Origin of the sequence: Leptolyngbya sp. UWPOB_LEPTO1 (assembly GCF_017302695.1) — a bacterium.
Taxonomy (GTDB): domain Bacteria; phylum Cyanobacteriota; class Cyanobacteriia; order Leptolyngbyales; family Leptolyngbyaceae; genus Leptolyngbya; species Leptolyngbya boryana.
In genome coordinates, this window is record NZ_JAFLCJ010000031.1 from 1 (window position 1) to 50854 (window position 50854).

General features: G+C 46.5%; 40 protein-coding genes, 1 rRNA gene and 1 riboswitch. Of the genes, 22 read left to right on the forward strand and 19 right to left on the reverse strand.

Annotation, left to right across the window (positions count from 1 at the left end):
* Positions 1–358 precede the first annotated feature (358 nt).
* The 8 genes from J0L70_RS28205 (at position 359) to J0L70_RS28240 (ending at position 13432) form a co-directional block, all read left to right on the forward strand.
* Positions 359–3814, forward strand: coding sequence for an AAA-like domain-containing protein (locus J0L70_RS28205; protein WP_287456743.1), 3456 nt, complete (start codon positions 359–361; stop codon positions 3812–3814).
* A gap of 119 nt (positions 3815–3933) precedes the next feature.
* On the forward strand, positions 3934–6402 hold the full coding sequence (locus tag J0L70_RS28210; protein ID WP_287456744.1) for a beta strand repeat-containing protein: 2469 nt from the start codon (positions 3934–3936) through the stop codon (positions 6400–6402).
* A gap of 78 nt (positions 6403–6480) precedes the next feature.
* The gene (locus tag J0L70_RS28215) at positions 6481–6657 is read left to right on the forward strand and encodes a Sec-independent protein translocase subunit TatA/TatB (protein WP_017291139.1); all 177 of its coding nucleotides are present in this window, start codon (positions 6481–6483) and stop codon (positions 6655–6657) included.
* Between the two features lie 176 nt (positions 6658–6833).
* Complete coding sequence (locus tag J0L70_RS28220; RefSeq protein ID WP_287456745.1) at positions 6834–9284, forward strand: ATP-dependent Clp protease ATP-binding subunit; 2451 nt, start codon at positions 6834–6836, stop codon at positions 9282–9284.
* Positions 9285–9505: 221 nt separating this feature from the next.
* Positions 9506–9922 carry an alternative ribosome rescue aminoacyl-tRNA hydrolase ArfB gene (gene arfB / locus J0L70_RS28225; RefSeq protein WP_190649715.1) on the forward strand — a complete coding sequence of 139 codons (417 nt, stop codon included), beginning with the start codon at positions 9506–9508 and terminating at the stop codon, positions 9920–9922.
* Positions 9923–10023: 101 nt separating this feature from the next.
* Positions 10024–12165, forward strand: coding sequence for a type I DNA topoisomerase (gene topA / locus J0L70_RS28230; RefSeq protein WP_287456746.1), 2142 nt, complete (start codon positions 10024–10026; stop codon positions 12163–12165).
* 168 nt (positions 12166–12333) lie between these two features.
* Positions 12334–12813 carry a GNAT family N-acetyltransferase gene (locus J0L70_RS28235; RefSeq protein ID WP_287456747.1) on the forward strand — a complete coding sequence of 160 codons (480 nt, stop codon included), beginning with the start codon at positions 12334–12336 and terminating at the stop codon, positions 12811–12813.
* Between the two features lie 367 nt (positions 12814–13180).
* Positions 13181–13432, forward strand: a complete 252-nt coding sequence (locus tag J0L70_RS28240) for a DUF2281 domain-containing protein (protein ID WP_287456748.1) — start codon at positions 13181–13183, stop codon at positions 13430–13432.
* Between the two features lie 258 nt (positions 13433–13690).
* Here the strand turns inward: J0L70_RS28240 and J0L70_RS28245 are convergent, their stop codons facing one another.
* A complete protein-coding gene (locus tag J0L70_RS28245) occupies positions 13691–14680 on the reverse strand; it encodes a GntR family transcriptional regulator (protein WP_017291146.1) in 990 nt (329 codons plus the stop codon).
* Positions 14681–15072: 392 nt separating this feature from the next.
* Between J0L70_RS28245 and J0L70_RS28250 the strand changes: the two genes are divergently transcribed.
* The 3 genes from J0L70_RS28250 to J0L70_RS28260 all read left to right on the forward strand — a co-directional run bounded on the left by J0L70_RS28250 (position 15073) and on the right by J0L70_RS28260 (position 18775).
* The gene (locus tag J0L70_RS28250) at positions 15073–15786 is read left to right on the forward strand and encodes a dienelactone hydrolase family protein (protein ID WP_287456749.1); all 714 of its coding nucleotides are present in this window, start codon (positions 15073–15075) and stop codon (positions 15784–15786) included.
* A gap of 40 nt (positions 15787–15826) precedes the next feature.
* Positions 15827–16714, forward strand: a complete 888-nt coding sequence (locus J0L70_RS28255; protein ID WP_190649723.1) for a S1 RNA-binding domain-containing protein — start codon at positions 15827–15829, stop codon at positions 16712–16714.
* An 87-nt stretch (positions 16715–16801) separates the two neighbouring features.
* A complete protein-coding gene (locus tag J0L70_RS28260) occupies positions 16802–18775 on the forward strand; it encodes a tetratricopeptide repeat protein (RefSeq protein WP_287456750.1) in 1974 nt (657 codons plus the stop codon).
* Here J0L70_RS28260 and J0L70_RS28265 read toward each other — a convergent pair.
* The gene (locus J0L70_RS28265) at positions 18765–19544 is read right to left on the reverse strand and encodes an aminotransferase class IV (RefSeq protein ID WP_287456751.1); all 780 of its coding nucleotides are present in this window, start codon (positions 19542–19544) and stop codon (positions 18765–18767) included. The genes J0L70_RS28260 and J0L70_RS28265 overlap by 11 nt on opposite strands.
* On the reverse strand, positions 19541–20725 hold the full coding sequence (locus J0L70_RS28270; protein ID WP_287456753.1) for a tetratricopeptide repeat protein: 1185 nt from the start codon (positions 20723–20725) through the stop codon (positions 19541–19543). The genes J0L70_RS28265 and J0L70_RS28270 overlap by 4 nt, the downstream gene beginning before the upstream one ends.
* Before the next feature lie 95 nt (positions 20726–20820).
* Between J0L70_RS28270 and J0L70_RS28275 the strand changes: the two genes are divergently transcribed.
* From J0L70_RS28275 to metH, 3 genes are all read left to right on the forward strand, one after another.
* Positions 20821–21135: an ATP-dependent metallopeptidase FtsH/Yme1/Tma family protein gene (locus J0L70_RS28275; RefSeq protein ID WP_017291152.1), complete on the forward strand. Its 315-nt coding sequence runs from the start codon at positions 20821–20823 to the stop codon at positions 21133–21135.
* A gap of 213 nt (positions 21136–21348) precedes the next feature.
* Complete coding sequence (ftsH3, locus tag J0L70_RS28280) at positions 21349–23190, forward strand: ATP-dependent zinc metalloprotease FtsH3 (protein WP_017291153.1); 1842 nt, start codon at positions 21349–21351, stop codon at positions 23188–23190.
* A gap of 264 nt (positions 23191–23454) precedes the next feature.
* Positions 23455–27087, forward strand: coding sequence for a methionine synthase (metH, locus tag J0L70_RS28285; RefSeq protein ID WP_287456754.1), 3633 nt, complete (start codon positions 23455–23457; stop codon positions 27085–27087).
* A 230-nt stretch (positions 27088–27317) separates the two neighbouring features.
* Here metH and J0L70_RS28290 read toward each other — a convergent pair whose 3' ends face one another.
* From J0L70_RS28290 to J0L70_RS28315, 6 genes are all read right to left on the reverse strand, one after another.
* On the reverse strand, positions 27318–28217 hold the full coding sequence (locus J0L70_RS28290; protein ID WP_190649734.1) for an amino acid ABC transporter substrate-binding protein: 900 nt from the start codon (positions 28215–28217) through the stop codon (positions 27318–27320).
* Between the two features lie 57 nt (positions 28218–28274).
* Positions 28275–30503: a DNA repair protein RecN gene (locus J0L70_RS28295; protein ID WP_287456755.1), complete on the reverse strand. Its 2229-nt coding sequence runs from the start codon at positions 30501–30503 to the stop codon at positions 28275–28277.
* Positions 30504–30573: 70 nt separating this feature from the next.
* Entirely contained in the window at positions 30574–31929 is a 1356-nt protein-coding gene (locus tag J0L70_RS28300; RefSeq protein WP_287456757.1) for a serine/threonine protein kinase, read from the reverse strand.
* Positions 31930–32018: 89 nt separating this feature from the next.
* On the reverse strand, positions 32019–32912 hold the full coding sequence (locus J0L70_RS28305; protein WP_287456758.1) for a DUF4351 domain-containing protein: 894 nt from the start codon (positions 32910–32912) through the stop codon (positions 32019–32021).
* Between the two features lie 55 nt (positions 32913–32967).
* Positions 32968–35355: a tetratricopeptide repeat protein gene (locus J0L70_RS28310; RefSeq protein WP_287456759.1), complete on the reverse strand. Its 2388-nt coding sequence runs from the start codon at positions 35353–35355 to the stop codon at positions 32968–32970.
* Between the two features lie 166 nt (positions 35356–35521).
* Positions 35522–36031: a peptidoglycan-binding domain-containing protein gene (locus J0L70_RS28315; protein WP_017291163.1), complete on the reverse strand. Its 510-nt coding sequence runs from the start codon at positions 36029–36031 to the stop codon at positions 35522–35524.
* Positions 36032–36210: 179 nt separating this feature from the next.
* Between J0L70_RS28315 and J0L70_RS28320 the strand changes: the two genes are divergently transcribed.
* On the forward strand, positions 36211–36909 hold the full coding sequence (locus J0L70_RS28320; RefSeq protein WP_017291164.1) for a TraB/TrbI/VirB10 family type IV secretion system protein: 699 nt from the start codon (positions 36211–36213) through the stop codon (positions 36907–36909).
* 56 nt (positions 36910–36965) lie between these two features.
* Here the strand turns inward: J0L70_RS28320 and J0L70_RS28325 are convergent, their stop codons facing one another.
* A complete protein-coding gene (locus J0L70_RS28325; protein WP_017291165.1) occupies positions 36966–37253 on the reverse strand; it encodes a DUF3288 family protein in 288 nt (95 codons plus the stop codon).
* A gap of 56 nt (positions 37254–37309) precedes the next feature.
* Between J0L70_RS28325 and J0L70_RS28330 the strand changes: the two genes are divergently transcribed.
* Positions 37310–37519, forward strand: coding sequence for a hypothetical protein (locus J0L70_RS28330; protein WP_287456761.1), 210 nt, complete (start codon positions 37310–37312; stop codon positions 37517–37519).
* A 20-nt stretch (positions 37520–37539) separates the two neighbouring features.
* On the opposite strand, the gene J0L70_RS28335 is transcribed toward J0L70_RS28330, so the two are convergent.
* The 3 genes from J0L70_RS28335 to malQ all read right to left on the reverse strand — a co-directional run bounded on the left by J0L70_RS28335 (position 37540) and on the right by malQ (position 40270).
* The gene (locus tag J0L70_RS28335; protein ID WP_017291167.1) at positions 37540–38067 is read right to left on the reverse strand and encodes a nucleoside monophosphate kinase; all 528 of its coding nucleotides are present in this window, start codon (positions 38065–38067) and stop codon (positions 37540–37542) included.
* A gap of 205 nt (positions 38068–38272) precedes the next feature.
* Positions 38273–38638 (reverse strand): response regulator, encoded by a 366-nt coding sequence (locus J0L70_RS28340; protein ID WP_287456762.1) that lies wholly within the window; start codon positions 38636–38638, stop codon positions 38273–38275.
* Between the two features lie 123 nt (positions 38639–38761).
* The gene (malQ, locus tag J0L70_RS28345) at positions 38762–40270 is read right to left on the reverse strand and encodes a 4-alpha-glucanotransferase (RefSeq protein WP_017291169.1); all 1509 of its coding nucleotides are present in this window, start codon (positions 40268–40270) and stop codon (positions 38762–38764) included.
* A 102-nt stretch (positions 40271–40372) separates the two neighbouring features.
* Between malQ and J0L70_RS28350 the strand changes: the two genes are divergently transcribed.
* Both J0L70_RS28350 and J0L70_RS28355 read left to right on the forward strand, forming a co-directional pair.
* Positions 40373–40801: an NUDIX domain-containing protein gene (locus tag J0L70_RS28350; protein ID WP_017291170.1), complete on the forward strand. Its 429-nt coding sequence runs from the start codon at positions 40373–40375 to the stop codon at positions 40799–40801.
* Positions 40798–41187 carry a RidA family protein gene (locus tag J0L70_RS28355; protein ID WP_287456763.1) on the forward strand — a complete coding sequence of 130 codons (390 nt, stop codon included), beginning with the start codon at positions 40798–40800 and terminating at the stop codon, positions 41185–41187. Before J0L70_RS28350 ends, J0L70_RS28355 begins: the two co-directional genes overlap by 4 nt.
* A 153-nt stretch (positions 41188–41340) precedes the next feature.
* Here the strand turns inward: J0L70_RS28355 and J0L70_RS28360 are convergent, their stop codons facing one another.
* The 3 genes from J0L70_RS28360 to J0L70_RS28370 all read right to left on the reverse strand — a co-directional run bounded on the left by J0L70_RS28360 (position 41341) and on the right by J0L70_RS28370 (position 43660).
* Positions 41341–42162 carry an acyl-CoA desaturase gene (locus J0L70_RS28360; RefSeq protein WP_017291172.1) on the reverse strand — a complete coding sequence of 274 codons (822 nt, stop codon included), beginning with the start codon at positions 42160–42162 and terminating at the stop codon, positions 41341–41343.
* A 37-nt stretch (positions 42163–42199) separates the two neighbouring features.
* Complete coding sequence (locus J0L70_RS28365) at positions 42200–42655, reverse strand: hypothetical protein (protein WP_287456765.1); 456 nt, start codon at positions 42653–42655, stop codon at positions 42200–42202.
* A 104-nt stretch (positions 42656–42759) separates the two neighbouring features.
* A riboswitch (cobalamin riboswitch) is annotated at positions 42760–42903 on the reverse strand.
* Positions 42904–43222: 319 nt separating this feature from the next.
* Complete coding sequence (locus J0L70_RS28370; protein WP_287456766.1) at positions 43223–43660, reverse strand: DUF3574 domain-containing protein; 438 nt, start codon at positions 43658–43660, stop codon at positions 43223–43225.
* A gap of 151 nt (positions 43661–43811) precedes the next feature.
* Here J0L70_RS28370 and J0L70_RS28375 point away from each other — a divergent pair, with 151 nt between their 5' ends.
* The 3 genes from J0L70_RS28375 (at position 43812) to J0L70_RS28385 (ending at position 47041) form a co-directional block, all read left to right on the forward strand.
* Positions 43812–44234, forward strand: a complete 423-nt coding sequence (locus J0L70_RS28375; protein WP_268179526.1) for a hypothetical protein — start codon at positions 43812–43814, stop codon at positions 44232–44234.
* Positions 44234–45142 carry an allantoinase PuuE gene (puuE, locus tag J0L70_RS28380; RefSeq protein ID WP_268179524.1) on the forward strand — a complete coding sequence of 303 codons (909 nt, stop codon included), beginning with the start codon at positions 44234–44236 and terminating at the stop codon, positions 45140–45142. The genes J0L70_RS28375 and puuE overlap by 1 nt, the downstream gene beginning before the upstream one ends.
* A gap of 96 nt (positions 45143–45238) precedes the next feature.
* A complete protein-coding gene (locus J0L70_RS28385; protein ID WP_287456769.1) occupies positions 45239–47041 on the forward strand; it encodes a M3 family oligoendopeptidase in 1803 nt (600 codons plus the stop codon).
* 75 nt (positions 47042–47116) lie between these two features.
* Here J0L70_RS28385 and glgA read toward each other — a convergent pair whose 3' ends face one another.
* The gene (gene glgA, locus J0L70_RS28390; protein ID WP_268179520.1) at positions 47117–48592 is read right to left on the reverse strand and encodes a glycogen synthase GlgA; all 1476 of its coding nucleotides are present in this window, start codon (positions 48590–48592) and stop codon (positions 47117–47119) included.
* Positions 48593–48738: 146 nt separating this feature from the next.
* Here glgA and J0L70_RS28395 point away from each other — a divergent pair, with 146 nt between their 5' ends.
* Entirely contained in the window at positions 48739–50151 is a 1413-nt protein-coding gene (locus tag J0L70_RS28395; RefSeq protein WP_287456770.1) for a polysaccharide deacetylase family protein, read from the forward strand.
* A gap of 50 nt (positions 50152–50201) precedes the next feature.
* On the opposite strand, the gene J0L70_RS28400 is transcribed toward J0L70_RS28395, so the two are convergent.
* Together J0L70_RS28400 and rrf are read right to left on the reverse strand one after the other, a co-directional pair.
* Entirely contained in the window at positions 50202–50585 is a 384-nt protein-coding gene (locus J0L70_RS28400; protein ID WP_017291181.1) for a single-stranded DNA-binding protein, read from the reverse strand.
* 149 nt (positions 50586–50734) lie between these two features.
* Positions 50735–50851, reverse strand: a 5S ribosomal RNA gene (gene rrf / locus J0L70_RS28405).
* Positions 50852–50854: the final 3 nt, after the last annotated feature.

The following is a 50854-nucleotide window of genomic DNA, read 5'->3' on the forward strand; positions in this document are numbered from 1 at the left end:
TGCAACAGATACAGCACCTGGAGCCGTTCTTTACCTGTCGCCGTGGTTTGTGCCCTGAGTAGTTGTTTCAGTTCTTCAGCGCTTTCTTGAATCTCTAGCTTGTAAACGCCTGCCATCGTCGCTGACGGAATGCTACATCTGAGTTATATCATCTGTAGTCATATTTTGGAGATTTGGTATTAAGCGCTCAGCCCAGTTAAAATGCGACAAATTGAGAGAAATCTCTCATTCGCAAACCTGCTCGATTCAGTATTAAATCTTCTTGTTCCCACAGAAGATTTAGAATGCGAGCAAATTTGAAATCGAGTGTGTCAAGGTTTGATAGAGTGCTAAATCTACCCAAGCTTATCGAACGCTCGTGATTACTTCTGAACATCCTAAACCTGTCTATCAGGTTGGGGGCAGTCTACCGCCTCGATCTACCAGCTATGTCTATCGGCAAGCCGATCAAGATTTATTTCAAGCCTTGCGCAATCAGGAGTTCTGCTATGTGCTCAATGCGCGGCAGATGGGCAAATCTAGCTTGCGGGTGCAAACTGCGTTACGACTACAAGCAGAAGGAGTCAGTTGCGTCACGATCGATCTGACCGAAATCGGTACCCAACAAATCACGATCGAGCAATGGTACGCTACGATCGCTGCTTTTCTTGTCAGACGATTTCAACTCGATATTCATCTATCCCAGTGGTGGGAGTCACATGCTCATCTCTCACGAGTCAATCGTTTGGGTGAATTCATCGAAATCGTTTTACTGACTCAAGTTCAAGATCCAATTGTAATTTTTATTGATGAAGTCGATAGTGTTCTCAGTCTGAATTTTCCGTCAGATGACTTCTTTGCTCTCATTCGGACTTGCTTCAATAAACGCACAGATAATCCTGCCTATCAGCGGTTAACCTTTTGCTTGATCGGCGTGACGACTCCCAGTGATCTGATCGCTGATCGCGCTCGTACTCCCTTCAATATCGGACAAGCGATCACGCTACAGGGCTTTCAATTAACAGAATCGACTCCACTGCTCTGTGGATTGCTCAACTTTCCCGATCCAGAAATGATTTTGCGTCACATTCTCGATTGGACAGACGGACAGCCATTTCTGACCCAAAAGCTCTGCAACCTCGTTCAAAACACCCTGCTTGAACATCCTGAAGAAGCTTCGCCAGCCTGGATTGATCAACTGGTTCAGACCCATTTACTTCAACACTGGGAAAGTCAGGATGAACCTGAACATCTCAGAACGATTCGCGATCGCTTATTGCTTCGAGAAGAATGGGCAGGACGGTTGCTCGGACTCTATCAACAAGTGCTACAAAACCGTGGGATTGCCTGTGATGATAGTTTGGAACAGACCGAATTATTGCTCTCTGGTTTAGTCAAGAAGCAACAAGGGACGCTACAAGTCAAAAATCGAATTTATCGAGAAGTTTTCACCTTAGAGTGGGTCAATCAACACTTGAGCCGATTGCGCCCTTATGCGGAAGCCTTCAATGCGTGGATGGTTTCTCAGCAAACCGATGATTCTCGCTTGTTACGAGGGCAAGCGCTAGCAGATGCTCAGCAGTGGAGTCAAGGCAAACATTTAAGCGACTTAGATTATTGGTTTTTGTCAAGTAGTGAACAATGCGATCGTCGAGAAATGCAACAGGCTTTGGAAGCAACCCAAGCCAGGGAAATCCAATCCCGATTGCTGCAAGAACGCAAAGTTGTCAAGTTGCAGCAGACATTACTTGGAAGTTTAGCAGTGCTGTCTACGATCGCGATTGGGATTAGCGGATTTGCGTTGCATCAATATCAAGAGTCAAAGTTAAGTCAAATTCGAGCTTTAGCTTCTTCTTCAGAAGGCTTATTCGCCTCAAATCGACAGTTGGATGCCATGATTGACGCGATCGAAGCTGAACGTCATTTACGCAAACTCCAGCAAGTCGATCCTCAAACTCTTACGAAAGTAGAAGCTGCCTTACGGCAAGCAGTCTATGCAACTAATGAAACTAACCGTTTAATTGGGCATCAAGGCTCAGTTCTGACAGTTGCGATCAGTCCAGACAGCCAAGTTATTGCTACTGGTAGTAATGATAAAACAGTCAAGCTCTGGTCGCAAGATGGAACCTTACTCAAAACGTTAAAGCACACTGCGACAGTGCATCGCGTTGCGTTCAGCCCTGACAGTTCTCGCGTTGTAACCGGAGGCTTAGATGGCACAGTCAATCTCTGGAACATCAATGGTACTCCGTTAAAGACAATTCAGGCACACCAGTCTCCAGCTTGGGGAGTTGCTTTTAGTGCAGATGGACAAACGATCGCGTCAGCTAGTGCAGATAAAACAGTAAAAGTTTGGACAGTAGATGGCAAGCTACGATCGACCTTAACTGGTCATGCAAAAGCCGTTTGGGGCGTTGCTTTTAGTCCGGATGGACAAACAATTGCTTCAGCAGGGGTCGATCGTGTCATCAAATTGTGGAATCTGAAGGGGCAGGAGCTCAAAACACTCAAAGGGCATCGAGCAGCCGTTTGGGAAGTCACATTTTGCCCGCAGACGAATTTGATTGTTTCGGTGAGTGGCGATCGCACAGCAAAACTTTGGAGCCGAGATGGCAAGCTTGTCAGAACTCTCCAAGGCGAACGTCCCATGATTGGCGTTGCTTGTAGTGCAAATGGTCAATTTATTGCCACAAGTGGGACGGATAACTTTGTCAGTCTTTGGAAGCCAGATGGAACTTTAGTTCGACATCTAAAGCAGCATAATGCCGTGATTCGCAGTGTGGCATTAAGTGCTGATGGACTGATGGCAGCTTCTGCGAGTGACGATGGGACTGTCAAACTTTGGCAGCGAAATCAATCTCTCTTGAGACCCCTGAATGGTCATCAGGACGTCATTTGGGAAGTTGCAACGAGTCCGAATGGAAAACTGATTGCAACCGTGAGTGGAGATGGCACACTCAAACTATGGAACATGAACGGAACTTTGATCCAAACGATTCAAGGCAGAGAAGCGGGCTTCCGCAGTGTTGCTTTTAGCCAGGACAGTCGAATTCTGGTCACAGGGGATATGAATCGCACGGTTCAACTCTGGAAGGTGAACGACTCTAAACAATTTTCGCTTCAACGATTGCGAACGCTAACTGGACACGAAGCAAGTGTCTATGCAGTCGCAATGAGTCCCGATGGTCAAACAATTGCATCTGCCGGAGATGACAAAACGATCAGACTTTGGACGATCGAGGGTAAACCGCTGCATCGCTTCATTGCTCACCAAGAAAGAATTTGGAAGCTTACTTTTAATCCGCAGGGGAACATGCTTGTTTCAGCCAGCGAAGATGGAACCGCTAAACTCTGGACAACAAAAGGTCAGCAGATCGCAACTCTACCCGGACAAGGAGCTATCTGGGGAGCTGCCATTCGTGCTCAAGGGGATATGATTGCTTCGGTCAGCCGTGACGATATGCTGAGGCTATGGCGACCAGATGGCAGCTTAATTAAAAGCATTCCTGGGCAGAGCCGAGGATTAACACGAGTTGCTTTTAGTCCTGATCATCAAATGATCGCAACGGCTGGAGTAGACAATACCGTAAAACTCTGGAGTATCACTGGAGAGTTGCTCAGAACATTACCCGGTCATCGTGGCATCGTCATCAGCCTTGCTTTTAGTGCAGATAGCCGTCATTTGATCTCGGGTGATGATGATGGACAGGTCATTCTCTGGGATTTGCACGCAATTCGTGTCCTCAACCCTTTCGCCTACGCTTGTGATTGGGTGAAAGACTATCTGCGGACAAATCCAGAAGTTCACGATCGCCGGAATCTCTGCCAACAATAATGCTCATAGATTCCTGCTCAGACTGCTCCTGAATATAGATGACGTAGAGCATCGTCGCGATCGCAGAATCAGCAGGGCACTCTACAGCTAATGATCGATGCTTTAGAGAGTTGAGAAAGATGATGCGTGGATTGCTCTGTATCGGGCTAGTCAGCTTAGGCACAATTTCAATCTTAGAACAGGCTCACGCTCAAAATGTCGTTGCTGATAGTTCACTCGGCACAATTGTTACAGGCAGTGCCAATTCTATAATTACAGGTGGCACTCGTCCAAACAATGGTTCCAACCTATTTCACAGCTTCAGCCAGTTTTCTATTCCTACAGGTGGCTCTGCCACGTTTGATAATGCGCTTGATGTCGTTAATATCTTCAGTCGGGTGAGTGGAGGAGCCGCCTCCAACATTGATGGACTCCTTCAGGCGAATGGAACTGCCAACCTATTTCTGCTTAATCCGGCAGGGATTTTATTTGGGACAAATGCTCGCTTAAATATTGGCGGATCATTTGTGGGGACAACCGCCGATCGCATTCAATTTGCAGATGGCTCTCAATTCGTTGCAACCGATCCCAATCCCGCCCCCCTGTTAACAATGAGCGTCCCCAGCGGGCTGCAAATGGGACAAAGTTCGAGTAGCATTCAGGTTCAAGGTCAAGGTCATCAGATTCTGCATCTCCCTATCTTTTTAGAATCTGCCACTCGTAACCCTCAGCAGGTCGGCTTAAAAGTGCAACCCGGAAGAACCTTAGCGCTCATTGGCAACGGAATTCAACTTAACGGCGGTGTGCTCATTGCAGAAAGTGGGCAGGTGAATCTAGCAAGCTTGAGCACAGGAACAGTTCAGTTTGATTCCACCCTGCCTCAATGGAACTTCAAAGCGGACACCACTGCAAAATTAGCAAATATTCAGCTTACGCAAGCTTCGCTCCTTGATACGAGTGGCAATCCTGGGGGGTCAATTCATCTACAGGGAAAAGACATTCAGATTCAGAACAGTTCTATGCTGTTTGTTCAACATTACGGAACACAAGCAGCAGGGCGTATTCAAGTCAAAGCAGACTTACTAGAACTAAGCGGTGCACTCCGCAATCGGGATCAAAGTTTAATTCTGAGTGAGAATCTAGGCAGCAGTCCCGGTGCTCACATCGATATTTCAGCCCGACAAATCGTGGCACGCGATGGAGGTGAAATTCTTTCTACAACATTCCGCAATGGAGGAATGGGCGGCGATATTTCAGTCAATGCGCGTGACTCAATCCAACTCTTTGGGGTTTCACCCTTTGATGGCACTCGCTTTAGCGGCATTGGCGCACCGTCCAATTTAGGGGGAGGTCGAGGTGGTAACATCTCGATTACGACTGGAGATTTTATTGCTAGGAATGGAGCAGGCATCATTTCTCGTGTTCTGGGGGGACGAGGCACTGGGACGATTCAGCTGCGCTCAGATAGCATTTCCCTAATCGGCGAAAATCCAGTTATTGCTGGTAATAGCAGCATTGTTTCTTCAACCTTTCTCGGTGGAGATGCAGGCGCGATCGTGATTGATACGGGGCGGATTGTCCTCGGAGCATCTGGGGCAATTTCTGCAAGTACGTCTGGCACTGGGAATGCAGGAAGTTTAACGGTGAATGCTCGCGAATCGATCGAGATTGACGGCTCGAATGTGGCTTTAGCTTTACCCAGCCGAATCTCAGCATCCGGGCAGCAGCTCTCCGCCCGATTTCGGCAGATCTTTGGACTCCCGGCTCTACCCACAGGAAATGGTGGGAACTTAGTGGTCAATTCGCCGAATATCACTATCCGAAATCAAGGATTTATTGCAGCTGAGAATGTTGGCAGTGGCAATGCTGGCGATCTCAAGATTCAAGCGGACTCGATTTTACTAGAGCGACAGGGTCAGATTAGAACCTCAACCACTGTAGGTCAAGGGGGAAATCTAGAACTCACAGCACGCGATTCACTGATTATGCGGCAGCAGAGTTTGATCAGTGCAAGAGCCGGTGAACGAGGAAATGGTGGCAATATTATGATCAATGCCCCAATCATTGCGGGCTTTGAAAATAGCGACATCATTGCCAATGCAGTTCGCGGTCGGGGCGGCAATATTCAGATTACGACTCAGGGGATTGTTGGACTCCAGTATCGTCCTCAACTTACCCCTGACAACGACATTACAGCGAGTTCCGAATTTGGGGTGAATGGTTCTGTTCAAGTCAGAAATGTCGGAGTTGATCCGAATTCTGGGCTAATGACGTTATCGGAAAAGCTTATCGATACGAGTCAGCAGGTTGCAGAAGGGTGTTCATCTGCGAAAAATGGCAGTTTTATCATCACCGGGCGTGGGGGAATGCCTGAAAATCCTGCTGAACGTGTCGTGCGCGATCGTCCTTGGACTGATCTTCGCTCTCTCCGTCACACATCCGTTACCCGTTCAGCGTCAACACTACCCGCTGAACCCTTAATCGAAGCAACCACCTGGCATCGCAGTCCTCAGACGGGTCGCATCGAACTAATCGCAGCTCGACCTAACCGCGCAACCCTATTCGCAACTTGTAGTGTGTCTTCTGATATCACTTCACAAGTTGATTGAGCGAGCCGTCAACTGCATCAATCGGTGAAACAAGCCCCGAAACCGCTACATTTAAAGACATGGCATTGGAGAAACGCGATGTTTAATTTAGGCTGGGTTGAAATTGGAGTCATTTGCCTCGTTGCGCTGCTCATCTTTGGGCCGAAAAAGATTCCTGAACTGGGGGGAACTTTTGGCAAAACGCTGCGGAACTTTAAAGAAGGTATGACTCAAGCGGATGAGCCAGACGAGATTGAACCTGGCGACGATCGCTAAATCCTTAAGTACGGTCGTCCTAGAAAATTAGACGGTTATCCTCCCTCGTTGGTTTGCAAATTCCCTCGGTAGAGTGGGGTGTAGAACTACAGGAAAGTTTACAACTGTAGGTAGTTCACGCTCCTCTGCTGTTGGCGCATTTGTCAACGCAGACCTCGCATAGTGGAGAAAGCCCGATGTTTGAATACTTCACCGATCAGGCGATCGAGACCATCATGTTTGCCCAAGAAGAAGCCCGCCGACTGCGGCAGAACTCTGTGGGCACAGAAGCAGTTTTGCTGGGCTTACTCAGACAGGATGATACGATCGCCGTATCGGTCTTGCATGAATTGGGCGCAGACCTAAGCAAAGTGCGCTCAGAGGTCGAAAAAATTGTCGGTTATGGAAATGGTGCGTCGTTTGGAGAACTTCCCTTTACGCCCAAAACGCGCCAAATCCTGGAACGAGCGCTACAACAAGCCCAGATGATGGGAATGCGCTACGTTCGTGCAGAACACATTTTATTAGCCTTAGTCGATGACAACCAAGGCGTTGCCATCAAAGTCTTGAGCCAATTGGGTCTAAATCCAGCTGAAATCCGTGCCCACATCACCCGCGCTCAAGCGGAACCGATGGCAGTAGGACAACCGACTGCACCTCGAAAAGCGACTGGCTCGAATAAATTAGTCGCCCTGAACGAGTTTGGGACAAATTTGACCCAGATGGCAGCAGAAGGAAAGCTCGATCCCATGATTGGACGGCAGAAGGAACTCGATCGCGTCATTCAAATTCTCGGTCGCCGCTCCAAAAATAATCCAGTTTTAGTCGGCGAACCGGGTGTGGGTAAAACTGCGATCGCAGAAGGACTCGCCCAACGAATTTACGACCAAGCCGTGCCTGAGATTTTGCAAGATCGGCAAGTCTTTATGCTCGATATGGGCGGGTTGCTGGCAGGAACTCGCTTTAGAGGTGAATTCGAGGAACGCATGAAGCAGATTCTCGATGAAGTTCAGCAGTCCGGTAACGTCATTTTATTCATTGACGAAATTCATACCCTCGTTGGCGCAGGTTCGATCGGGGGCGGAATGGATGCCGCGAATTTGATGAAACCTGCTTTGGCACGCGGTCTGTTGCAGTGCATTGGCGCGACGACTTTGGATGAGTATCGTCAACATATTGAGCAAGATGCCGCCTTAGAAAGGCGATTCCAACCCGTCATGGTGGGCGAACCCAGTGTTGAAGAAACGATCGACATTCTTCGAGGATTGCGCGATCGCTATGAGCAACACCACCAATTACTCATTGACGATGCAGCAGTAGAAGCAGCGGCAAAATTAGCCGATCGTTATATTACCGACCGATTCTTGCCGGATAAAGCGATCGACTTAATCGACGAAGCAGGCTCTTTAGTGCGATTACGGCATACCAATCCCGCCTTAAAAGCTCTGAAGAAAGAACTCCGGCAAGTGCAGAAAGAAAAACAAGCGACCGTCGCAGCGCAAGATTTTGACAAAGCTGGCACACTCCGCGATCGAGAATTAGAACTTGAACGCGAATTGTCTGCTGGAGTTCCAGAGGCTGCAATGCCGACTGTGACCGAAGAAGATATCGCGCAAGTTGTCGCATCTTGGACAGGTGTTCCGGTTAGCAAACTGACGGAATCTGAATCAGCCATGCTGCTGCATTTAGACGACGTTCTGCATCAGCGAGTCATTGGACAAAATGAAGCAGTGAGCGCAGTCGCACGAGCAATTAAGCGCGCTCGCGTTGGACTGCAAAGCGCCGATCGCCCGATCGCATCCTTCATTTTCTCAGGACCGACAGGTGTGGGTAAGACTGAACTCGCAAAAGCTTTGGCAGTTGCGGTGTTTGGTTCAGAAGATGCCATGATTCGGTTAGATATGTCCGAATACATGGAATCTCATACCGTCTCGAAATTGATTGGCTCGCCTCCTGGCTATATCGGCTATGACGAAGGCGGACAGTTGACCGAAGCGGTTCGCCGCAACCCCTATACCGTCATTCTGTTTGATGAAGTCGAGAAAGCGCACCCAGATGTCTTTAATCTGATGCTGCAATTACTCGATGATGGTCGTTTGACCGATGCAAAAGGGCGCACGGTCAGCTTCAAGAATACCTTGTTGATCATGACTTCAAACTTAGGGTCAAAAGTGATCGAGAAAGGTGGCGCAGGTTTAGGATTTGCGACTGAAACGGGTTCCTCAGATAGCGTCCAGTACAATCGCATCCGGACTCTCGTGAATGATGAGTTGAAGCAATATTTCCGTCCAGAATTTCTCAACCGCGTGGACGAGATAATTGTCTTCCGTCAATTGACTCGCCCTGAAATCATTGAGATTGCTGACTTGATGATTCAAGAGGCAGCAACTCGGATTGCAGAGCAAGGCATCTCGCTCGAAGTCAGCGATCGCTTCAAAGAACGAGTCGTTGTAGACGGTTACAACCCCAGTTATGGAGCACGCCCATTGCGTCGCGCGATTGCTCGGTTACTCGAAGATAGTTTGGCTGAAGCCTTCTTAGCAGGTCAAATTCAGAGGGGAGACACCGCGATCGCCGATGTCGATGATGATCAGCAAGTGGTGATCAAAGCTGTGAAAATGCCCGTCTCGATCGCCGCTTCTGCGTAGGTTTTCTTCGCAAATCTACTCTACATACTTTTGATCAGAAGCCTTATGTATCTACATAGGGCTTTTTCTGTGTTCTTCGATTCAAGGAGTCACAACAGGCTTGAAAGTTATCCCTTTTCTGCCTCGTCGAAGCCTACTTGAACAAGCTATCATTCAGACAATCCTGTCATTCTGGACGGCGATTTGGACAAATCGTCGCGAATCAGAGCTAAAAGCGAACAATGCTACAAATTTCTAGAACCGTGAGTATTCCCGATGATGAGATTGAGATGAGGGCAGTTCGTTCTCAGGGAGCGGGCGGACAAAATGTGAATAAAGTTTCCACAGCGATTCATCTTCGATTTGATATTCAGGCTTCTACATTGCCCGATCGCTATAAAGAAAAACTGCTGAAGCTCAGTGATCATCGGATCACAAAAGAAGGAGTCATTGTCATTAAATCGCAAGAGCATCGCAGCCAAGAGCAGAATCGGGAAGAAGCATTGCAGCGACTTCGAGCACTGATTCAGAGTGCAATGATTGTGCCCAAGCCTCGTAAGCCCAGTCAGCCGACCCGCAGTTCTCAGAGGAAACGGTTAGATTCCAAAACTCGCCGCAGTCAAATTAAATCGATGCGCGGAAAAGTAACCGATGAGTAGCGTTGATATCTAGTTCGCTCCTGAATCAATGAAAGGAATCGCCAAACCCCATAAAACGAAATAAGATATAGTTCTTATGTTCTGCTCGTTTTACTTGCCTCATGCCTACCAAGCTCCTGATTGTCGAAAGCCCCGGCAAAGTGAAAAAACTCAGCCAAATTCTCGGCTCAGATTGGCTGGTGAAAGCCAGCATGGGACACGTTCGGGAACTCGCGAGCGATGGCATTGACTCCCTCGGATTCGAGCTAGAACCGGGCAAAGTCAAGTGCCGATTTGTCCCCAGAGGAACCCGTGGCAAAGAGACGATCGCGCAACTCAAATCCGCCGTCCAAAAAGTCAACACCGTCTACCTTGCTACCGACGACGATCGAGAAGGCGAAACGATCGCATGGCATCTGCAACAAGCGCTCCACCTCAAACAACCGCAGCGCGTTGTTTACAGCGAAATTACGGCACCTGCGGTCAAACGAGCGATCGCTCATCCCCGCCCTCTCAATCAAAACCTCGTCGATGCTGGACTCTGCCGCACCGTCCTCGACAAACTCGTCGGCTACAAAGGCTCCCCCTTGCTCTGGAAATTGCAGAATGGAGCAAAATCAATGGGACGAGTGCAGAGCGCCACACTTCACATTCTGTGCGATCGCGAACGTCAAATCGAAGCGTTTGTCCCACAAGATTATTGGAATGTCTTTGTCGAATATGCAGAAGGCTTTCGCGCTTTCTACCACGGCTCAGACACGCCTGAAGCTGAAGCTACACCAGATGATGCAACTCCCGCTAATGAACGCAGCACTCCCGAATCAACTCGCGTGCTCAGCCAAGCTGAAGCCGATCGCTTAGTTCAACAAGCCCAAGCTTATCCGCATCACATTTTGTCGATCGAGGGCAAAATCGTAAACCGTACCCCGCCACCGCCCTTTGTGACTTCTAGCTTGCAGCAAGCGGCTGGCTCGCGCCTTAAGTTTAGTCCTGAAAAAACGATGCAGGTCGCGCAGTCGCTCTATGAAGCGGGACATATCACCTATATGCGCACGGATAGCATTGAACTCAGCCCAGAGTATTGCAATGCAGCCCGACAATGGCTCACAGACCATGATCCAGACAATGTTCCGAAGAAAGTGACGAACCATCGAAAAGTAAAAGGTTCACAAGAAGCCCACGAAGCAATCCGTCCAACTGATATCAATCGAGCGTCGGCTCAACTGAAACTCGAACTTTCAAGTGATGAATTTGCCCTGTATGTGTTGATTTGGAAACGTGCGATCGCATCTCAATGTCAGCCTGCTCGGGTGCGCCAGACTCGAATTTTGACGCGATCGGGCAACATTTCTTGGCAAGCCAAAGGACAAGTGATTGAATTTGCAGGCTACAGCAAGTACTGGAATAACTTAAGTGCTGATGTTGAATTGCCCTTGTTGCAAGCCAATCAGGCTTTAACATTAGCGCAAGCAGCACACGAACAAAAGCAAACCCAACCTCCGCCTCGTTACAGCGAACCCAAATTAGTTCAAGTCATGGAACGGCAAGGAATTGGACGACCGAGCACCTATGCTCCGACAATTCTTACTTTGAAAGAACGAGCTTACGTAGATGTGGTGAAAGGAGTATTGCAACCGACTACTCTAGGTTTAGATGTCGATCGCTTTTTAGCTGATGCTTTGCCGGATTTACTTCAATCTGCATTCACCGCTGAGATGGAGCGATCGCTCGATCACATTGCAGCAGGTCAGCAAAATTGGCAAAAGTATCTCACAGCTTGGAATGAGACGTACTTTGAACCCGCGTTATTAAAAGCAGAGCGAATTCTTCCGCAACATTTGACAAATTCGCCCATTCCACGATCGACAAAGCAACTTCAACTCTCTAGAACTCGCTGCCCAAGCTGTGAAAAGCCGCTTGCTAAAGTTCCAAGTAGCAAAGTCAAAAAGAAATACTTTCTCAAATGTGTAGAAGGTTGTGAGAATGTTGTTTTGTTTTGGTCTGAGCGATCGAAACGTTGGGAAGCTCCACAAGCCAAAAGCGATCGACCTGAGTTAGCAAAACCACAACTCACCGATTTTTCCTGTCCAGTTTGCCGAAAAGCGTTAGAACGCTATGACTATCAAAAAGAAGGACAGACCAAAACGTTACTCCGTTGTTCAAATCCCAAAGCCAGAACAGATCCTAAGCACAAAGATGTGGTTTACTTCCAAACAGAAAAAGGTTGGTGGAGTCCAAAATTTGGAGAACTAAAACCAACCTAATTGTTCGATCGTGTTGTTATGCAGACCAATCTATCGGTTGGGGTAATAGTTGAAAGGTTATCGGTTAGCCACAAATGCCTCAGAAATTTATCATGAAGGCGATGGGAAATCTTAACGTTAGTGCTTGAACCATGGAGTAAAATGTACAAGCCTTAACTAAAAAATTCTATGATTCGATTGACCATACCCCATGACACAAGTGCATTACTTGCTTTGGCAGAGGCAACAGGGCTTTTCGAGTCAAATCAAATTGAAGAACTCGCTCAAATGCTAAATCAGCATTTCAGTAACGAAACAGATAGCCAAGGTGTATGGCTCACCGACTACGATAATGAGCCAGTGGGGGTTGCCTACGTTGCGCCAGAACGTATGACAGAAGGGACATGGAATCTCTATCTGATTGCTATTCATCCCAACCACCAAAAACAGGGACGCGGAGCCGTGTTGTTGCGATATGTCGAGCAAATGCTCGCTGAGCGCGGTGAGCGTGTGCTACTAGTGGAAACATCTGGAACAGACGACTTTGAATACGTTCGCGCATTTTACCGCAACAATGATTACGTGGAGGAAGCGAGAATTCGCGATTTCTACACAGACGGTGTCGATAAAATTGTCTTTCGCAAGTCACTGAGAAGTGTTGCTGCATAACATAATCCCGTTTCACACCGACCGTATCGAGTTGGTTGGTTGAGAACGAAAATTTACTAGCGGCGGGTGAGCGGGATCGTTAGTTCGCGTTATTTAGATTGTTTACTATACTGTCCGTAATACGTTCCGTTCTCGACAAGAATGAGTAACAGACCCTTCAAGGTACTTTTCTCGAACTCAATGGTGGTTAGCAGGCACAAAAAACAGTAAAACAGTTTGTCGCGTTGATAGAGCGAGTTGAACGGCTAGAGTGAGCCTGCTGAGGCTTGAAATTTATCGAGCAATAGTAACATAAACTGTAGGGATAGCTTGGAAAATAGCTGACTAGAATGCTTATTGTCAAACCGCACTTTAATCTGGAACCTCAATGATGATAATTGCTGAACAGATTTATGCACTCGTGAAATCTCTTCCTCAAGACCAAGCAAACGAAGTCCTGACTTTTGCTGAATTTATTCATGCTAAACATCTCAAGGATAATCAATCATTGAGTACAGTAAGCTCAACGGACTGGTCAGAGTTCGTTTATTCTCTGGATGAAGCATGGGCAGAAGACTTTCCTACCCTAGAAGCAATTCGTGCTGAATCAGGACAGGACACCCTGCGGGAGAGCCTTTAGATGTATGTTTTGGATACCAATACCCTGATCTACTACTTCAACGCACAAGGGGCTGCCCATTGGTTCACTAGATACTTTAATTGCAGGAACAACCCTGACACTTCAGGCAACTCTTGTCACCCATAATGTCAACGAGTTTTCCCGAGTTTCGGGACTGGCGATCGCAGATTGGTATTGACGATTCATCAGCAAGCTTCAAACTGCTCCCACAGCCTGTCAATAGAGCAGAAATAACGAATTGACTGGATCGCAGTCGATTTACTCTAAGCCCAACTCGCGCTTCAGCAAACTAATCGACTTACTGACAATAAAATTCTCGCAACAAATCACTTGCGGCGGACGAATAATATCATCCCGCGAAGCCGAAATCGTCGCCTTCACCGTCGCACAACTCACGTGATCAAAACTAAAAATCGTCTGTGCAGTTCTCACCATTGCATTGAGTTTGTAGCGATCGTTCACCTGCGCCGTCATGACCAACAAATCATCTCCGCGTAAACTGTGAATAATCACCTCAGCCACGCCAACCGTTCCCGCACTCAAACTGACAATCCCGAGGCAAGTTCCCTTCGGCATCGTCTTCACCATCTTCAATTCCTGCTCAAAGTCATAAATATCAACCGGAATCACCCGCGCCGCTTTTGGCATCGCGATCGCTTCCGCTTGAGCAATGAAATATCGACTCGTGACCACCGTACTCGATCTCGTCTGATCTAACACTTGCGCCAGTTCTTCCATTGGAACAAGCTGCATCGGAATTGCCAGAGCGCGTTCTAACTCCCGCATCAACACTTCCCCATTGGCAATATCATGCAGCGGAGCTGTGACCAGAACCGAAGCACTACACCGCAATCTCCAATCGATTTCTGCTAGAAATAATTCTCGTGCTTGTCCGAGCGAACATCCTTGTTTCACAAGCTCATCTAAGCTGGTTTGGATAATTTTATGCGCTTGGGGATATTGCTCAAGCAGAGGCGATTTAATATGCGCTGCGGTGTCATCATGCCCCTGGTCGCGTACATAAATTCCTGAACCCGCTTGGGCATCTACGACCCCTGCATCTTCAAGCTGGCGATAGACCTTACTAATCGTATTGCGGTGCAGCCCGGTTTGCATTGCCAACTGACGCGTACTCGGCAAGCGATGTCCCGGTGGAAATTGCCGCGATGCGATCGCGAATAAAATCTGGTTATAGAGTTGAGTTGATGCCGGGATATCACTATCTGGCTGAATATGAAACTGCACCATGCCCGTGCCTCAAGCTACGTTCTCTAAATAATTTTTACCGTGCAAATCCTTACATTATTCGTTAATCAGAATCTGCTTTTATCGTCCACTAGTTTAAGTGCCACACTGGATAAAGAAGTTGGGTATTTTTTCGGTTTGTCATTTGATTTACTTTGGCGCATCAGTATTATTTCTGACTTGCTTAAACCTTGAATCTAACTCGCTTTCAACCCCTTCACTCACCTCAATGGCAACAGTATAACTCGTAGAATTTCGATTGCCTTTTTTGAAAAAATCCGTGATGTAGGTTATCTAGGTTTCTCTTTTTTTGAACTGTAAAGATAAATAAAGCTTCTGCTGATTTTTTTGGCAAGTTTTGGTTAAAAATACTGAGAGTTGCAGTGTGAACGATCGTGAATTCCTCTTGGATCAAAATTTCTAACCAATCTCTCGACATTGATGCTTATCTGGCTGAACCCAGTTCGCCAACTTCAGCAGCGATAATTGTCATTCAAGAAATCTTTGGAGTAAATCCCCACATTCGAGATGTGACAGAACGATTCGCGCAAGCTGGATATGTCGCGATCGCGCCCGCGATTTTTCAGCGAACAGCTCCTGGATTTGAAGTCGGATATAGCCAAGAAGAGACAAAACTTGGGCGATCACATAAAGATCAAACTCAAGCGGACGAATTGTTAAGCGATTTGCAAGCGACGATCGATTATCTAAAAGCGAAAGGCATTCAGAAAATTGGGGTGATCGGCTTCTGCTTTGGTGGACACGTTGCCTATTTAGCGGCAACCCTGCCAGACATTCAAGCCACCGCTTCATTTTATGGTGCAGGTATTGTCACGATGACTCCAGGTGGAGGTGAGCCGACCGTTTCTCGAACCCCAGACATCCAAGGAACACTCTACGCCTTTTTCGGAACCCAAGATCCGTTAATTCCGGTTGAACACATTGATCAAATTGAAGCGGCGCTCAAAGCGCACCATATTGATCACCAAGTGTTTCGGTATCCAGTAGGGCATGGTTTTTTCTGCGATCGACGGGCTGATTATGATCCGACTGCCGCCGCTGATGCTTGGGAGAAAGTTAACGCGTTGTTTTCGAGATTGAAGGACTAAAATGGAAAGCTGATACTTTGTTTCTTAGGACCTATCTCCAATGCCATCTCGATCGACAGATGCTTCCTTTTCGATGGAAGATTTCGCAAAAGCCTTAGAGCAACACGATTATGAGTTTCAGAAAGGAAAACTCGTGACGGGTAAAGCCTTTAGCTACGAAAGCGATGGGGCATTAGTTGATATTGGAGGCAAGTCTCCTGCCTTTCTGCCGATCGAAGAAGCGAGTGTGCGGCGCGTGAACGATGTTTCGGCGGTGCTGCCATTAGACGAAGAACGCGAATTCATTATTGTTCGCGAACAAGATGCGGATGGACGAGTAACCATTTCGCTGCGTCAGCTTGAGGTGCGGAAAGTTTGGGAACGCTTAGCCGATTTGCAAGCGAACAATCAGAGTGTCCAAGTTCGGGTCACGGGCATGAATAAAGGCGGTGTGACCGTGGATGTTCAAGGACTACGAGGCTTTATTCCGCGATCGCATCTGGTTGAGCGTGAAAATTTAGAAGCGCTGAAAGGACAAACGCTATCCGCAACGTTCTTAGAATTGGATCGCGATCGCAACAAGATTGTTTTATCGAACCGTCTGGCAGCCCGGACTGTGAATTTCAGTCAGCTCGAAGTTGGGCAAGTCGTGACTGCAACGATTACCAGCTTGAAACCGTTTGGTGCGTTTGCTGAGTTTGATAGCACAACAGGGTTATTGCACATTAATCAAATCAGCAAGAACTATGTTGAATCGCTATCTTCACTGCTGAAAGTTGGGCAAGAAATTAAGGCGATGATTGTGGATCTCGACGAAGGTCGCGGTCGGATTTCGCTTTCGACACGGGTGTTTGAGAACTATCCTGGAGAAGCGATCGAAGATTTTGCAAAACTGATGGAAGAAGCAGAATCGCGGCAAGAACGAGCTAAGAAAAACTTACTGGGATAGGTTCCTGATAAATCTTGTTGCAGCAGCGACTCTGGAGAAATCTAGGGTCGCTACAATTTTTCTGAACGCGATCGCAACACTTTTCTTATGGCAAAGAAGCAGAAACCTCAATCCTCAAAATCATCCAAAGGATTTGGGACAAAAAATTTAGCCCCTGAATTACAAAAAGCGATCGGGCTAGCTGCGCGGGAAAAATGGGCTGAAGCGCGCGATATTTTAGAACGCTTAAGTGAGGATTATCCGAACAACACAGAAATCCTGCTGATGTTGAGCAATTGCTGCTATGAGATGCAGGATATGTTGGCATTTCAGCGCGTCAGTGAACGGTTGGTTGAGCTTGAACCGAATAATGCAGATGCAGCGTTTGCTTTAGGGCAAACCTATCTCACTAATTCTCATTTTTTACTGGCGCTACAAACGCTACAGTCTGCAATCGCACGTTGGTCAGATTATCCCAATGCTGAAGAGATCAACGAGATCATCAGCAAAATTGAATCGCAAGTGGATGAATTACTTGGAGAAGCTGGCTTAGTCGGTGAAGCAGGGTTTGAAATTGCGATCTTGCATGAACGCGGACAGGCTGCGCTAGAAGTAGGCGATTATGCAAGAGCTAGACAACTCGAAGAGCAAGTTTTAGAGCGCAAACCAGATTTTGTCGCTGCGAGTAATAATTTGAGTCTGATCGAATTCTTGCAAGACAACCTTGAAGGCGCGATCGCAGTTTGCACTCAAGTTCTGGAAACTCAACCGAATAACATTCACGCGCTGTCGAATTTAGTGCGTTATTACTGTTTAATCGGCAAATTAGACGAGGCTCAGCAAATCGGCGATCGCTTGAAAGCAAGTCAAGCTTCTGCCTGGGATGCTTGGACGAAAAAAATGGAAGGATTGAGCTTCTTGGGAGACGATCAAAGTGTCGTTGAGGTGTTTCAACAAGCCGAAAAAGAAGGCGACCCCGAAATTGCTTCTGCAATGTTCTTCCATTTGGCTGGGGTGGCATTTGCAAGATTAGGACAATCCTCAGAAGCTCGAAAGCATTGGAAGAAGGCGTTAGAAGTCTCTCCCGGATTTGAGCTAGCACGATCGAATCTCGATAATCTGAATCGTATGACAGGTGAACCCGCTTGGGCTTTTCCGTTCAGTCATTGGTTCACACCTATCGCTTTAAAAGCGGTGGAAAAAGCAATGAGATCGGGACAATCTTCTGAGAAAGCCTTTCAGAAATCGATGCAAATTTGCCTGCAAGACCACCCGGAAATTAAAGCGGTTATCCCAATTTTGTTCGATCGTGGAGATCCAGCCGGACGACATCTGGCTTTTGTGATCGCTTCAAATCTAGCAACGCCTGAGTTTCTGGAGATGTTAAAGGATTTTGCATTGAGTCAGCAGGGATCAGATTCGATGCGCCATGAGGCAGCCATTCAAGTGGCTGAAGCTGGATTGTTGCCGACGGAAAATGTTCGGATGTGGTTGCAAGGAGAATGGCGAGAGATTTCGTTGATTTCCTATGAGTTCTATGATGAGTCGCCCTATAAGCGATCGAAAAAAGCAAATGACCTGATGCGAGCGGCTTTGAACAAGTTGCGATTTGGAGACAAAGCAGAAGCAGAAGAGGCAGAGCAGTTATTGAGACAGGTTCTAGAACTGTATCCTGATTCACCGGATGTTTTGAATAATATTGCTGCATCCTATGACATCCAAGAGCGAACTGAAGACATGCTTGCACTGATTCAGGAGATCATCGATCGATTTCCAAATTACGTCCCTGCGCGTGCTTCGATGGCTCAATATCATTTACACAATAAAAACATTGAAGCGGCTGACACACTGCTGAAGCCAATGATTTCTAGAAAACGTTGGCATATCGATGATTTTGCAACGTTCTCTAATTCGTATTTGCAGTTACTACTGGCGCAGAAAGAGACAAAAGCCGCCCAACTTTGGCTGAATCTGTGGGCTGGAGTTGAGCCAGATCGAATTGATGTGCAGCAATGGCAAAGACGATTAGCACCCTCATCTTTACTCGATGATTTGGAGCCATTAACGCGCCTTAAACGGTGAAGCACTTTCTTAGAAGCTGAAAACTAGGATGGTCGGAAACATATTGGAATTGAGTCTCACGATCGAGAACTGTGTGAATTGGAATCACTTCCATCACACAGTTCGTATACGCGATCGCTTCAAATTCCCGCACTAAATCCGGTCGCCAAGTTTGTTCAATCGCATTGCCCAAAGAATTGAGGAGATACGAGCGGAGTAATCCCGGTAAAATTCCATCTGCTAGAGGCGGAGTCCACCAAGTATTCTCTTTCCAACCCCAAAGCGTGCCTGTACTCGATTCAAGCCAGTTGCCATCTAAATCCGTCAAAATTGCTTCTTGAGCATTCAACCGCTGAGCAGTTTGGAGAGCGAGCCAAGGGGCAAGGTAGTTTCCTGTCTTATGTTGAGGAAGCGATCGCGAAAGTTCAGAGCTTGCGACCCAAGCTGTAATTCCTTGCTGCTGACGTTCTGCTAAGTCAATTGGCAGCGATCGACCTGTGATCCATTCTCGTCCATCAGGGAAAACGACAATTCTGAGAACTGGATAGTCATTTGAGAGCCATTCTGCACCCGATCGAATGTTGTCCCAATTTGGAGATTGCCATTGAAAATCCGAGATCGTCGTTTCTAAGCGATCGCAATGCCCGTTCCAATTTGTCAATTCATGATCCAAGGATTGGTAAACTCGCAGGGTCGTAAAAGTTGTAGCACCATAGATTAAACCTGGATCAGTGATGGAGAGTTGAATTTGATCCCCTGCAATGGCGCTTCCGTTGTACCAATATTTCACAGTAACCCCATTTCTCTTAAGCCTTGTTGCAGCCTCTCAGCTTCGGGAGAATTCTGCTGTTGGTGCAGATCGATCGCAGTCTGAAACGCTGCTACACTCTCAGGCACTTGTCCCAATTTCAGTAACACGACCCCCAGATTTTGATAAGCCTCAGCATAATTTGGATTCAGCGAGATCGCTTGATTGTAATGCGCGATCGCCGATGAGAATTGTCCCATTGCTTTCAAGGTTGCGCCTAAATTGCAATGCGCGATCGCAAAATTCGGATCAATCTTTAATGCCTGCTGAAACAGAATTTGGGCGTTTTGCAAATCCCCGGCATCTTTCAGTAAACTCGCTAAATTATTGACGGCTCCTAATTTCAGCTTCGGTAGAATTGGCTGCTGAATGGCTTGCTGGTAATGATGGGCAGCTTGCTCGATTTCATTCAGTTGCACACGCACACTGCCTAAATGGTAATGCAGTTCATAGTTCGTCGCAGCATCCTCGACGGTAGACAAACCTCGCTCTAAAAGTTCGATGCCTTTCGCCGTTTCACCTATCTGAACATAGAGCGCGCCGAGCTTACTACAAACATACGGATCATTGGGATGAGTTGCCAGAAAGCCTTCCATGGTCGATCGCGCTTTATTCGCCTTATCCCGTCCAGCAATCACATCCGCCTGATAACCCTCATGCAAAATCGCGACTTCCGAAATCGCTCCAATCTTCCAATGCGCCTCTCGTTTCAGCAACGCCTCAACTTGATCATCAATCATGGCGTGATACGGACGAGAAAACCAAATCTCAGGATGTCGTCGAAATAATCGCGAAATTAATGAATAGGGAGACTGGGCTGCTCCAATTTCCTGCCGAACTAAATTGAACACGAGATAGTCATCTTGCGCGATCGCCTGTTTCAAGGTCGGCACAATCTCTGGAACTAAGACCTCATCCGCATCTAATACCAAAATCCAATCGCCATGAACATACTTCAGCGATTCATTGCGGGCGGCAGAAAAATCATTCCGCCATTCAAAAGAGTGAACTTCTGCACCAAAAGACTTGGCAATTTCTATTGTGCGATCGCTCGATCCAGTGTCCAAAACCACCATCTCATCGACCACATTCTGAACGCTAGACAAGCAGCGCGGCAGATTTTCCGCCTCATTTTTGACAATGATACAAAAACTCAGTTGCATAACGTGGTGATCGTGAATCCTTAAGTTAGATTGGACGAATTGAATCAGCGATTCTGAAAATCCGACTCTATATATTCTCAGAAGGATACATTTTAATGAACCAGCGGTGGAGAAATGCAGGATTATATGGACTTTTCGCGATCGTCACGATCGCGCTATCAACCGCAGTCTTTGCCGAACAACCCCAAACTCGTGAAACCTGGGAATACAGCCAGTTTATTCAAGAAGTTGAAAAAGACAATGTTAACAAAGTCAGTTTGACTGCCGATCGAACTCGAATCTTGGCACAATCCGAAGATGGAAAGCGCTTTTTAGTCAACCTGCCGGACGATCCTGAACTGATTAACACTCTGGTGCGGAATCAGGTCGATATCTCTATCGTGCTTGAACTCAAGGACAGCGACTTCTAGCCCCAAACTGTTCCTGCCTGATTCCTGACCAGGATACTAAAAACTCCACCCCATAACGTGATCGATAGTAAATCCTTACGTTACATTGGATAAATCGGTAATTCTCAGATTTCTCTCGTATTGATGCAAGAAGTCTTAATACAGAGTAATATAAGTTTACAAATACAAATCCGAGAACCCGATTTATTCCTATTTTCAGGAGGATACACCCCGGTGAACAAGCGGTGGAGAAATGCAGGGCTATATGCGCTTTTAGCGATCGTCGTGATTGCTTTGGCAACGGCGGTCTTCGATAAGCAACCCCAAACTCGTGAAACCTGGCGCTATAGCCAGTTTATTCAAGAAGTTGAAAAAAATAATGTCAATAAAGTCAGTTTGAGCGCCGATCGGACTCGCGCCCTAGTGCAATCTGAAGACGGAAATCGCGTCTTAGTGAATCTGCCGACCGATCCTGAACTCATCAGCATTCTGACTCGCAATAACGTCGATATTTCTGTTCTACCTGCAACCGATGGCAATGACTTCTGGCTCAGAGCAGTCAGCAGTCTTTTCTTCCCAATCTTGCTGCTTGTGGGCTTGTTCTTCCTGTTGCGCCGCGCTCAAAACGGACCAGGTAGCCAAGCGATGAACTTTGGCAAATCCAAAGCCCGTGTGCAAATGGAACCCCAAACCCAAGTCACCTTTAATGACGTGGCAGGGATTGACCAAGCGAAGCTGGAATTGAACGAAGTTGTGGACTTTTTGAAAAATGCCGATCGCTTTACTGCAATCGGTGCAAAAATTCCCAAAGGTGTCCTACTCGTTGGACCTCCTGGAACTGGTAAAACCCTGTTGGCAAAAGCTGTTGCAGGCGAAGCAGGCGTTCCGTTCTTCTCGATTTCCGGTTCTGAATTTGTCGAAATGTTCGTCGGTGTGGGTGCGTCTCGCGTCCGTGACCTGTTCGAGCAAGCCAAATCGAATGCACCTTGCATCGTCTTCATCGATGAAATTGATGCAGTCGGTCGTCAGCGTGGTGCGGGTCTCGGCGGCGGTAACGATGAACGTGAACAAACCTTGAACCAACTCTTAACCGAGATGGACGGGTTTGAAGGTAACACGGGAATCATCATCATCGCGGCAACCAACCGTCCTGATGTCTTAGATGCAGCGCTCTTACGTCCGGGTCGTTTCGATCGCCAAGTCGTCGTCGATCGTCCTGACTACTCCGGTCGTTTGGAAGTGCTCAACGTTCATGCGCGCGGCAAAACGCTCTCGAAAGACGTTGACCTCGAAAAGATTGCCCGTCGGACTCCTGGATTTACCGGAGCAGACTTGTCGAACTTGTTGAACGAAGCCGCAATTCTTGCCGCTCGTCGCAATTTGACTGAAATTTCAATGGACGAGATCAACGACGCAATCGATCGCGTCTTGGCAGGACCTGAGAAGAAAGACCGTGTAATGAGTGAGAAGCGCAAAGAACTTGTGGCTTATCACGAAGCAGGTCATGCGCTTGTCGGTGCTTTGATGCCTGACTATGACCCTGTTCAAAAAATCAGCATTATTCCTCGCGGTCGCGCAGGCGGTTTGACCTGGTTCACACCAAGCGAAGACCGGATGGATTCAGGCTTGTATTCTCGCTCTTACTTGCAAAACCAGATGGCCGTTGCTCTAGGTGGTCGAATCGCTGAAGAAATCGTCTTTGGTGAAGAGGAAGTTACCACAGGCGCATCGAACGACCTTCAGCAAGTAGCACGCGTTGCAAAACAAATGGTGACTCGATTTGGGATGAGCGATCGCTTAGGACCAGTCGCATTAGGTCGTCAGCAAGGCAACATGTTCTTGGGTCGTGACATCGCTGCTGAGCGGGACTTTTCCGAAGAAACGGCAGCCGCGATCGACGATGAAGTTCGCAACCTGGTTGAACAAGCTTACCGTCGTGCAAAAGCGGTGCTGGTTCAGAATCGTCCGGTGCTGGATAAACTGGCAGAAATGCTGGTGGACAAAGAAACCGTCGATGCTGAAGAACTGCAAGAGCTTTTAGGCAATAGCGACGTGCAGATTGCAGCGATCGCGTAAGCGTTGAATACTCGCGTAAGCGCTGAGAACTCATGTAAGTTTCTACTTCACTGAAAATTCGAGAGATGTTCCACCGGGGCATCTCTTTTTTTTACAGAGAACTCCAGATCGCTAAAACTTAAATAAATATGTCACAGTTTAAATGTATAGCTAGTGTGAAATGTCATGGTTGCCGCTTTCCGCCATGACTTCATTCACTCTAAAACTTAAAGAGAACTCAGGGTAATTACTCAATCTTGTCGTCTAGTCCCTCAACCTTTTCCTATGAGCAGCGCTTTTCTGACCCGTCTTCACAGTCCCGATCGTCCTGTCCTCGTCTTCGATGGCGCAATGGGAACCAATATTCAGTCCCAGAATTTAACAGCAGAGGATTTTGGAGGTGCGGAATATGAAGGCTGTAACGAATATCTCATTCATACGAAACCAGAAGCGATCGCGAAAGTTCACCGCGATTTCTTAGCAGCAGGCGCAGATGTGATTGAAACCGATACATTCGGCAGTAGCCCGTTTGTGCTGGCAGAATATGGGCTGCAAGATCTAGCGTATGACTTGAGCAAGAAAGCGGCTGAACTCGCGAAACAATGCGCCGCCGAATTCTCAACTCCTGAAAAGCCTAGATTTGTCGCCGGATCGATGGGACCTGGAACAAAATTACCGACCTTAGGACACATCACATACGATGAGCTAAAAGACGCATTTACCGTTCAGGCAGAAGGGTTGTTTGATGGTGGCGTTGATTTATTCATCATTGAAACCTGTCAGGACGTGCTGCAAATTAAAGCGGCTTTGAATGCCGTCGAAGCTATCTTTGAGAAAAAAGGCGAGCGTCGTCCGATTATGGTATCTGTGACGATGGAAGTCCAGGGAACGATGCTCGTCGGGACAGATATTAGCGGCGTTTTGGCGATCTTAGAGCCGTATCCGATCGATATTCTCGGCTTAAACTGTGCGACAGGACCCGATCGCATGGCAGAGCATATCAAGTATTTGACGGAGAATGCGCCGTTTGTCGTCTCTTGTATTCCGAACGCAGGTTTGCCTGAAAATATCGGCGGTCATGCTCACTACAAATTGACTCCGGTTGAGCTTCAGATGGCATTGCACAAGTTCATCGAAGATTGGGGCGTGCAAGTGATTGGGGGCTGTTGTGGAACTCGTCCCGCACATATTCAAGCATTGGCGGAAGCCGCCGCGACGATGAAACCGAAAGAACGCAATGTTCGGATCGGGGAGCGCGAATGGATGAATGGTCAAGTGTTTGAATCAGAAACACCCAGACCACTTTTAAGCTACACGCCTTCAGCCGCATCGATTTATACGTCTCAGCCTTATGAGCAGGATAATTCTTTTCTGATTGTAGGAGAGCGACTGAATGCCAGCGGCTCTAAGAAAGTTCGAGAGTTGTTAAATGCGGATGATTGGGATGGACTGATTGCGATCGCAAAATCCCAGGTCAAAGAAGGCGCGCATGTATTGGATGTAAACGTCGATTATGTCGGACGCAATGGCGAATCCGATATGAAAGAACTCGTTTCCCGCCTCGTTACCAATGTCACCCTGCCTCTGATGCTCGACTCGACCGAGTGGACAAAGATGGAAGCCGGACTCAAAGTTGCGGGCGGCAAGTGCATTCTCAACTCGACCAACTATGAGGACGGCGATGAGCGGTTCTTCAAAGTGCTGGAATTAGCGAAAGAGTACGGTGCTGGAGTCGTAATCGGAACGATCGACGAAGAAGGCATGGCGCGGACGGCTGAGAAGAAATTCCAGATCGCGCAACGGGCATATCGAGATGCACTAGAATTCGGAATTCCGCCGCACGAAATTTTCTTTGACACCTTAGCTCTGCCGATTTCGACTGGGATTGAAGAAGACCGGGAGAACGCAAAAGCAACAGTTGAATCGATTCGGATGATTCGGGAAAATCTGCCTGGCGTTCACTTCATGGTCGGGGTATCGAATATCTCATTCGGTCTGAGTCCTGCGGCTCGGATTACTTTGAATTCGATGTTCTTGCATGAAGCCACGAAGGTCGGAATGGACGGCGCGATCGTGTCGGCGGCAAAGATTCTTCCACTTGCGAAAATTGAGCCTGAGCATCAAGAAGTCTGTTTAGATCTGATTTACGATCGTCGCCGATTTGATGGGGATATTTGCATTTACGATCCGCTGACGAAGCTGACGGAACTATTTGAAGGCGTAAGTGCAAAAGATGCTCGATCGACGAGTTCTTTAGCAGATTTACCTGTTGAAGAACGTTTGAAGCAGCACATCATCGATGGCGAACGGATTGGCTTAGAAGATGCGTTGAAAATCGCATTAGAAACCTATGAACCGTTGCACATTATCAATACATTCTTGCTTGATGGCATGAAAGTGGTCGGTGAATTGTTCGGATCGGGGCAAATGCAATTACCGTTTGTGTTGCAGTCTGCGGAAACCATGAAATCTGCGGTCGCATTCCTTGAACCATTCATGGAGAAGAAAAGCGATGACAGTGGCAAGGGTAAATTCTTAATTGCAACCGTGAAAGGGGATGTTCATGATATCGGCAAGAACTTAGTTGATATCATTCTCACCAATAACGGCTACAAGGTGATTAACTTAGGGATTAAACAGCCAGTTGATGCGATCGTCGATGCTTACGTTGAACATCAACCAGATTGTATTGCGATGAGCGGATTGCTCGTAAAATCGACTGCATTCATGAAGGAGAACTTAGAAGTCTTTAATGAGCGTGGGATCAGTGTTCCAGTGATTCTTGGCGGTGCAGCACTGACTCCAAAATTCGTTTACGAAGACTGTCAGAATGCTTATAAGGGGCAAGTGATTTACGGACGCGATGCGTTCGCGGATTTGACGTTTATGGATCGCTTTATGCCTGCGAAAAAAGAGGGGCAATGGAGTGATACCGAAGGTTTCCAAGGCGAATTTGCTCAGTTCAATCAGAAGGGGCGTAAAGCGATCGAACAAGCTGAACGCGAACTAAACGGCGAACCAGAGAAGAAATCGGATGAGCCGGAAGTGATCGATTTAGTGCGATCGGAAGCGGTTGAGTTGGATATCGATCGACCGACTCCGCCGTTCTGGGGAACTAAAGTTCTCAATCCTGAAGATATCTCCTTAGAAGACCTCTTCTGGCACATGGATTTGCAGGCGTTGATTGTTGGGCAATGGCAATTCCGCAAGCCGAAAGACCAATCGAAAGAGGAATATGATGTGTTCTTAGCTGAGAAGGTTTACCCGGTCTTGGAGCGCTGGAAGCAGAAGATTCAGACTGAGAAACTGTTAGAGCCTCGGATGATCTATGGCTATTTCCCTTGTGCGGCTGAGGGGAATTCGCTGCATGTTTATGATCCGAGTGTGATTGAGCAAGGTCTCACGCCTGCAACTGCAACACCCTTAGTCACCTGGACATTCCCACGTCAGAAATCTTTACGCCGCTTGTGTATTTCAGACTTCTTCCGTCCCGTGTCAGACAATCAGTTCGATGTGTTACCGATGCAAGCGGTAACGATGGGACATATCGCAACTGAAGTCGCTCAAGAGCTATTCAAGGCGAATAACTATACAGAGTATCTCTACTTCCACGGTATGGCAGTCCAGATGGCGGAAGCTTTGGCTGAATGGTCACATGCTCAGATTCGTAAAGAGTTAGGCTATGGAGAGCTTGAGCCAGATAACATTCGAGATATGCTAGCTCAACGTTATCAAGGCTCACGTTATAGCTTTGGCTATCCAGCTTGTCCGAACGTTGCGGATCAATTCAAGCAATTAGAACTGCTAGGCACTGAGAAGATTGAGATGTCGATAGATGAAAGTGAACAGCTTTATCCAGAACAATCGACGACCGCCTTTGTGGTCTATCACCCGACCGCGAAGTACTTTAGTGCTTAGAGCTGAACTCCCTATCTACCAGAGAGGATAGATAGGGAGTTCATTTCAATTGGTTTAAGACTGGAGCGAGATGTGAGCGAATTGCATCTCGCTTTTTGCTTCAGAGCATGAGTGGTAAATCTTCGAGAAGGTTACTCGTTCACCACAATCAATCAGATAGGGAGATAGGAAGCAATTTAGTCTGGGTTCTCCCCATCTACCCACTCCGAAAAATTCACACGATCGACAAACTACTTTGCATCCGCCGGAATCTCTTCCCGCGATTCAACAACAAGCTGCATCGTTTGAACAGCAATATCTCGCATGTCTCTTGTTAATGGAAATGCTCCATTTGCACCAAACCAGCGATCGAAGATTTGCACTGATTTGGGTTCTCCGCGCACAAAGCCTTGCATGTATCGATACAAAGCATAATTTACCGTATCCAGAAACCTAGAGTTATCTTCAGGAACCATACAGGCAATCCCCTCTTGAGATAATGGACTGTCCGGCAAAATGTTGTACTGGTTGATTTTTCCAGCTAATCGCGCTTCTAGTAAAATACTATCTGCGGCGAACGCATCGATCGTCCCTTTCTCCAAAGCTTGATAGCCTTGTTCCCAAGTTTGAAAATAGACAGGTTTTGCCTTCGGCAATTTTCGCTGTACAGCTAGCTCATTCGTCGTGCCGGGCAACACTCCGATACGCTTGCCATTAAAGGCTTCTGGAGTACCTAAATTGCTTGATTTTTTGACCGCAAGTTGAGTGCCCGTCGTCGCATACACCAGCGAAAAATCAACCTGTCGATTGCGCGCCCAAGTAAAGCTACTGAAATCACAGACAATATCCACTTGTCGATCGGCGACCTTTTTGACGCGATCCGAAGGCGGTAACGCAACTAATTTCAATTGAACTTTCTTGCCTGTTTCTTTTTCCATCTGCGATCGAATTAATTCCAGCATATCGACGGAATATCCGACTAGTTTGCCTTGTCGATTTTGATAAGCAAATGGAATCGCTTCACTGCTGGTTCCTGCAACCAAAACTCCCGAGCGAGCGACCTTCTGCATGACTGTCTCCGCATTCGCGATCTGCGGCAGTGCAGCACACAGAAGGGTACTCAGGACAACGAGAGAAAATGGTTTGGGCATGATCAATCTGATGGATTATTTAGCCCTTATCTTCTACCACTTTAGGTAGGCACATTGTCAAGCGCGCATCGAAGTTGTTCTTGCACAGCGGGCTTTCTGAATTGCCTCGTCACGAGTCGCTTTTTCTTTCAACGTGTTCGCAACTTTCATCGCTTCAGACATCCGATTCACGCGAGCATATTGAATCGCGATCGCTTCTAACATACTGCCACGATCCGTTTCGATCGGAATCACAGTACCGCCATCTGTACCGAGGCGATCGAATTGCGATTCCTCTCCAGGAATCGTTTGGGCAACTTGGAAAGCTTGAGCAAGGTAAGACACGGCTTTTTGAGATTGATTTAGCTCGGTATAACGTTGTGCGATCGCAAGTAAAAGCTGCGTTTTACTCACGGGTTCCGTTGTTTGATTCGCGATCGGTTGGACTAAATCAAACCGATTGATCGTGAGCAATCCCAACGCGCTAGTTTGTAGGCGAGCATTTCTCACCTCTGGGAATGCAGTTCCTTCAGCAATTTGCAATGCGCCTAAATATTGTTTCGCTTCAATGAATTGAGCGAAAGGATTATCTGTAAAAGATGCGATCGAGGGATCATCAATCTTTGAACTAAAAACAACCACTTGCTGAAGAAGTTGGCGAGCTTTTTCAGGCTGCTGCGTTTGAGAATAAACCAAAGCAATACTAGCTAAAGCAGTGGGTTTAAAGCGTTCAAGACTGAAGAGATCGCCGCCTTCACGGTTGATTCTCTCGCGATAAGCTTTATCGAGCGGATCAATCGTTTGTAAGGCTTGCTCAAGCATTTGATTGGCGAGGGTAGAGTTACCAGCTTGAGCCGTGACGAGCGCGATCGCAGACAGTGCTCTAATCTGCTCCAAAGGACGATTCTCTAAAGGCAATTTGCGTACCCATTCTGCTGCTTGAGAATGTTCACCTATTTGGGCATAAGCCTTTGCGATTTGTATAATTTGCCAATCCATCAAACCGTAGTCGATCGACGAAATTTGTGCCCAGTCTTCGCGAATCCAGTCAAACTGATTGGCAGCGATCGCAGTTTCAATTACAGTCCAGACTTGACCTCTCTGTTCCCAAGAATCGCTGAGGGCTTTAATTGCTACAAGCTGCTGAGACAAGAGGGCTTTAGCTTGAGCGGTTTTGCCAGCTTCTTGATGAGCTACAACTACTGACTTCAACGTGTCGGTGCGGAGATTTTTTACTGATTTTGCAAGCTGCAATGCTGCGTCTAACTGTTCAGCTTGTACATAGGCTTCGACAAGCTTTTGCAGCAATGTATCTTTCTGATAGGGATCTTCTACAGATTGAGCAAGCGTTGTAGCTTGGCGGAAGAGTGAAGTAGATTGACTTGGGGTTTTACGATAAGCGATCGCTACTTTTGCTAAAGCAGAAATTTTTTGAGGAGTTGCAGAGATTGATTGAGCGAGTTTTTCGGCATCCGCCAATTTACCATTGCTCAGATAAGTTTGCACGATGCTTTCTTGAGTGTTTGCAAAAGCTTCTGGAACTTTCGACAAGCGCTCTAAAGTCTGTTGTGCTTTCGGATAGTTGCCGATTCGCGCATAGGTTACAGCAGCGCGTTCTACAATTCGATTCGCTTCTTCAACTGCAAGCCGGGGTAAAATTTTCTCAACCTGAGCAAGCGTAGTTTGGGCGACTTGAGGCTGTGAAAGTTCAGCGTAAGCTTCTGCGATTTCGATGAGTGCGATCGCACGTAAGTCTGGTGCTTTGATTTGAGGTTCGAGTTGCCGCGCTCGTGCCATTAAGTTATTGGCAATTCGCAGTTGTTTGAGTGCTGCATATTGACGTGCGATCGCAACAAAAGCACGAGTTTTCTCCGCACTATTTGCAGATGGAAGACGATTCGTCAGGGTTAGAAACTGATCAAGTAACGCACGCAATTTTTGTGGAGATTTGAGCTGCTGATTGAGTTGAATAATCCGTAACGTTGGGAAGCCGTTATAAGGCTCGATTAACCAGGATTGAACTAAATCGGCTTGAAAAGGAGTATTTTTTACTTGCAGCGCGATCGTAATTGCTTCTTGTAAGGCTGTGCCTGCTGTTTCGGCATCTTGTCGATCCAAAGCTTCACGCGCTTGATTGGTCAAAGTTGCAAGCTTGCTTTCTAATTGTTCATTAGGATTACAAGTTATCGAAGCAGGCTGAGCAGAAGCTGGATGAGGTGCTACTAGATGTCGTGTGACGACTAAAAAAGTGGGAGCAATCAATGTAAAAATACTCAGGAGAAGCCAGGGATGAATGGATCGAGACATAAACAATTTTGGGCAAAGTGCTTGACGTTTGCTAGATACCATCCCATCCCTACAAGTTCCAGAATGTTTTTTACTCTGCTTTGAGCTTTAACCACGATCGAATTTCTTTCAACACCCAAGCTTGCTCAAAATCAGTTAGCTCCTCTCCAAATTGATGCAAGTGATATCCATCCCGATACGGTCCTGAAGTAATCGTAATTTTGCCATTATCCCGGCGCACATCTCGAATATGGCGAGTCTTGCCTATCATTCGATTGCTCATCGCTCGAAATCGCTGTGTTTCGACGGCAAATTCTTTGCGATCGAACTTGACGTAAGTTCGCTGAAACGATGGACTAATAAAAATCAAAAATACAATCAAGGCAAATAGTAAAACCCAGACAGATGCGCTCATTACCCCAAAAACGAGCAGCATCATAAACATCGGCAGCGAGAACATCAGAGCAGGCAGTGCGACTCCTGCCATCAGTAAGCCGAACATCTCAAAAACTGATTCTTCTTGTTGATTTTGCTGTGGGATGACAATTTCTAAGCGTTTTTTCGATCGCTGAAGTTGAACTCGCGTATTTTTAGGACGCTCCACTGCACCAAATGCAGATTCTCCCGCTAAATGGAGTGCCTGAATCGCTTCATTTGCGGTTTGAAATCGTTGTTCGACATCAGGATGAGACAGGCGATCAATCCAATCTGCAAAAGCAGGAGTTAAAGTTACACGATCGCGCCATTGCAATTTCAGATATCGCTGGGGCAAATCCGCAGGTGCAGTTCCCGTCAACAGATGAATCAAAGTTGTCCCTAATGCGTAGAGATCCGAAGCAGCAACAGCCCGACCACCAAATTGTTCGATCGGCGTATAGCCGTAGGTTCCAACAACTGTAAAGGTTCCACCTTCAATCGGAACATGATCCTGAACTGCCCCAAAATCAATTAAATAAATCTGCTCATCTTTTCCCAAAATCAAATTACTAGGTTTGATATCGCGATGCAGAAGCGGAGGATTTAACTGATGCAAATCGCGCAAAATTTCTAGAACCGCGATCGCGAATTTTCGCACTTCTTCTTCTGTAAATCGTTTTCCATCCTGCACCAACTCTTTGAGCGAAGTGCCTGGAATATAATCCTGGACTAAGCCAAACCAAAGAATGCGATCGTCGATCGAAAAAGAGTCTCGACATTTCGGAATCCGAGGATGATCAATCTGACGTAAGACCTGAGATTCGCGCTCAAACAGTTTCAAATCTTCCCACTGCATCTCTGCACCAAATGCCAGGAGTTTGAGCACAATCGGCTCAGACTGAGCGTTCAAATCCAGTGCAAGCCAAGTCTGTCGTCCAGCAGTCTGTCCTAATTTCTCTTGGAGTTGATAGCGATCGTACAGCGTCTGTCCTGCCGTCAGCATCGAACCGAATCCCCCTAGCATCGTCATCGACTCACTTCGCCTCTGATCATAGCGATTCCGGTTATTCTTTGGCGATCGCTCCATTCTGCTCAGGAAGTCTCTCTCAATGTCCCTGCTCAACCGTGATTGAGCAACCAGGTTTCTAAATCAGTTACGGTTGAAAAGTCGAGTAGAGCATCAGCTAACGCTTCAAGTTGTTCGATCGATAGAGTGTGAATTTGCGATCGCGTTTCTTCTGATAAATTTCCGACTTGTCGAGTCAAGAGACGCAGAATCAGCGTTCTTTGCCCTTCTTGCCGTCCTTCCTGTCGTCCTTCCTGTCGGGTTGCTTGCTCCCATTCCAAAAAAGCTTGTGAAAACGCCATCAGTACCTCCTGCTGAGAAAAATCCTCAATTTCACCTAACTCGATTTTAACTTTCCAATTTGCTAACAATTGTAGAATGTTGTTTCGACGAGGATGATGCTTGGGAAGCGCTAAGACTTCTAGAATCGCTCGTTCTTGCGTTCTATCTCGACCTAAAATTCTTAGCCAGAGTGTTTCTTCAGTTTCTGGAAGTTGATCGATCGCAACGATCGCGCTTCTAAACAATTTGGGCAGAAAGTAGATGCCAGGGAGCCAGTCTCGATCGAGTTGTCCTGCAACTTCTTGAATGACGGGTTGATGTATAGTTGCAGCGAGAATCCACAATTGAGGCAGTTCGGGGAGCGAGCGATTTTCTGATTTGGCTTTGCGGCGATCGTTTTCTTGCAGCCACAGCAGTTTGAGCAGGCACGATCGTAGTTCTGTTCTTCGAGGTGCGTTTCGATAAGGTTCTAGTAAACATGAGGTTTGAACCATTCGCCCTAAGATGCCTAAATCGGCGATCGAAGGAGTGACAGTCGGTGCGAAGTAGATGTCTACAAACTTTGATTCGCCGGGTATCTCCAGATTCCGCGTGACTTTCCCAAGCGGGGACAGAAACTCTTCTAGGTACTGTTTGGAAAGCTGATCGAAGGGAATCTGTGACATGAGTGCGGCAGAAATTGAGGCAGTTTATTGAGAATAGCGCGATCGCGGATTTGATTTATTGTTCGATCGAGGTTTCCAATAGGTCTATCATCTGTTGGGCTGGGCTGAACGCGGGGGAAATCACAAGCAGATCTTTGAGGTCACGAATTGCTTGTTGGATAGTAACAGTGGTTGGGTTTGATGTGAGAGTTTGCTGATACAAAGCTTTTGCTTCTTCAAAATGGTTAGAGACAAGATGATAGAGAGCCAGATTAAAAGTATTGCGAAAGTCTGCCGGATTTTGATTGTATTCAAGTTCTGAAAGGTGAATGGCAAGTAGGATGCTGATTTGAGCAGCTTCGGCTTGATCTAGGGCAGCATGAGCAAGGGCGCATAGGTAAGGATTCCAATTTTCATCAGAATCTAACTCGCAGGCACGATTAAGATCTTGTAACGCTACTTTAAACCGATGTAGCAGCAAGTAAACTTCGCCTCGCCTTGCGATCGCCCAAGCAGAATTCTCATTGAGTTGAATCGCACGGTCTAGGTCTGTTAAAGCTTCTTCATACCGCTTCATCACGCGATATATCTCACCTCGATTCGCAAGTGCCCAAGCAGAATTCTCATTGAGTTGAATCGCACGGTCTAGGTCTGTTAAAGCTTCTTCATACCGCTTCATCACGCGGTATGTTGCACCCCGACTTGTAATCGCCCAAGCATAATTCTCATCGAGTTGAATCGCACGGTCTAAGTCTGTTAAGGCTTCTTCATATCGGTTCATTAAGCGATATGTCTCACCACAGTAGGCAAAAGCAACCGTGCGCCACTTGTCTTCTATTAACTGCTCTCTTTTTAATCCTGAGAGTAGCTCTCTCATTTTTTCATAGCGCTTCTCTTTTTGGTCTTTCAATGCACTGCAAGCCTTCTTAGCCCAGCGTTTCATCTCTGTACAATCAGTCACTTCTCCTACTGATGCCATCACCTCTGCCCACTCTCTTGCAAGCTCAAGTCCTTGTTTTCGAGCCGCTAACCAGCCATTCAACGCAATACCCAGAGATCGCTGCGGAGCCATGCACAAAGTGTGATAAAGCCACTCCAGCGAATATTGCTGCCACGTTTCATCCTTCCACCGCTGCGATTCCTCTAGCTTCAATCCTTGCCGCATTTCATCGTAGTAGTTCGCCAGTTTCTCATGCAGCGCTGCCCACGACTTCAACGACACCTTACGCTGATAACGCAGAATCAGCCCTCGCACCAGATTGTGATACTGCCACCCATTCGGATGCTGCACCACAAACGATCGAGACTTCAGCCAATCAAACAAACTATCCGCTTCTGCATCACTCGTCAGCACTGCCAACACGTCCTGATTGATCAACCTCGGTAATGCAGCATTTTGAGCAATCTTGCGTTTCTTCTCGTCCTGCTCCCACTTCAAAAATCGCTCCACAGCATCCTCACAGGGATCGCTAATTTGCTCAACCTCACGAGGCGCTCCTTGAGCCATCATCGCAATCAACACAGGCAACCCACCCGACGATAACCGCCAAATCTCCTGCACGATCGATTCTTGAGTGATTGCACAGCTTGCCAAATACAATCGTCCCTCAGCCTCAGTAAACGGTTCCAACTCCGATCGTGCAATTAGTTCTTCCCACTCAATCCAAGCATTCTTATTGAGCAGATCACGACCTGCGATGCAGATCAAACAATTCGGATGCAGACTTGCATCATATCGATCGTTCAGTAGCGATCGTAGCCAGTCGTCTAAAAACGCTCCCGTTTGCTCATAGGTATCAAGCAACAACACGATCGTTTGCTTCTCAGCAACTCGATTCAGGTCTTCTAGAAAAAGTGGAGTCAAAACCTCGATCGGTTCCTGGACTAATCGCACTTCATCTTTATTGGTTAATTTACGAGCCACAAAAGCTGTCCATTCTCCAGCCTGATTTGCGACTCCTTCCGAATCCACAAATTCCATCACTCCGCCACTACCCGGAATCGATTTCGCCACTCCAATTCCGGCTCTCGCAATAAATTTTCCCATTCCTGCCGCAAAGCCTTGAGGCGCATCAGGATCAGCTTCCAGTTCTTGTTTCTTTTGACGATAAACCTTGTAGCGCTCCTGAAACTTCTTACACTCAATTCCTTGCTTCTCTAGATCCAGTGCCAACCGACTGAGCGCTTCCGGCACATTATCCACCAAATTCGTCTGTGATCCCTCATCAACATACGCTGCAACCTGTCCAAGCTCAGTTGTAATTTTGCGAAACTGCTTGAGCAAAGTAGTTTTCCCGATTCCACCTTGTCCAGAAATGCTAAAGATTGAAGTTGTGCGATCGTCGTACGGGGTGCTTAATACATCCCGAAACGCTTGCAATTGCAGTTCGCGTCCAATGAAAGAGTTTTCAGTCGATCGATTCAGCTTTGCCTTCCAACTTCCAGGACGAGGTGCTTGAGTCATGACAAACTAAGGGCAACATATTCTCTCTTCATCAGTATGTCGCATGGGTTTGAAGTTGTGTATAAAAACCATCGGGTTCTGTGATTGCAGAAATGCTGCTAGAACGTGAAAAGGAAGCTACTTTAACAATTACTAAGTGTTCATTGTGTCAAAGACAAGTCAAAAGTCACCACCACTTGCGCGGATTGTTAAGCCAGCGATTCTGCTTGCGAGGCATCGTAGGAAGTCCTCGACCTCTCAGAAAAGTCCAAGTTATATCATCCACAATGCCCGTCTCTCGTAATCTGGAGCGCTGCTGAAATTGTCGAACCGCAACTTCTGTCGCAGCATCGTAAACCTGATTTCGGTCAACATCGAAGCCATGAACTAACAAGAGTCCTTGAAGTTCAGCCACATCTGTCCCAATACAGCCCAGTTTTAAGAGCCGTGTGCCTGGTTCTAGGTCTGTGTTGAGTACAGACCACGTCTGTTTACCCACCACACCATCAATTCTCAATCCATGTCGATGTTGAAACGATCGCACTGCTGTTTCAGTCCGACTCCCAAAATCTCCATCGATTCTCAGGTTAAATCCATGTGCTCTCAATAAGGCTTGCAGTTGCATAACATCGCTTCCTTGATCCCAAGGATACAAATCGGGCAGTTCGATCTTATCGGGGGGAATTTCAGCGCTCATGGCAATTTTAGATTCAGCTTCTTACATTTGAGTATGAATGAAAAAAGCCTGAATCTCTGACCTGAGATAGGACTTTTTTGCGATCGCAAATTCTAATTTTTAAGATGAGGAACCTTATCTCTGGCGGCAAAGTCATTGAAAGTATCGCCGTTAGACTCGGACTTGAAGGACAAAAATCTATGTTGAACTTGAAGAAATTGCAAACTAGCACTGCGCTCGCACTGACGATCGGTGTAACGGCGACTGGAGCCGCTCCGATCGTATTTGCGAAAGACGCGATCGCGGCTACTCCTGCTCCGATGAAAGTCGCGCAGCTTTTCCCCTCATCTCCCTCATCACCGACGCAAACGACAGGTGCATTCCGAATTCCGGCAGGCACAACGTTGCGCTTGGCTTACCGAGATGCTGAGAAAATTCTGGTTGCCCCGAATGAACGCCTTCCGATTACGTTAACTGTTCCCAATAATATTCGCACCTCGAATGGAACCCTGTTGATTCCAGCAGGTAGCCAAGTGAAAGGAGAGTTTCAGCCTGCCGATGGTGGAACTCGCTTTGTCGCAAATACCTTGATTTTGAATAATGGCAATCAGGTGGCACTGAATGGTCAAACAGATTTAGTCACTCGGACTGAAGAAATTCGTCGAGGGGTGAGTACAGATGCAATTCTGAAGGGAGCTGCAATCGGTTCAGGTGCAGCAGCGATTATCTCTGGCATCACCGGGAATCGTCGGATCACGTTGGGCAAAGTTCTAATCGGTACGGGTGCAGGTGCTTTAGGTGGCTTATTGCTTGGACGAAATCGCAATCAGGTGATTTCAGTCAATCAGTCTGATTTGAATTTGCGTCTGAATTCTGCGTTGGCAGTGAATGCCTACTAAGTGGGGAGTGGGGAGTAGGGAGTAGAGATTGTTTCTTCCCCACTCCCCACTTCTTTCTAGCTCCAATCATCCCGCTTCGCGCCACGCCCCTTATAAGGCTTCGTCTCTACATGAATGTGGCGAGTTTTTTCAAACAAAGCATCCTCCGTTAAGTTCCACTGTTTGAGAACTGTATCTAAGTCTGCTTGAATATCGCGTGCCCCTGGGAAACCGTTATAGCGAATTCTCAAGCGGGCTAATTCTGCGAGATTCCAATCCGTTGCTTCGCCCGTCAGTAGAGAATCGACAATTTCACGATCGCTCTTCCACAAAGGATGCTCCTGGTCTTTTTGCTCTTGCGCCATATCTCACCGTGGAAATCACGCTCGTCAGTATAATACGGGAACGCGGTTGCAGAGAGATGGATAAGTTAATTCTTTTGAGCTTTGATGTTGAAGGGTTTGATGTTCCAGAAGAGTACGGGCAACCGTTAGATAAAACAATAAAATTCAAAGCATCGGCTGAAGGTTTAGACCATGGATTAGCCTTACTCGATCGCTTAGAAACCTATTTAAATTGGTTCAAACCACAAGCAAGATTTGTAACATTCTCCGAGTTCCAAGCCAGTTGAGATCCAAGCAGCTTGTTTCGCTAAGCCAATATCGTAATTTGCAATCTATCCAGAATTTTTTCATTAATAATTGAGGGAGTTGTATTCGCATCAACCATCATTAAGCAGTCTAGTTCCTGGTAGTACTCGATAACAGGAGAAAGCAGCCGTTGATTCCACGCTAATTGATCAGCCGATAATCGCTCTAATAAATCATGTTTTGTAAGACTGAGATAAAGTGCTTGAGGCTGTGAATAGCCCATATATTCAAGCAGAAGGTGCAGAGATTGCGCTTGAGTAAAGCACTGAGGAAAGTCCGTGAGAATCCAACCCTGACGAGTATCAGATTGCCGCAAACGGACTTCCAGCATTGCCAGCTTTTCTGTATCAGGCGAGATCGTATCGGAAGGGAGGATGGCTTGCAGATCGCTGCACAAGCGATCGCGCATAAACTGCGAAAACAAATGGATCATCGAGATATGGGGAATCCCGAGTTGTTTCGATAAGATTGCTGCCTGTGTATTCACACTCGCAGTCTCAAGTCCTAAGAAAATAAGCTGCACCGTCATATTATTCCTCAAACGATTAGACTAAACTTCGGTCATCAATGATTGAACTCGAATCATGCTCATCTCAGCATACTGACATCTGATGATAAAGTTTGCTACATCAAAGAACGATAGAGAAATAGTGTGAAAAACTAGAGAACTGATCGCTCATGCTGAACGCAATGTTACATTGTGTCATTGTTCATCACGAATTCAATTCTGAAACTTAAGATAAGCATTCCCTAATCTCTGCTAGTACCTTACTGAGAGAGCAAGGTTTAGATAGATACTTTTCTCCTCGATCTTTGAGGATTTTCAAGCGATCGTTATTCTCAACTGCTCCGGTTAAAAACAAGATTGGAATATTCATGGTTTCCAGATTTTGACGGAGCAATCTCAACACATCAAATCCATCAAAAATAGGCAACTCGAAATCACTAACAATCAGGTTTGGGCGTTCCTCCGTTGCCAGTTTGATTCCTGAGCTTCCATCTTCTGCTTCAATCACTCGATAGCCTTCTAACTCAAGCATCTCTGCCAAATTCGCTCGAAGCGCAGCATGATCTTCAATCAGCAGAATAGTCTGTATCATCGTTGAGACAGTAATGATTACTAGAAAAACAATTTGTAGAGCTTGATGCGTGTTGCTGACCCTATCAGAAAATTGTAGAAAACTAGAGAACCATCATTACTGTTCTTCAATTTACATTTTGAGTTAATCTCGCTTCCGGTGAGGTGCACGCCCAAATAGATGCGTCAAACTTGCGAATCGATCGCGAATCTCGTCATTCAACATCTCCGATCGATAGCGCCAACCCCAATTCCCCTCTGCCTGGCCCGGAACATTCATTCTGGTATTCGCTCCCAACCCCATTAAATCTTGCATTGGGATGATCGACAGAACTGCAACCGAACTCATGGCGACTCGAATCAAATCCCAATGAATTCCCTGCTGTCCGATACAGCCCATATAGTTCCAAAGATTGCCCCGCTCATAGTCTGAAAGCTGCTCATACCAGCCGATCGTTGTATCGTTATCGTGCGTACCTGTATACACGACACAATTACGAGGATAGTTAAATGGCAGATAAGGATTGCCCGGATCAGACCCAAAAGCAAAGTGAAGAATCTTCATGCCTGGAAACTCATACTTATCCCGTAATGCTTCTACTTCCGGTGTAATCACACCTAAATCTTCTGCCAAGATCGGTAGCTTTCCTAACTTCGTATTGAGCATCTGAAAGAACTGATCTCCTGGCGCTTCGATCCAGTTCCCATTCATCGCTGTCTCTTCACCTTGCGGAACTGCCCAATAAGCCTCAAGCCCACGGAAATGATCAATCCGAATCCAGTCCACCAGATCTAACATGGCTTCAAATCGCTGCACCCACCACTTGAAATCTGTCGATTCCAGATAGTCCCAGTCATAGATGGGATTACCCCAAAGCTGTCCTGTTGCACTAAAATAATCTGGCGGTACACCTGCCATCAGTTCAGGATGTCCGGTCTCAGGATCAAGCCGAAAGTTCTCTGAGTTTGCCCAAACATCCGCACTATCATGTGCAACATAAATGGGGATGTCTCCAATAATTTGCACACCATTTTCGTTGGCATGTTCTTTGAGCGCCACCCACTGTTTGAAAAACTCGTATTGAAGAAATTTCTGGTAGTAAATTTCTTCTTGCAGTCGGATTCGAGCAGCTTCGATCGCATCCGGTTTCGACTGCATCAATTCGGGTTCCCACTCATACCAACTCTTGCCGCCGTTCTCATGCTTCAGTGCCATGAACAACGCATAGTCTTCTAACCAGAAGGCTTTTCTCGTACAAAAATCGGCAAAATCGCGCTGTTCATCACTCTGATGTTTAAAGGCATCGCAAGCCTTTCGCCATAACGGAGCCTTGAACGCATAGACGCGATCGAAATCCACACAATCGATCCAAAATCCATCAGCATTCGCAAAATCCGATTCTTCTAGCAAGCCGCGATCGCGCAACGCCTCTAAACTAATCAACAACGGATTGCCTGCCATTGATGAATAGGATGCATAGGGAGAATTTCCATATCCCGTAGGTCCCAATGGCAACACTTGCCAATATTGCTGTCCACTCTGCACAAGAAACTCAATAAATCGATGAGCTTCGGCTCCTAGTTCTCCGATTCCAAATCGACCGGGAAAGCAGGTAGGATGCAGCAAAACGCCACTTGATCGCATTAAAGGCATAGTAATCTAGCAGGAAAAGGCTGTGAGAACTGTAACATGAGGCGGAGAGGACAAAATCCACCGCAAGAAGAATCAAGATTAATTCGGAAATCGTAATTTTTTATGGCTCATCGCAATCCTGCTCCCACCGTTGACATTATCATCGAACTCATTGATCGCCCCCATCGCCCGATCGTGCTGATCGAACGCCTCAATCCCCCACATGGATGGGCAATTCCCGGCGGTTTCATCGATTACGGAAATTCGGCTGAGAAAACCGCACATCTTGAAGCCGAAGAAGAAACTGGACTGCACATTGAACTCATTGATTTACTGGGAGTTTATTCTGATCCCGATCGTGATGCGCGCCAACATACGATGAGCATTGCGTACATTGCCACTGCCAAGGGCGAACCCAAAGCAGGTGATGATGCCAAAAATGTGCGGATTGTCGAGATTTGGGAGATCCCTGAGAATTTATGTTTTGATCACGATCGCATTTTGCACGATTATTTACAGTACAGAAATTATGGAATGCGCCCAAGATTATGAAAAAAGTAATTCGGACTGATGCGGCTCCGGCTCCGGTTGGTCCTTACAATCAAGCGATCGTGGCTCAAGGTTTAGTCTTTGTCGCAGGTCAAATCTCACTCGATCCGCAGACGGGTGAAATTGTCGGTGCTGGCGATGTTGCGGCTCAAACCGAACGAGCCATGACCAGTTTGAAAGCCATCTTAGAAGCGGCTGGTTCGTCGCTCAATGATGTTGTCAAAACGATGGTCTGCTTGAAAGACATGAACGATTTTGCGGCAATGAATGCGGTCTATGCCAAATATTTTGATGAAGCAACTGCACCCGCAAGAGTTTGTGTGGAAGTCGCTCGCTTGCCAAAAGATGTTTTGGTTGAGATCGACTGTGTTGCAACACTGAAAGATTAGGAGAACTGCGATCGCTCTTGAACCTGATTCACAAGCGAGAGCGATCGCATCGAAGCGCGATGGCTGGAAGATTCACATCACAAGGTAAATGCTTGTTCTGGAACGGGTACGGGCTTTTGTCGATTTGAATATTGGAAATTAGTTGTGTGAGATTCAATACTCTACTAGATGAGCAGTCTTGACATTTTTTGCAAGTTTCAATTTCTCCAACAGTCGAATCGTCAACCATATCAGATCCACTTCCCACCAGCGCTTGCCAAACTGCGCCGAAGCTTGATAAGCATGATGATTGTTGTGCCATCCTTCTCCAAAAGTCAGCAATGCTGCCCACCAGCAATTCGTCGATCGATCATTGACCGCATAGTTCCGATAGCCAAAAGTATGACATGCACTATTGACAAAGCACGTACTGTGAAAGCCAACAAACAATCGCGCAAAAATTCCCCAAACTACGAAGGGCATTCCACCGAGACCATAAAGCAAAACAGCTAATGCAATCTGTAAAGCAATGTAGTGCTTGTGGCAAAACTGATAAAACGAATCATGAGCAATATCTTGGGTGAATCGATGCAGTTCTGAATGAGATGGAACCTCGTGCATCAGCCAACTGATATGACTCCACCAAAATCCCTGAGTCGAATCATGTGGATCACCAGTCCGATCTGCAAACAAATGGTGCATTCGATGATAGCCGACCCAACCCTTCACGGCTCCTTGACCTGCCAATGTGCCACACAAGATAAAGAAGTATTCTAACCATTTGACCGTTTTGAAACTGCGATGCGTTGCTAAGCGGTGGAATCCTAAAGAGATTCCTAGCCCGATCGTCAGCCAATGCAAGAATAGAGCAACTCCAACGGCTGACCAACTAAAATAAGCGGGAGACAGTGCAAGTAAGGCTCCTAAATGCAAGAAAACAACAACAGTAATTACAGTCCAACGAGGACGTGGAGAAGTCAAACGGACATCGGTCATGAATTTTGCTCAAACGGTTTGGATAAAATCAGCGTGATCACTCAGCACGATTGCGCTCTGTGGCTTCTAGTTGAAACTCACTCCAACGGTGCCGCACTTGTTTATAGCAATCAGCAGGAGAGACTTTTAGGTTTTGCAGTAGACTGACCTGAACTTCGCGATCCCGTCTCGCCAGAAGCACGATCGCTTGAGTTGGGTCATACGTCGCGATTGCCTCGTGAATCGCAACCCCAGCTTGGCTATCAACTTCAAGCATTCGCAAATATAGCTCGACTTGTGCCTGCGCGACGAACTCCTGCTCAAAGACTACAGAATCAATACTCAAATTCATTGAAGCATTGATCCGATTCGTAATCTTGCAGGTTACTAGTCCTCGCCCTAGTCTCAAATAGCCATTCCAGCTAGTGAACCCTATCTGCAAAAAATTCTGCTGAATAACCAGATCTTGCCAGTGATCAAAATGCGATCGCAAATCATAATGTTGAAACCTCATCAACTTCCCCTGAACTGCAAAATAGGGAAGCAAATCCGTTTTAAGAAACTAAGAACCATCATCATCCGTACCTCGCAGATGAAACACAACAGACATACCTCTTAAAGAGGCGCTATGCATCGGCGGGCATCCTGACTCAAAGAACACAGTTCTTATCACAGTTGCGGGACAGCGTCGGGTTTGCACCGAACTTTCCCCCTTGCGTCTAATGGCTGATTCCCATCAGAACCGATACTCATCTAGAGAGTAGCACGATCAAGCAAAATTAGACTCATCTTTGCCGCACTTCACCCACTCAAACTGGATTGAAAATGAGCCAATCATCATAAATAGTTTACTAAAGTAGTCTCTGAAGGCTCTCACATTTTGCACAGATCCACATATCGGTTACATTCCATGTTGTTGACGAGAATACCAAATCGCTAGTTAGCCGTCCTATTGTTCGCTGATCTAAAAAGCCGCGATTCCTCAGAACCGTTGCCTCTGAGCGATCATGTCGCGTAAAACTCTAACGCTATGCCCGATAAAGATGAGACTCGTTCAGAAATTAAACTATCAAGTTGACCATTAAAACGAAACACACGATCGCTCATCCACGCGCAACACAGATTCTTGCTGAAATGCCTGTTTATAAGCGGCTCGAATCTGATCAATCTTCTTGCTACTCTCAACATTCATCGGATACAGTAGCGTCAAAAGTTGAGAGTTTTCTGCCACAACCTTACCCTGCGAATTCCGATATTGCCCCTTCGCGGCTACCCTTGTCAGTCCTTCAGGAAATAACGGAGTCACAACGCGATCGACAAATTGCTGAAATTCAACCTGAGTCACTTCTGAGCGATCTGGTTTCGCGAATCCAAAAAATAACTCTGTTCGCATAAAAGCCTTGCCATGCGGTCGCAACTGGCAAGATTGATCCACAGATTCATCAACCTTTGCGAAAACCAGCAGCGGCACAATCAGCCCGACTGCCACTCCTAAAATTAAGTGGAATCTAGATTTCATCACATCAACCTCAAATTCTCTGCTCTCTCACGTTGAAGTGCAATTCTTCATGCAATCGCTCGATTTTTAAAACCTCGAAAAATCGATAGCTTGAATCGATCTCTGAGTGGGAATACTGAGACAAACCGATGGCAAACGGATAATAGGGAGCATGTGGCGCAAGCTAGATAATATCGTTCTAAATATCAGAACCTACGCCGATCTGAGTCCTGACCTCAGCATTCGACGACAGATCAATCAGGCAATGCGAACTCGCCCCACTCGCACATCCGAGGATTGGTATCGCTCATTTTGGCAACCGCTTTCAATTTCTCAAGATCTGGCAATTTTCGTTTATCAGCAAATGGAAGCGTATTCCGGGTTGCAATTCGCAAAAATTACCCCAAGCGATCGCTTAACCGAGGATCTTCAACTGCCTTTGGTCTGCTGGTTCGATTGGGAATGTACCTTATGTGAGGACTTTCACGATCGCTTTGGCATTGAAATTCGCGATCGTTTGGATATTGGTATGCTGCATACCGTCCGAGATCTTGTTATATTTCTGAATCAGCAACTTTTATCGGTCAATTGCTGATGCCTGATTCATATCCGCGCAATCTCGTGGGTTACGGACAAAATCCACCCCATCCCCAATGGAAAGATCAAGCCAGAATCGCAGTTCAATTTGTCATCAACTACGAAGAAGGCGGCGAGAACTGCGTCCTCCACGGTGATCCCGCCTCGGAAGCGTTCTTGTCAGAAATTGTTGGCGCGGCTCCCTTCCAGGGAATGCGCCACATGAATATGGAATCTTGTTACGAATACGGCAGCCGTGCCGGATTTTGGCGGTTATATCGCATGTTTACATCACGCAGAATTCCAGTCACCGTCTATGGTATCGCTATGGCATTAGAGCGAAATCCCGAAGCCGTTGCTGCGATGAAAGCCGCAGATTGGGAGATTGCCAGTCATGGGTACCGCTGGATTGAATACAAAGACTTTTCAGAAGAAGCTGAACGAGAGCATCTCAAATTAGCGATCGACATTCACACCCGTGTCACAGGCAGTCGCCCACTTGGTTGGTACACCGGGCGCAGCAGCGAACATACCGACAAACTTGTAATTGAGGAAGGCGGCTTTCTCTACAGTTCTGACAGCTATGCCGATGATCTCCCGTACTGGGTCAATACCGACCAAAAGCCGCATCTGATCATCCCGTATACGTTGGACAACAATGATATGCGGTTCGCCACGTCTCAAGGGTTTAACTCTGGCGATCAGTTTTTTGCCTATCTTCGTGATGCGTTTGACGTGCTTTATGCAGAAGGTGAAACTGCACCAAAAATGATGAGCATTGGCTTACACTGTCGCTTAGTTGGACGACCTGGACGAGCCGCTGCACTGATGCGATTTTTGGACTATGTGCAGCAGCACGATCGCGTTTGGCTCTGTCGTCGAATTGATATTGCTCGACACTGGCACGAACATCACCAACCGAAATAACCCAGAACGCGGATGCCTTCCCGTTCAAAATTGATTACTGTGTTACTATCGAAGTCAAAGCGTAATCATAATGAGTCCGTTTAAGGAGCTAATGGAATGACACAAGCGATTGACCGGATGCAGTTGGACAATCCACAAGAATGGGATTTATCTGATTTATATCAAAACTTCAGCGATCCAAATTTCTCTCAAGATTTAGAGTCGTTGCAGCAACAAGCCAGCGAGTTTAGGGATGCACATCGCGGCAAGGTGAAAGATTTGAGCGCCGATCAATTAGCAGAGTGTTTTAAAACATTAGAAGCGATCGCTGAAAAATCCGGCTATCTCTATGCGTTTCCTTCGCTCATCTTCTCCGCCGACACCCGCAATACCGAAGCCAAGCAATTTCTAGATAAAGTCATGGAAGCGCTCACAGGCGTTGAAAATCAGCTTCTTTTCTTTGATCTCGAACTGCAAAAATTAGATGCTGCCAAATTTGAAACCCTACAAAAAGCTTCTACCCTAGCAACCTATCAGCATTATCTCAATCGCATTGCGAAGTACCGACCCCACACGCTCTCTGAAGAAGTTGAACAAACCCGCAACCAAGATAGCTTAACGGGACGACAAGCATTTATCCAACTGAGATCAGTTCACCTGGGCGAACAAGAATACGAACCTGTCACGACTCCCGATGGTCGTATCGTCAGCACCGAATCAGAACTGAGTGCATTGCTCTATCACCCCGACGCAGAAATCCGAACCGCAGGCTATCAATCTGTTCGGAAAGTGATGAAACAGCATAATTCGCTGTATGCTTACATTCTGAATTCCGTAGCACAAGATCACAAGATCGAAAACCAGATGCGCGGCTATGAATCTACTTTGCAGAAGCAACTGCTAGCAGATGAAGTATCTGAGCCTGTATTTCGAGCGATTATGCAGGGTACAGGCGATCGCTTTGATCTTTTCCAGCGCTACTACACCCTAAAAGGTCAAGCGCTAGGACAGAAAATCCGCACAACCGATCTTTATGCGCCTTGGGGAACTGAAGCAACCCCACCCGTCACCTACAAAACAGGAGTCGAAACGCTACTTTCTGCATTAGATCAGTTTGATCCAAACTATGCCCGTCGAGCAGAAGAATTCTTCGTGAAAAATTGGGTCGATGCAAAAGTCCGACCTGGCAAACGCGGTGGTGCATTCTGTTCCTACACCTACGGCAAACACAGCTATCTACTGATGTCATACACTGATGACTACAATTCGTTGTTCACCCTAGCACACGAAATGGGTCACGGATTGCATTTTGCTTGGATTGACGATCGACAAACCTACTTCAACAGCAATCCTCCAATGGTGCTAGCTGAAATCGCATCAACATTCAATGAATTGCTGTTGCTAGACTATCTGCTGAAACAAGCTAAAGACGATAAGGCTTTGACGAAATCATTGATCACACGACAACTTGAAGATCAGTTAAATCTATTATTCCGGCAAAGCACAATTAGCCGCCTGGAGCTAGCTGTTCATGAACGTGCCGCTCAAAGCAGTTTTGATCACTCCTTTGTCAACGAAGAATGGATGAAATTGTATCAAACTCTTTGTGGTGATGCAGTTGAAGTTCTGCCTGAACATCAATACGATTGGGCAAGAATCGGACATATCTACTTCAAGCCCTTCTACTGCTATCAGTACACAGCATCAAACATTGTGAGTCTTGCTTGTTATCAGAAGTATCTCGAAGTTGGGAAAGACTTTATTCCTGGGTATTTAGAGCTACTTGCCGCAGGTGGCAGCCTAGACCAAGTGACTGCACTGCGTCAGTATGTTGGCGTTGACATTGAAGATCCCGCAACAATCCGGGGAGCTTTAACCTATGTTGAGAATCTACTAGATCAGTTGCAAGCTAGCCTGTAAATGACTTAAACAAAGAGGCTCCAGTGAATTACAGTTCACTGGAGCCTCTCAGAATTTATCCAGCTCTGTCAACTGCTACTTATGCCGAATATTGTTATATAATTCCGCATACTCTTTAGCTGATTCCGTCCAAGAATAGTCATACTTCATTCCCTGAATCGCCAACTGATTAAAGACCTGCCGATTCTGTCCCCAAAGATCAAAAGCTCGTCCCATCGCGGACTCTAAGGCATAGTTATCCTTGTCATAGAATACAAATCCGTTTCTCTCTTCAGGTGGGTGATTTTGATCATAATCATGATCGAATACCGTATTGATCAACCCTCCCACGCCTCGAACAATCGGCACAGTTCCATACTTCAAACTGATCACCTGTGTCAGACCACAAGGCTCAAAGTTACTCGGCACAACAATCATATCTGAGCCTGCATAGATTAAGTGCGATAACTCCTCATTGAATCCAAGCTCAATATGACAATCGGGATTATTATTCAGAAACTCTTTCTCATGTCTGAACCATTTGTCGATCGACGACTCCGTTGCCGATCCTAATAAAACATACTGTGCCCCTCTTTCTAAGGCATAGTAAATCGAATGATGCACCAAATGCACCCCTTTTTGATCATCTAATCGTCCAATGAAACAGACGATCGGCTTATCTGAATCTTCTAACAACAATCGCTCTCGCAGAGCCTTTTTGTTATAAGCCTTTTGATCAAATGTTTCCGCCGAGTAATGATAAGGCAGATATCGATCGTTCTCAGGATTCCAGAAGCCATAATCCAATCCATTCAAAATTCCAGAGAACTTATCTTGATGGACTTCTAAAGTATGTCCTAATCCATAGCTCACATCTGTATGTCGAGCTTCCCAGGCATGATGAGGTGAGACAGTTGTTACTGCATTTGCATAAACAATTCCACCTTTCATAAAATTGATCGAAAACGGATTAAAGTTATCTCTCAATTTGTCATAGCTGAAATAGTATTCAGGTCGTCTCAACTGCACTGCTTCGAGAACTTGCGTCCCCGCAAATCCTTGATGCTTAAAGTTATGAATCGTATAGCAAACTCGCTGATTTGCCATTCCGTGATACTTATAAATCTCGAATAGCATCACCGGAACCAAGCCCGTTTGCCAATCATGACAATGAATCACATCAGGTCGCTTATTACTTTGAAGCAAAAACTCTAATGCCGCTTTGCTAAAGAATGCAAACCGCATGTTGTCATCATCGCAACCGTAATAGACTCCTCGATCGAAGTAAAAATCTTCCGAATGCGGCTCAATAAAGAAACAAACCCGACCATGCACCCAGCCGCAATACACCGAACAATGAACCCACCCATCAAACCAGGGGACATATAAATCTCGATATGCATCGTGCAGCCCCCAGATATGGTCGTACCGCATGCAGTCATACTTAGGCAGAATCAACTCTACACAATGCCCTTGATTCTCCAATTCCCGGCTCAGACCATAAACCACGTCCCCCAAACCGCCCGCCTTAATCACTGGCGCACACTCGGAGGCAATTTGCACAATATACATTTCTATCCCCCTAGTTAACAAAAATTCATTTTTTGATGTCTTTATTCAATACGTAACCTTGATTTTTTGCAAGTCGCCTCAAAACTTAAACCTCTTTTGAGAACGTCTGATCTAAGATCTGACCCTACAGACTCAAGGATCTCCCCATGGCAAACACGCTGACGACCTCTAGTTTCCCACCGATCTGCGGTTCGGAAATCTCCTATTCCTCTGATCCCGTTTTCCTTCCCACCACAAATCTCCGCCTTGACTCTATCCAATCCGCCTTCGCTTGTGCCCTCCACATGCACCAACCCACGATCCCCGTAGGCAGAAACGGCGAATTGATCAGCAATCTCCAGCATATGTTCGAGCATCCAAACGATGGCGATAACCACAACGCGGCTCCCTTCGCTTGGTGCTATAGCCGTATAGGAGAATTTATTCCTGAACTGGTTTCTCAAGGCTGCAATCCCCGCATTATGCTCGACTATTCTGGTAATCTCCTCTGGGGATTTCAGCAAATGGGGCGTGACGACATTTTGAATCATCTCAAGCGAATTACCTGCGATCGCGAATTTCAACCCTACGTCGAATGGCTCGGAACGATGTGGAGTCATGCCGTTGTCCCTTCTACGCCCATTCCTGACCTGAAACTCCATATCCAGGCTTGGCAACATCATTTTGCATCCATCTTCGGCGACGAGGCTCTCAAGCGTGTCAGAGGCTTCTCTCCCCCAGAAATGCACCTCCCAAATCACCCCGACACACTCTTTCAATACATTAAAGCCTTAAAAGAATGTGGTTACCAATGGCTGCTTGTCCAAGAACATTCTGTAGAATGTCTCGATGGTTCGCCCCTACCTCATGACCAGAAATACATTCCTAATCAACTGGTCGCGCGCAATTCAAATCACGAAACAATCTCAATTACTGCATTAATCAAAACTCAAGGTTCAGATACAAAATTAGTGGCTCAAATGCAGCCTTACTTTGAGGCAAAAACACGATCAAAACAACAACTCAATCACACCCAAATTCCATCTTTAGTTTCCCAAATTGCTGATGGTGAAAATGGCGGCGTAATGATGAATGAATATCCGCGTGATTTCTTTCGCATTTACCACGAAATCCGAGATTCCGGCAATAACAATTCAGGCATTGTTGCAATCAATGGAACTGAATATTTAGAGCTACTTGAAGCATCAGGTATTAGCCCCAACGACTATCCAAAAGTTCAAGCCGTCCAACAACACAAAATCTGGCGACGAGTTGATCATCATGCTGAAACTGTAGAGCAAGCGATCGCGAATCTCAAACAAAATGACGATCGCTTTCACATTGATGGCGCTTCTTGGACAAATGATCTCAGCTGGGTAAAAGGCTATGAGAATGTTCTAGAACCGATGACAGAACTAAGCGCATTGTTTCATCAAATTGATACTAGTCATCCTCATTATCAAGAAGCTTTACTCTATAACTTGTTGCTTCAAACAAGTTGCTTTCGATATTGGGGACAAGGAGCATGGACGGATTACGCACGTGAGATTTATCGCAGAGGTAAGTCTGTATTAAGCTAGCAAAAAGCGATCGCAGAGGTGCGATCGCTTTTCATTTCAAACTACTTTTTCTAAGCCGGAACTGCAACAGGTTCTTCTACATCTTCCATCTCTTCTTCTTTTACTTGATCGAGATGTATATCAATGACTGTCATCTGCAAGCCTGCTCTTGGCACGTTTCCATTGCTTGAAATGAATGGATTTGGCTCAACTGCCCCAGTACAAATAATCAACGACCCTTTCTTCAAATATGGCAATACTCGCCAAGCTGTCGATTTCTCCCAAATGCTCAAAGACACTGTAAAAGATTCTTCCCGATTGCGAGACTTCCGAACATAGATTGTTGCTTCTGCAACTTTCGCTTCTCTACCATCTTTAAGCGTTACTGTTTTCACGGTTGCATCAGCCGCTAAATTGCCGCTAACAATCCATTGATTGAGTCCAGCACTCGACATGAAAAATCTCCAGCTTTAAATCGTGTTTAGCAAATAAACTTTGTAGAACCATAGTGCCCGTCTTCTCTCAAAATTTTGCTATCCAGCGGATTTAAAGTTAAAAACGCGCTCTAAGAAAAATCTTAAAGCACGTTTTCTTTCTAATGATACCCTGGCGGTTAGCTATTTTGACAGGAGGCTACCCTCCAACTATCGTCGCCGCAAATGCGTTTCACCACTCAGTTCGGGATGGATGAGTGTGGGTCCACATCGCCATCACCACCAGGAAA

What these genes read in the sequence shown, in the direction of transcription:
- J0L70_RS28210 (WP_287456744.1), top strand. Translation starts at nt 3,934, where the DNA reads ATGATGCGTGGATTGCTCTGTATCGGGCTAGTCAGCTTAGGCACAATT.
- J0L70_RS28215 (WP_017291139.1), top strand. Translation starts at nt 6,481, where the DNA reads ATGTTTAATTTAGGCTGGGTTGAAATTGGAGTCATTTGCCTCGTTGCG.
- J0L70_RS28220 (WP_287456745.1), top strand. Translation starts at nt 6,834, where the DNA reads ATGTTTGAATACTTCACCGATCAGGCGATCGAGACCATCATGTTTGCC.
- arfB (WP_190649715.1), top strand. Translation starts at nt 9,506, where the DNA reads ATGCTACAAATTTCTAGAACCGTGAGTATTCCCGATGATGAGATTGAG.
- topA (WP_287456746.1), top strand. Translation starts at nt 10,024, where the DNA reads ATGCCTACCAAGCTCCTGATTGTCGAAAGCCCCGGCAAAGTGAAAAAA.
- J0L70_RS28235 (WP_287456747.1), top strand. Translation starts at nt 12,334, where the DNA reads ATGATTCGATTGACCATACCCCATGACACAAGTGCATTACTTGCTTTG.
- J0L70_RS28240 (WP_287456748.1), top strand. Translation starts at nt 13,181, where the DNA reads ATGATGATAATTGCTGAACAGATTTATGCACTCGTGAAATCTCTTCCT.
- J0L70_RS28245 (WP_017291146.1), bottom strand. Translation starts at nt 14,680, where the DNA reads ATGGTGCAGTTTCATATTCAGCCAGATAGTGATATCCCGGCATCAACT.
- J0L70_RS28255 (WP_190649723.1), top strand. Translation starts at nt 15,827, where the DNA reads ATGCCATCTCGATCGACAGATGCTTCCTTTTCGATGGAAGATTTCGCA.
- J0L70_RS28260 (WP_287456750.1), top strand. Translation starts at nt 16,802, where the DNA reads ATGGCAAAGAAGCAGAAACCTCAATCCTCAAAATCATCCAAAGGATTT.
- J0L70_RS28270 (WP_287456753.1), bottom strand. Translation starts at nt 20,725, where the DNA reads ATGCAACTGAGTTTTTGTATCATTGTCAAAAATGAGGCGGAAAATCTG.
- J0L70_RS28275 (WP_017291152.1), top strand. Translation starts at nt 20,821, where the DNA reads ATGAACCAGCGGTGGAGAAATGCAGGATTATATGGACTTTTCGCGATC.
- metH (WP_287456754.1), top strand. Translation starts at nt 23,455, where the DNA reads ATGAGCAGCGCTTTTCTGACCCGTCTTCACAGTCCCGATCGTCCTGTC.
- J0L70_RS28290 (WP_190649734.1), bottom strand. Translation starts at nt 28,217, where the DNA reads ATGCCCAAACCATTTTCTCTCGTTGTCCTGAGTACCCTTCTGTGTGCT.
- J0L70_RS28295 (WP_287456755.1), bottom strand. Translation starts at nt 30,503, where the DNA reads ATGTCTCGATCCATTCATCCCTGGCTTCTCCTGAGTATTTTTACATTG.
- J0L70_RS28300 (WP_287456757.1), bottom strand. Translation starts at nt 31,929, where the DNA reads ATGACGATGCTAGGGGGATTCGGTTCGATGCTGACGGCAGGACAGACG.
- J0L70_RS28305 (WP_287456758.1), bottom strand. Translation starts at nt 32,912, where the DNA reads ATGTCACAGATTCCCTTCGATCAGCTTTCCAAACAGTACCTAGAAGAG.
- J0L70_RS28310 (WP_287456759.1), bottom strand. Translation starts at nt 35,355, where the DNA reads ATGACTCAAGCACCTCGTCCTGGAAGTTGGAAGGCAAAGCTGAATCGA.
- J0L70_RS28315 (WP_017291163.1), bottom strand. Translation starts at nt 36,031, where the DNA reads ATGAGCGCTGAAATTCCCCCCGATAAGATCGAACTGCCCGATTTGTAT.
- J0L70_RS28320 (WP_017291164.1), top strand. Translation starts at nt 36,211, where the DNA reads ATGTTGAACTTGAAGAAATTGCAAACTAGCACTGCGCTCGCACTGACG.
- J0L70_RS28325 (WP_017291165.1), bottom strand. Translation starts at nt 37,253, where the DNA reads ATGGCGCAAGAGCAAAAAGACCAGGAGCATCCTTTGTGGAAGAGCGAT.
- J0L70_RS28330 (WP_287456761.1), top strand. Translation starts at nt 37,310, where the DNA reads ATGGATAAGTTAATTCTTTTGAGCTTTGATGTTGAAGGGTTTGATGTT.
- J0L70_RS28335 (WP_017291167.1), bottom strand. Translation starts at nt 38,067, where the DNA reads ATGACGGTGCAGCTTATTTTCTTAGGACTTGAGACTGCGAGTGTGAAT.
- J0L70_RS28340 (WP_287456762.1), bottom strand. Translation starts at nt 38,638, where the DNA reads ATGATACAGACTATTCTGCTGATTGAAGATCATGCTGCGCTTCGAGCG.
- malQ (WP_017291169.1), bottom strand. Translation starts at nt 40,270, where the DNA reads ATGCCTTTAATGCGATCAAGTGGCGTTTTGCTGCATCCTACCTGCTTT.
- J0L70_RS28350 (WP_017291170.1), top strand. Translation starts at nt 40,373, where the DNA reads ATGGCTCATCGCAATCCTGCTCCCACCGTTGACATTATCATCGAACTC.
- J0L70_RS28355 (WP_287456763.1), top strand. Translation starts at nt 40,798, where the DNA reads ATGAAAAAAGTAATTCGGACTGATGCGGCTCCGGCTCCGGTTGGTCCT.
- J0L70_RS28360 (WP_017291172.1), bottom strand. Translation starts at nt 42,162, where the DNA reads ATGACCGATGTCCGTTTGACTTCTCCACGTCCTCGTTGGACTGTAATT.
- J0L70_RS28365 (WP_287456765.1), bottom strand. Translation starts at nt 42,655, where the DNA reads ATGAGGTTTCAACATTATGATTTGCGATCGCATTTTGATCACTGGCAA.
- J0L70_RS28370 (WP_287456766.1), bottom strand. Translation starts at nt 43,660, where the DNA reads ATGAAATCTAGATTCCACTTAATTTTAGGAGTGGCAGTCGGGCTGATT.
- J0L70_RS28375 (WP_268179526.1), top strand. Translation starts at nt 43,812, where the DNA reads ATGTGGCGCAAGCTAGATAATATCGTTCTAAATATCAGAACCTACGCC.
- puuE (WP_268179524.1), top strand. Translation starts at nt 44,234, where the DNA reads ATGCCTGATTCATATCCGCGCAATCTCGTGGGTTACGGACAAAATCCA.
- J0L70_RS28385 (WP_287456769.1), top strand. Translation starts at nt 45,239, where the DNA reads ATGACACAAGCGATTGACCGGATGCAGTTGGACAATCCACAAGAATGG.
- glgA (WP_268179520.1), bottom strand. Translation starts at nt 48,592, where the DNA reads ATGTATATTGTGCAAATTGCCTCCGAGTGTGCGCCAGTGATTAAGGCG.
- J0L70_RS28395 (WP_287456770.1), top strand. Translation starts at nt 48,739, where the DNA reads ATGGCAAACACGCTGACGACCTCTAGTTTCCCACCGATCTGCGGTTCG.
- J0L70_RS28400 (WP_017291181.1), bottom strand. Translation starts at nt 50,585, where the DNA reads ATGTCGAGTGCTGGACTCAATCAATGGATTGTTAGCGGCAATTTAGCG.